The organism is Streptomyces sp. ID05-26A (assembly GCF_033794685.1).
GTDB lineage: Bacteria > Actinomycetota > Actinomycetes > Mycobacteriales > Pseudonocardiaceae > Lentzea.
The window spans coordinates 449,556-507,226 of the sequence record NZ_JARAYZ010000003.1; the positions used below are offsets into that span (position 1 = coordinate 449,556).

Sequence of the window (57,671 nt, forward strand, 5' to 3'; positions counted from 1 at the left end):
GCGCGGCGGGCCTGCCCGCGGCGTCGATCTCGGCGAACGCCAGGGTGTCGCGGTGGATCGAGACGACCCGGTCGGCGAGGTCGGCGCGTCCGGTGTCGCGCAGCCACGAGGCGAGAGAGGGGCAGGCCGCGGGATCCTGCGGGTCGACCGGCAGCACCGGCACGAGCAGCTTGATGTCGAGCAGCAGCGCGACGTAGTGCTGCGCGCGGTCGGACTCGCCGTCGGGCAGCCGGGTCGCGAGCGCGCTGGCGAGTTCGGCGGGGCTGATGCCCTTCGGGTTGGCGCCGGTGAGGCCGACCAGGAACTGCAGCGGCGCGCTCGACGCCAGTTCCACGTCCTCCTGGATGCCGACGTACGCGCGCAACGGCCCGCGGGCGGGGACGTCGCGGCGGAACGTCATCCGGCCGCCGTCGAGGTGCACGTCGGGCGCGAGGCGGTGCGGGTGGTCGAAGAGGTGCGCGCGGTCGGCGAGCAGGGCCGCGATCAGCCGCGACAGCAACACCTGGTTGACGCGCGTGACGGCGACCGGCGTGCCCCAGTCGGGTGCGGGCGCGTCGGGGGACCAGGTGGCCCAGCCGACCGCCGCGTACCAGGACAGGGGACTGGTCTTCGACGTCGCGCGCAGGGCGTAGCGGAGCACGGTCGGTTCGGCCTTGCGGGAGCGCTTGTCCCCGGCACCGGCGCGCGCGAGTCCCTGCCACAGGTCCCGGCCGCTGAACACGGCCGCCTTCCGCACGGACTCATTGCCGCACAACGACGTGAGCACCTCGCGTTCGGCGGCCAGCGCGTCCGGCAGGAGCTGGTCGATCTCGGCGGACAGCGCCGTTCGCTGGTCCATCGCGGACAGCCACTCGCCGAATTGCGGGAAGCGCGACGCCACAGCGTCGGCCTCGGCGCGAAGTGAGGGGCGGGGCGACCGTCCGTTGTGGACGTCGCGGCGCAACGGCAGCACGACCGCGCGGTGGTAGGAGTCGGTGTGCGTGCCGGCGCTGTCGTGCAGCAGGTCGGCCACCGGGCCGGTCAGCGCCACCAGCGCGGCCTCGACCGCCGCCAGCGCCTCCACCGCCCGCCGGAACGGCGCTGCCGTCGCAGCGCCGTCCGGGTGCGGCAGGGCCGCCAGGCGCACGAGTGCGTATGGCGCGGTTTCTCCCTGCACGCGATCGCTCATGCCTGCTGGACGGGAGGCTGGGTACAGCTGCTGCACGACGAGCTGCCGCACGAGCACGACGAGGCGCCACCGGAAGCTCCGGACTCCGGCAAGGCGACCGAGTCGCGCAGGGAGGTGACCGCCAGGTCGCCGAGCTCGAGGTCGTCAGGGTCGAACGAGAGATCCTTCATGCCGTGTCCTCACGTCTTCAGTTGTTGTGAACTCGCCCGTGGGCTGTTCGAAACAGGCTGAAGAAGCGCGATACGGCACGGATCGCGCTTTGCTTGATCGCACGTTCAGAGACGTGAACGGACCTCGTCGGCCTTGGGCTCGCCCAGTTCCTCGAACAACGTCACCGACTCCAGCCAGCACTTCTCGGCGCCGCGGCGGTCACCGAGTCCGTCCAGCGCCAGCCCGAGGTTGTCGAGCGACTCGGCCTGCCCGTAGAGGTCGCCGATCGCCCGGAACGTCTCCAGCGCCCGGTCGATGAACGACACGGCCTCGGGGAAGTCGAGCAGCCCCCGGTACACCTCACCGATGTTGTTGAGCAGGATCGCCTCGCTGTACGGGTCCTTGATGTCCTGGCGGATCTCCAGCGACCGCAGGTACCGCGACAGCGCCACGTCGAACCGGCCCGCGTCGGCGTGCAGCAGGGCGACGTTGTTGAGCGTCACGGCTTCCGTGTGCAGATCGCCCAGCTCACGCGCGATCTCGGCGCACTGTTCGTAACACGCCAGCGCGTCCTCCGGCCGCCCCTGCGACATGTGGACGATGCCGAGGTTGTTGAGCGCCGGAACCTGCCGGGACTTGTCGCCGGTCGCGCGGAAGATCGCGAGCGCCTGCCGGTTGCACTCGATCGACTCGTCGTGCCGCCGGACCTCGCGCAGCGCGATGCCCAGCGTGATCAGCATCCTGCCCTCGGCGCTGCGGTCACCGACCGATCGTGCGGCGGCCAGCGCGACACCGTGCGTGTCGATCCAGTCCGCCCAGTGCTTGCGCAGGTTGAAGAAGTCCCACAGGCATTGAGCGAGGCTCCAGGACTGTTCCGGCAGGTCGTGCTCCGCGGCGTCGCGGATCGCGGCGACGAGGTTCGCGCGTTCGGTGTCGCACCACAGCAGGGCCGCGTCCCGATCAGCGAACTCACGCGGGTGCACGGCCGGGTCCGCGGGACTGATCTCCAGCTTGCGCTGGGGGTTGAGCCGTTGCGCACTGCGCCACGACGTCTGCACGTACCAGTCGAGCACCCGGCGCCGCGCCAGCGCGCGGGCCGGCGGTGGTTCGGCGGCCATGACCTGTTCCACGGCGTACGCGCGCAGCAGGTCGTGCAGGCTGTAACGGCCAGGAGTGTGCTGCTGCAACAGGTGTTCGTCGAGCAACGTCTCCAGCAGGTCGCCCGCCTCGTACGCGGTCAGCCCGGCGAGCGCGGCGGCCGAGTCGGGGGTGACGTCCTCCCCGGGGTGGAGTCCGAGGAGTCGAAACAGACGCCTCTGGTTGTCGGGCAACGCCTGGTACGAGAGGTCGAACACGCCCCGAGTGCCGAGACCGCCTCCCTGTTCGAGCCGGTCCACCAGGTCCTGCGTCGTCCACTGTGGACGGCGGGCCAGGCGTTTCGCGGCGAGTGCGACGGCGATGGGCAGATGTCCGCACAGCTCCGCGATCCGTTGCGCGGCATCACGATCGGCCTTCACCCGGTCCTCGCCGGCGATCCGGGCGAGCAACGCCAGGGCCTCGTCCGGCGTGAAGACGTCGAGGAAGACCGACCTCGCGCCGTCGAGCCGCAGCAGCGTGCGGCGGCTGGTGATCAGCACCATGCACGTGGAACTGCCGGGCAGCAACGGCCGCACCTGGTCCTCGCCGGCGGCGTTGTCGAGCAGCACCAACGCGCGCGTGCCCGTCAGCCGGTCGCGGTAGAGCGCCGCCCGTTCCTCCAGCGACTCCGGGATCTGCGCGCCGGGCACACCCAGCAACCGCAGGAAGCTCTCCAGCACCGCGGACGGCTCCGCGGGCAACTCGTCGGCGTCGAAGCCGTGCAGATCGGCCCACAGTTGCACATCCGGATAACGCTGAACGAGCCGATGCGCCGCCCGGACGGCCAGCTTCGTCTTGCCGACCCCGGCCATGCCCTCGATCGCGGAGATCACGACCGTGGTCTGCGGCCCCGGTTCGCACAGCTTGCGCAGCTCGGACTCGCGCCCGGTGAACTCGGCGATGTCCATCGGCAGCTGCCGATGCGCGTTCAAAGCCGCGGGCGAGGGCACCCGGCTTTCGAGGATCACCTGCTGCAACTGGCGCAACCGCGCACCCGGCTCGACACCGACCTGCTCGACCATGTGCCTGCGGGCCGTCGCGTACGCCTCCAGTGCCTCGCCGCGGCGGCCGGAGCGGTCCAGCGCCAGCATCAGCTGCGCCCACAGTTCCTCGCGCAACGGGTGCAGCGCCGACTCCCGCCGCAGCCGGTCGATCACGTCGTCGAACCGGCCGAGTTCGAGCGACGCCCTGGCGAACCGCTCGACAGCGGTGAGCCTGCGCTCCTGGATGCGGGTGAACTCCGCGCGCAGCAACGGTCCCGCGTTCAGCTCGGCCGTCGGGATGCCGTGCCAGTTCGCCAGCGCCTGGCCGAACAGGCCGGCCGCGGCTTCCGTGTCACCGTCCGAGAGCGCGGTCTCGCCGTCGCGCACCAGTTGGTCGAACGAGTCGAGGTCCAGTTCGCCGGGCTCGACGCGGAGCTGGTAGCCGTGGCCAGGACGGGTCATCAGCCGATCGCCGAGGACCTTGCGCAGCCCGGCGACGTAGGTGCGAAGGTTCGACTCCGGCGACACCGGCGGTGAATCCCACACCGCCTCCGTCAGCTGTGCGACGCTGACCGCCTCGTTGGCGTGCAACAACAGCATGGTGAGCACCGCGCGCTGCCGGGGTCCGCCCAGCTCCAGCAAAGTGCCCGTCCGCCGTACCGCCAGCGAGCCGAGCAGCAGGAACTCCACAGGTTGATCGCTCCTCGATGATCCAGGCATTGGGTGCACAGCCATACTCGCGCACTTCCTGACGGTCTGTGCACGGCCTGGGCGAAATCTGTGCACGCCCCCTGTCATCTTTGTGTCCAGATCCGGTACCTGCGCCGCAGGCCCGAGAAACTCACCGGGAGTGGGGGTCGGCGCAGTTGCCGGATCTGGTTCCCCCAGAACCCGGCCGGCGTGTGAAAAGTCACCGCGCACGTCGGCCACCTTTCGCAAGACCGGTGGCCCGGGCGGGTCCCCCAGACTGATTCCCGGGCCACCACCTTGCGACCTCAGCGCCCCCAGCGGGCGCGCAGAACCTGGGCGAACACCTCGAACTCGGCCGTCATCGACACCTCGTCCGGTTGGAGCAGCCACTGCTGCTGCAACCCGTCGATCACGGCGATCGTCGTGCGCACCACCGAGTCCACCGGCGCCTCCGCCGCGATCTCGCCTCGTTCCTGGCCTGTGCGCACCGCTTCGGTGAGCCACCGCCGCAGTCCGCTGTAGTGCTGGAGCACCCACGCGTGCGCGGGATGGGCGGGTTCGGTGGCCTCGGCCGCCAGGCGCACGAACAGGCCGACCAGATGGGGACGGGCCGAGTTGCGCGCGATGAGGGCGGCCAGCGCGTCGAACGCCGCCCAGCCCAGCGGAGGACCCTCGCTTCCGGCCAGGAAGTCGCCGTCCTGGCGGTCGCGTTCCTCCAGCACGGCCGTCAGCAGCGCCGCCTTGCTGGGGAAGTGGTGCAGCAGACCGGACTGCGACAGCCCGGTCCTCGCTGCCACGGCGGCGACCGACGTGCCCTTGAAGCCCGTCAGCGCGAACAGTTCCGTCGCGACGGCCACCGCTTTGGCCCTGGACTCCTCACCGGAGACGTCCACCCGCGACCTGGTCCGATACCTCGGCGGGACCGACACCGCGTCACCTCACTCCTGATCAGCGGGCAGGGTAACGCGGATGTCGCCGAGGCCGCGGGCGATCACCACGTCACCGGTGACCGGGTGCCAGCCGTCCGACCACGCTCGTTGAGCCCTCGGGTCGCACCGCACCTCGACTCGTGCGGTCTCGCCCGCGGGGACCTCGACGGTGGCCCAGCCGACGAGACGGGTCGTCTCGCGTGCCGGGACCTCGCTGCTCGACGGCTCGACGAGACGGACCGTCTCGTCTCGCGGCCGCAGGTAGACCTGGACGACCTCCTTGCCGGCCCGATCACCGGTGTTGGTGACCTCGACCGACACCGTGCCGACCACGCCGTCCACGCCGTCCACACCGTCCGCCGAGGACCGGGTGGCGGCGCCGTACTCCCAGGTCGTGTACCCGAGGCCGTGGCCGAACCAGAACAACGGCTCGCTCGCACCCCGGTAACCGAAGGCGGACCCCTCGGCGTACACCAGCTCACCATCGACGGGGACCAGGTTCAACGCATCGGCATCGGCGCGCGGGAACGTCGTCACGAGGCGCCCGGCCGGTTCGATGTGGCCGAGCAACGCGGCCGCGACGGCGTCACCGGCCTCCTGGCCGGGCAGCCCCGCCCACAGCACGGCGTCGACCTGGGCGAGCCACGGCATGAGCACCGGTGTCGCGGCGTTCACCACGACGACGGTGCGTTTCGCGGCCGCCGCCACCGCCGCGACCAGTGCGTCCTGCTCTCCTGGCAGTGCGAGCGTGGTCTTGTCGAAGCCCTCGGTCTCCTGTTCCTCGGTGAGCCCGACGACCACGACCGCCACGTCGGCGTCGCGTGCGGCCCGCACCGCGGCGCCGATCGCGTCGGCGGGGGCGCGGGGGACCGGCTGAGTGATCAGGCCGACCAGTGCGCTGGCCTCGCGCACGCGGGCCGTGATCCGGTCTCCCGGCGACATCAGCACCTCGGCCGTCCAGTGCGGCGGCTTGAGCAGGGCCTCTTCGACGATGCCGTTGGCCCAGGCCAGAAGTGTGGCGTGCTGCCGTCCGGCGACGTCGATCGTCCAGTCGCCGAAGCCGCGCACGCCGATCAGCATCCGCGTCGGCTCGTCCAGCACGACCTCGCCGGACACCTCGATCGACGCCGCGCCCTGCGCCCAGCCGCCGTACGCCGCCAGTTCGGCGATCTCCATGTCCCGGGTCGCCAGCACCTCGTCGTTCGCGTCGTACGTCGTGGCGCGGATGTTCGTCAGCACCCCGGGACCGGGCGCGGCGTACCGGAGCCGGACCTCCACACCGTCCACAACGGACACCGCTGCGCCCGGTTGCGAGGTCAGGCCGTCCGCGATGCTGACGACGTGCGGCGGCCGCACTCCCGCCGAACCACCGCCCTGCGCCACCGTGTCGATCGCGTGGCGGCCGATCAGGGCGACCTTCGAGGGCTGGAGGGGGAGCACTCCGGAGTTCTTCAGCACGGTCATGCCGCCCGCCGCGAACCGCCGCAGCTGCTCTCGACGTACCGGGCTGTCCGGGGCCGGCAGGTCTTTCGGCCAGGCGCGCTCGGGGAACGCTCCCGTCCGGGACGCGAGGAGCAGCAGCCGGGCCAGGTGGTCGTCGATGACCGACTCCGCGACCTCGCCCGCCTCCACGGCGGCGACCAGCTCGTCCTCCCACGGTCCGCCGGGGCCGGGCATCGCCAGGTCGAGGCCGCCGTTCGCGCTCTCGGCGGTGGACTTCGTGGCGAACCAGTCCGACATGACCAGCCCGTCGAACCCCCACTCGCCCTTCAGCACACCCTCGACCAGTTCGGTGTGCTCGGTCGCCGGGATGCCGTTGACGTTGTTGTACGCGGCCATGATCGCCCACGGCGCGGAGTCCTCGACCACGATCTCGAACGGCAGCAGGTAGACCTCGCGCAAGGTCTTCTCGTCGACCACCATGCTCGCCGTACGTCGTTCGGTCTCGGACTCGTTGGCCACGTAGTGCTTCGGTGTCGCCGCGATCCCCTTGTCCTGCAAGCCTCGCACGTAGGCGGCCGCGATCACGCCGGTCAGCAGCGGATCCTCGCTGTAGGCCTCGAACAGCCGGCCGCCGAGCGCGGTGCGGTGCAGGTTGATCGTCGGACCGAGCACGACGTGGACCTGTTGTGCCGCCGCCTCGTCCGCCAGCACCTCGCCGACCTCGCGCGCCAGCGCCACGTCCCAGTGCTGGGCGAGCAACGTCGCGTTCGGCAGCACGCACGCGATCGTGCCGCCCCTGAGCTCGGCGCCGCGGACACCGGTCGGACCGTCGGACAGCTTCAGCGACGCCAGCCCGATCTCCGGCTCCGAGTGCAGCGCGAACAGCGCGGAACCGGTCAGCAGCCGGACCTTCCGAGCCAGGTCGAGCCGGGCGATCGCCTTGTCGATGTCCATGCCGTCGAGCACACCAGAACCACCGACCGAGTACTCGGTCGGTATATCAGGCTGTTACCACTAGGTTATCTTGCCGTGATGTGACGCCGCGCGGCACACCCGTGGCACGCCTCTTCTTGTGTCCAAGGGGAGGGGAATGGTGATGAAGATCGAGGTGCGGCTCCTCGGGCCGCTGGAAGTGCGCGGGCCGGACGGGCCGGTGCACTTCACCGGGGCGCGGCGGCGGGCCGTGTTCGCGTTGCTGGCGTTGAGAACCGGCCGGCTGGTGTCGAGATCCGCGCTGGTCGACGGCCTGTGGGGTGAGGACGTGCCGCCCACCGGCACCAAGACGCTGCAAGGTCACGTGGCCAAGGTCCGCCGGGCGCTGGAACTGGCCGGCGCCGACGGCGTGGTGCTCACACGCGAACCCGGTTACCTGCTCGACGTCACGCAGGTCGTGGTCGACGTTGAAGAGTTCGACGAACACCTGCGGCGCGGCCGGTACGCGGAGGCGCTCGCGCTGCACCGGGGTGAACCGCTGGCGGACTGCCCGGTCGAGGGCTGGGCGTTCGCGGAGATCGCGCGGTTGCGGGAGGCACTGGCGTTCGCGGAGGAGAACCACGCGGCCGGGTTGTGCCTGGACGGCCGGTTCGCCGAGGCGATCGCGCAACTGGAGCGGCTGGTCGCGCTCTACCCGTTGCGGGAGTCGTTGTGGGAACTGCTGATGGAGGCGCAGCACCGGGCGGGGCGGGCCGGTGACGCGCTGCGGACCTACCAGCGGGTGCGGGCTCTGCTGGTGGAGGAGTTCGGGATGGAGCCGGGGTCCGCGTTGCGCCGCAGGGAGGCGGCCGTGCTGGCGGGGTAGGGGGTGCACCGCGACCCGTGTCGGGGGTTCGGGTCGCGGTGCCGGTCGTGTGCCCGGCCGATGCTCCTCCCTCTACGAGCACCGGCCGGGCACACGACCACGGCTCGCCCTGGGGGGTGCGAGCCGCGGTCGGTCCCCTAGAAGGGGCTCTGGAGCACGCCCGACGTGAAGGTCCTCGTCGAGGTGCGCTGGTCGAACAGGCGGACGCGGGCGTAGAGCTCGTCGGCGCCGTCCGAGTCCTCGTCGAGTGCCGCGTACGGCACGTTGATGTCGAACTCGGCGCCCAGGCCACCAGGACCCGCGGCGACCCAGGTGAGCGGGATCCGGAACTCCGCGTTGTCGAACCAGTCGTCGCCCATCGCCCACGCGTCGACCGGATCCCCCGGCTGGTCGATGATCAGCTGTGCGTCGCCCTGCGACATCGTGATGTCGATGCCCACGTGGACGTGGTACTGGTCGCTGCCGATCTTGTCGATCGAGAAGCAGATGACGTGCAGGCTCCCGGAACTGCACTTCTGCTTTGCCTCGGCGACCCCCGTCGTCATGGCCAGGATGCCGAGTGCCGCGAGCGTCATCGCGCCCAAGCGCTTGAGGCGCGGCAGTGTCTTCTCCTTGTCCATCGGTCTCCCTCTTACCCCTCGGGCGCCCCCTCGGCGCCCCCCGTGCACTCCAGGGTGAGCAGCGGTGGTGGTGAGACGGCGGCCGTGTGGTGGTCAAGATCCAACGGGGTGGTACGAACAGCGGTAGCCCGTCGTCACCGCGTCGCGCAGGGCGTCCGCCGCGGCCGGCTCCGTCACCGCGATCGCGTCGATGGCGCGCCGGATCGCTTTGCGCACAGCGGTTCTGGCTCGCTCGGCCGGGCCGGCGAAGTTCCTGCCGCGTCCGCCCATGCCGGTCTCGCGTTCCAGGTGGCTGAGCAACGCCTCCAGCTCGGCTTCCAGCCTGGGGGTCGGGTTGTCGTCGATGCGGGCGCGGAGATCGCGGATCCGGGTGAGGTACGCGGCACGGGCCACGGGGTCCAGCACCGGCTGGTTGCCGCTGTCCTCGCCGCCGACGAGTTCCAGCGCGGCGATCTCGACCCCGGGATCGGCCACGAGGCGGGCCAGGTACCGCATGCCCACCAGGTCCTCGACGCGAATCTCCTTACCGTGGCGGGAAACGATCCACCACGCACTCTCGCGGCGGATCGAGATCCGGCCGGCCAGCCCGTCCCGCGCGCGAGCCCACCCCGCCGCACGGGCGGTCATGTCCATCTCGACGGCGTCGGCGATGGCCACCTCGAACAACTGCCTGCCCGTCTCGCCGCCCACGGTCTGCGCGAGGGTCGCGCGGGCGTAGGCGGTCATGGGTCTGTTGCCCAGCCGGATGTTCGTGGTGACCGCGCGCTCCAGGTGCTCGGTCGCGAGGGCGTCGTCGCCGAACGTCGTGGCGGCGATGCCCAGCAGCAGTTCGGTCGAGCCGAAGCAGACGATCGCGGTGGCCGGCACGACGGGCTGCGAGGCGAACGGTTCGAGCAGGCCGTAGGCCTCCCGGGCTATTTCCGCCTCGCCGAACGCCGCGGCCACGTGCACCACGCAGAACATGCACGTGATCCAGGTGCTGGACAGGGGGACCGCGGTGAGGCCGTTGATCGTCAGCCGGTGCAGGGCCGACCGCGCGCGATCCCGTTGCCCCGCTTCGAGAGCCAGCAACGCGTGCGCGGCCTCGAAGCTGAACTCCAGGTCCGGGAGCGTGGGGGAGTGCGTGACCTGCTCGGCCAGGTCGACCAGTTCGCCGCCGCGCCCCTGCAACCAGCGGATCGCGAACAGGTGCGAGCTGTGGAACGTCTCCGCGTCGACGTCGCCCGCCTCGAGCCCGAGTCGCAGGCACGCCAGCGACTTCTGCTCGGCCTCGGCGAACCGCCCGGCGCGGATCGTCCGCATCACGTCCATGGCGGCGTGGAAGAAGAGCAGCGCCGGATAGCCGGACGCCTGGCGGGCCAGCTCGACCTGCGACCGTTCCGCGTGCGGGTCGCCCAGGCAGAACAGGTCCATCGTGCGCCGGCACAGACCGCTGAGCGTCAGCAGGTCCAGCCCCGCCGCCGACGCCACCGCGATCAGTTCTCCCGTCAGCGCGAGCCGGGCGGCGGTGTGCTCCGGCGACCACAGGGCGTGGTGCGCGAGCGAGAGGGCCTCGGCCAGGGTCAGCTGGTCACCGCAGTTCCTGGCCTGCTCCAGCGCTTCCAGCACGCACTCGGTTTCACGCCGGTCGTAGGCGTGCTCGGCTTCGAGCCGCACGGTCAGGCGGGTGCGCAGGGGTTCCGCGGGACTCGTCGCCAGGGCGTCGCGCAGCCGGGCGATCGCCAGTGCGCGCTCGGCCCTGCCGCGGAACTTGTTGACCCACATGCCGGGCAGCCCGAGAGCGGCCTCCGGATCACCGTCGCGCGCCGCCTGGTCGAGCAGATCCCGTGCCTCGGTGATCCGGCCCTTGGCCAGCACCGCGTGCGCCCGTTCGACGAGACGGACCGTGTCGTCCAGCGCGGTGGTGCCGGTGGAGGTGACGACGAGGACGACGGGGAGGCGGTGGACGCTGCCGGCCACGAGCTGGGTCAGCTGGAACGTCTCCTCCCCGGCCACGTCGACGTCGTCGATCAGGATCAACGCCGGCGCCGCGGAGAGCGCGTCGAGCACTTTCCGGGCGCTCACCTCGGGATCGGCGTCCAGCGCCGACGCGTCACCGCCGAGCCCGGCGAGGATCGCGTGCCACGGCCAGAAAGCGGGTGCGTCCGCGCGGCATCCGACCCAGGTGACGGCAAGCCCGTGTGCGCGGGCCAGTTCCGCCGCCTGGATCAGGTATCGCGTCCGTTCGGCTCCCGCGGGCCTGTTGACCGCGAGGAGCTGACCGGTTCCCCTTTTCGCCCGCTCGAACGCCGATTCCGGCAGCACCACTTCATCCTCGAATGCACTTCCTCCGCCAAGACCCGGCAGAACCTAGCGGAGACCGGGGACCGCCACGTACGCGGTCGACACGCATTTAAGGACGAGGCTCACGGTGCAGGGATACGAAGAGCGGATCGGTGAACGAGGTGATTTTCGAGTGGTCCCGAGCGATCGCCTCGTAAGTGTCGGTCGCGGGCGAAGGAGTGAAGACGTCGGCCGTCGTGACCATGGCCTTGACCGCGCTGTCCCAGTCCGGGTGCACGCCGCTGCCGACCGCCGCGCAGATCGCCGCGCCCAGCCCCCGCCGCGTCGCTCATCCTCGTGCGCCGCACCGGCCGGCCGAACACGTCGGCGAAGGTCTGCATCATCAGGTCGGACCGCGAACCGCCACCGGACACGATCAGCTCGGGGAACTCCCGGCCCAGCGCCTCGGCCATGGACGCGCCGTGCCGCCGCATGGTCAGCGCGATGCCCTCCAGGATCGACCGGTACACGTGGTGGCGGCCCTGCGAGCCGTCGAAGCCCAGCAACGCGCCGCGCCGGTACGGGTGGTCGCGGCGCTGAACGTGTCGGCGCCCAAGGAACGGATCGGCGCGCAGCTGGACAAGCTGGGACGGATCGTGGCCGGTGCGGCGCGCGACCTGTCCGCCGCGCTGGGGCATCAGTCCTGACCGCGATCCTCCAGATAACGGGTGTGGTCGGCCTGGCGCTGGGCGTCGGCCGCGTGGAACCGTTCCGCGGTGCGCACGGCGTCGGCGTGCAGCAAGTCCAGCTGCCGCACCAGTTCCGCGCCCGAACCCCGGGCGGTGGCGTACCACCACGGCAGGTTGAGGTAGGTCTGGACCGACAGCGGCAGGTCGGTGCCCACGAGCCTGGTCACGGCGTGCAGCGCATCGGGGTCGGCGCGCAGCGCGCGGGGACGGTCCAGCATGCCGCGCAACACCTCGGCGATCTCCGCGAACCTCGGCGCGACCTCGTCCGGGACGCGCAGGCCCCGCACCCGTTCGACCAGCGAGTCGAGCCCGGACCGCAGCGCGCCGGCCTCCTCCTCCGGGTCGGTCACCAGGATGATCCGCTCGGGTGGCGCGGCCAGGGCGCCCACGACGTAGAGACCGGCGACGACCACGATCCAGTACGACCCGGCCAGACCGGCGAAGTGCAGGCCCAGGCCGATGAGACCGCCCGTGCACCCGGCCAGGTTCTTCCAGGAGCCCAGGTACCTACTGATAACCACGGATCTCCTTGAAGGCGGCGGACAGCGAGCGGCTGCGGGCGTCGAACACCTTGCCGCCGCTCATCTTCGCCACCTGCTCCATCTCGGCCGTGGCGCTCTCGCCGAACAGCACCGGGAAGATCGGGACGCTCTTCAGGTTCGGCGGGAGACCCTGGTGGAACAGCTGGAAGTCGGTCACGTCCTCGCTGCCGGTGTTCTCGCCGTCGGTCATCAGCACGATCGACGTGAACCGGTCGGGATCGGCGTCGATCTGCCGGCGCAGCACGTCGTAACCGCCGCGCAGGCTGCTGTAGATCGCCGTGCCCCCGGCCGCGCCGAGTGACTCGGCGGTGGCGCGGATCTGGTCGAGCACCGGCTGCGGGGCGTCCTGCGGCACCTCGTACGCCAACGCCGGCCGCGCGCTGCTGTTGAACGGCAGCAACGTGACCTGCTCGCGGCCGTGGAACCGGCTGAACTTCCCGGCGAGCGAGGAGTCGGCACCGGTCAGCCCCGTGAGGGCCTGGCGCAGGCCGTCGATCCGGTCGCCCTGCATCGAGCCGGACGTGTCGAGCACGTAGAGCGTGCGGGACGGGCGGCGCAGCCGGTCGAAGTACGTGGTGATCAGACCGTCCACAGCGGACTGGCTGCCGGGAAAGGGGAGTTCCACGAGGTCCTTGGTGGCGAACTCGCCGTCGAGCGGCACCTGCGGCACCGCGGGACGGCGGTGCGTGGTCTCCATGATCTTTCGCTGGACGTCCGCGCTCCTGAGGTGGTCGGAGAGCTTCTGGTGCGCCTCGCGGGCTTCCGAGGACGCCGACGTGAGCAGCGTGAGCGGGTAGTCCGCGGTCACCACCCCGTCGCTCGGGTAGACCAGCGTCAGCGGGTCGGGCGACGACAACAGCACCGACTCGTAGTTGATCAGACCGTCCACTGTGGCACTGGGATCCTTGGCACGCCGCGTGTAGGCCTCCGACAGCCAGCCGGACGAACCCGCCGACAGCGTCTGCGCCGAGAAGAACTGCTGGAGCTGCGGCGCGACCGCGTTGATCCGGTTCGCGTCCAGCGCCGAGCCCGACCCGGACAACGCCGCCGCGACGCCGACCAGTGCCGAGAAGCCGGAGTTGGAGGCGGACGGGTCGGTCATGCCGTAGGTGAACTTCCGCGCGCCCGCGGCTTCGGCGATCTCCGCCCACCCGACCCGTTTCGTGTCCCAGCCCAGTTCCTTCACCTTCGCGGCGGGCAACCCGAGCACGACGGGGGAGGACATGACCTTCGTCGGTGTGCCGAGGCGCTTCTGGGCCTCCGGAACGAGTTCGAGGTAGCGGTTGGAAGAGAACCAGACGGCGTCGAAGCCCTGTTCGGCGGCGCCGCTCGCGACCTTCTCGGCGCCCTCGATGGTGCCGGTGAAGCTGAACTTCACGGAGATGCCGGTGGCACGCGCGGCCTCGTCGAGGATCGGTTGCAGGTCGGCGAGTTCGCTGCCCGCGAGGACGCGGAGGGTGCCGGGGGTGGCGTCGCCGACGGGTCTGGCGGGGTCGGCTTCGTCGGAACATCCCGCCAGCAGCGCCAGTGCGGCGGCCGCGGGGAGGAGGCGGCGGATCATGCGGGCTCCTTGGTGGGGCGGTGGCGGCGGTTCACGACTGCTCCCCGGTCTCCCGCACACGGCTCAGGTGGTCGTGGGCGCGGCGGATCTCGGCGTCGAGCGCGGACACCGTGCTCGACATCGAGTCGGCCGCGCGGGCCTTGAACGTGTCGACGGCGTCGATCGCCGCGTAGATCTGGTCGAACGAGGTCCGCACGGCGTCGACGCCGACGGCGGGTTCGGTGGCGAGGCGCTCGATGTCCTTGCCCTGCAACGACATCAGCGCGGCGTTCGAGCGCAGCAGTGAGTCGGTCAGGCCTCGCACGGCGTCGACCTGGTCGATCACCTCGCGTTGCCCGGCCAGTGCCGCCGCGACGGTCACGCCGATCCGCAACGCCGTGACGGTCGTGCTCACCGCCCGTTCGACGCCCTTGATCAGCTCGTCGTTGGTGCGGCGCACGACGTCCAGCGCCAGATAGCCCTGCGCGCACACCGCGAGCTGGGTCAGCAGGTCCTGATGCCGTTGCCGCAGAACGAAGAGCACGTCGGCGCGCAACGCCTGCGCGCGCTCGGGTTCGGCCAGGTCGAGGATCGCGACCTGCCGTTCGACGGCCTCGTCCATCTCGGCGGCGAGCGCGGCGTCCCGGGACAGCGCTGTCATCACGTCCCACAGGCGCTGCCGCTCGCCCTTGATGGCGGCGTTGTCACGCCTCAGCGCGTCCTGGCCGGACCGCAGCTTCAGCACGATCCGGTTGAGCGGCTCGTCGGCCGCGCGCAACCGGGCCAGCAGCCCGCGCGCCGCGTTGCCTCCCGGCAGGAACCCGAGGATCTTGCGGCCGGTCAGCCTGCTCAAGTCCTGCGGATCGAGTTCGCGCACCGACCGCCGCAGCTCGGTCAGGCTCGTCGAGACCGGGACGGGCGACGAGACGGACGCGAGCGTGCGGTCGAGCAACCGGCCCGCGATCTGCGCCGCCACCCGCATCTCGGCCTCACCGAGCACCAGCGCGTCGTCCACGATCCGGCCGAAGTCCGGCGACCGCGGGTCGACGGTGCCCAGGGCCGCGACGAACTCCTCGGCGCGCGAGGACAACTCCGTCCGATCGGTGACGGGGATCAGGCCGGCGACGCGGTCGACCGGTACGGGCTCGACGGGGTCGGGCGGCGTCAGCACGAAGTCGGTCATGTCAGTACTGCTTCGCGATCGCCTCGAGCATCCGCTCCAGCGTCTCGTGCGCGGGCGGTTCGACCACGTCCACGATCGTCTGAGGCACCGGCAGGTTCTTCTCCTTGACGACGGCGTCGAAGTGCTGGGGATCAGCGGTGCGGAACCCGAACGTCGCCGCGAGCCTCCCGAGTTCGGCGTCGCCCTGCAGCAACTGCCCGACCCGATCACCGTTCTCGCGCAACGGCACCAGGGTGTGCTTGGACAACACCGTCGGCGCCGGGTACAGCAGCTTCATGTCCGGCCGGATCGAGGAGTCGCCGCGCACCACCCGGTCCACGAACTGCGCTTCGTAAGCCAGCACCAGCGGCGTCTTGCCCATGCCCGCGGACAGGTAGTCCTCGAACGGCCCCTCGGTGCTGCTCTGCGTGTATCCCTGGTCCAGGAACAACTTCGACACCGCGGGCAACACCTTCGCCTCGCCGTCCGGTGACGTCACCACTCCGTCGTTGGCGACGAACGACGTGATCGCCAGGTACATCGCCGCCGAGTTCGAGTCACGCGGATCGGTCGTGGTGACGAGCAGGTTCTTGCGCGCGGGATAGGCCGTGTTGCCCGGCAACTGGTCCCACCGCGTGCCCTTGGCCGCGAGCGCCAGGTAGGCCTGCACGTCGAACGTCGGGTAGCCCGGCCCCGACTTGACCACACCGGCCTTCGTCAGCAGGTCGACGATCGGGTCGAACGTGGCGATGACCATCGGCGACGAGAACGGCGCGTACGTCCGCGCGGCCTTGCGATCGCGCTGGATCTTCTCCGCCGCCGGGGCGCTGGACGGGAACGCGAAGTCGTACGAGTCCAGGTCGGTGGCCGTCGCGATCTGCCGCGACCCGGCCGGATCCACCTCGACCTTCAGCCCGTGCCGCGCGAACACGTCCTTCACCCGCTGGTCGGCGAAGAACGCGAGCTTCTCCGAGCCGATCACCCCGCGCACGGTCTGGAGCTGGGCCTGTCCGCCCTGCCCCAGGACGATCGCGGTCACCACGCCCGCCAGGAGCACCACCGCCAGGCCGATGCCGAGCGTTCTCTTCACTGTCCACCTCTGCCGGAAACCCTGTCGAGGACCAGATCCTTCGTCACTTCGACGCCTTTTCCAGGCGGGTGGAAGCAAGCGGTGAATGAACACTCGGTGAACGCGCCGATGAGTTTCGGCCGCGTCCGGAGTCGGTACCACCGAAGAGACCGGACACCAGGAGGTTCGACGTGAAGTTCGTGACGATCGGCTACGGAGAGCGTGCGGGTTATGACGCCACGGATCAGGCGGTTCGCGACGAAGCGCACGCCCACGACGAACGGTTGCGGGCGGCGGGAGTGGAGATGGGCGTCGCCGGGACACCCGTGCGGGTGCGCAACACCGGTGGCGGCGGAACGAAGGTGGAGGACGGGGCGTTCATGACGTCCGCGCTGCCGATCGCGGGGTTCGCGATCGTTGAAGCCGAGTCGCTGGATGAAGCCGTGCGCATGGTGGCCGGGACTCCCTGCGCGGTCGCGCACGGAGTCGTCGAGGTGTGGCCGCTCGAGTCAGCGCAGGGGTGACCTGTCGCCCACGGACCACTTGTGGCCGAACGGATCCGTGAAGCCACCCTGCCGGTGCGTGCCCCAGGGCATCTCGTGGTTCACGACCGGGGTTCCAGAGGCTCCCGCGGCCACGGCACGGGCGATGAGGCCGTCCGGGTCGTCGACGAACAGTTCGATCCGGACGCTGGTGACCCCACCGGGGCTGGACTCGGCGGGGTTGCCGGGGTTGACCTGGTGGACGAAGAACGGGGCGCCACCGATCTCCAGACGGGCGACGCCACCGAGGTCCCACGACCGCGCGGCACCCAACGCGGTCTGGTACCAGGCGACGGCCGCCTCGGCGTCCGGAACGATCAGCATCACCGAGATCACCGGAGACGTGGACATGGCGCACAGCCTGCCGGATCGGCTCGCGGACCGCCACGGCACCAGAACCTCATCGGGCCACCGCGAGCTGGTAGGCGGAGTCACGGCCGAGCAGGTCGCGGTGCGTGCCCTCGGACGTGACCACGCCGTCGTCCAGCACGACCACCCGGTCGGCCACGTCGAGCAACGCCGGGCTGCTGGTGAGCACGATCGTCGTGCGGCCGCGGCGCAACGTGGTGATGTTGCGGGCGATGAGTTGCTCGGTCACCGCGTCGACCGCCGTCGTCGGGTCGTGCAGCACCAGGATCTCCGGGTTCGCGGCCAGCGCCCGTGCCAGCGACAGGCGTTGCCGCTGCCCGCCGGACAGGTTCGCGCCCCGGTCGCGCACGGCGTAGTCGAGGCCATCGGAGTGCAGGGCGACCACGTCGGTCAGCATCGCGGCGGCGACGGCCTCGTCCACCAACGTGCTGGTGCCCGAGGGATCGACGTTGTCCCGCAACGTTCCCGCGAACACCTCGTGGTGCGACGGGTTGACCAGCAGGTGGGTCCGCACGCTCTCGATCGTCAGCGACGCCAGTTCCTGTTCGCCCACCCGGACGACGCCCGAGTACGAGGCCGGTGGCACGTCGACGGAAAGCACCGCGGCCAGTTCGGCGGCGGCCTGCGGCTGGTACGCGGCGACGGCCACGAACTCGCCGGGCCGCACCGAGAACGTCAGGTCCCGCAACGTTCCGTGCGTGACACCGGAGACGTCGAGGCCGCTGCCCGGCACGACCTCCGCCACACCGGGCGTCATCCGCGCGGGCGCCGCCAGCACCAGCGACATCCGCTCGGCGGAGGCTCGCGCGATCATCACGTACTTGGGCATCTCCGAGAACAGCTTCAGCGGCTCGATCAGGAACTGGGCCAGCCCGACCACCATCACGAGCTGACCGATGGTGATCTCGCCGCGGAACGCCAGCAGGCCCGCCCACAGCGTCACCGCCGCCGCCAGCACCGAGTTCAGCGCCAGCCCCAGCCCGGCGTAGACGCCGTTGACCCGCGCCACGACGATCGACTGCCGCTTCGCCTCGGTGCTCACCCGGCGGTAGGCCTGGAAAGCGGCGTAGCTGCCGCCGAACCCGTGCAGCGGCCTCAGCCCGGCGATCAGGTCGGACACCTTCGCCCCGGCCCGCGCGACCTTCGCCTGCTGCGCCTGGGTGCTCGTGCCGATCCGCCGTGACATCACGCTCAGCACGCCGAGGATCGCCGCCGTGCCGGCGAACACCAGCACTCCCAGGGGCACGCTGATCACCGCCAGCACGACACCCGTGATGACCACCGACACCAGCGAGCTGATCAGCAGCGGCACCACCTCGATGATGGCCGCGGTCTGGTCGGCGTCCTCGGTGGCGACGGTGAGGACCTCGCCGGACTTCAGGTCGACCTCGCGCGCCACCGGCTGCAGGCCGCGGTCCGCGACCTCGACCCGCCACCGGTGCGCGTCGGTCAGGGTCGCCTTCTGCAGGATCCGCGCGCCGAACCGCCACGAGTACGACACCGCGGCCATGACCAGGCCGAGCGCGAGCAACGCCAGTCCGAGCGAGCTGAGCCGCCCGCCGCGCAGCGCGTACTCGACGATCACGCCGAGCAGGATCGGCACGGCGGTCTCGGCGGCCTGGTAGCACCCCATCAGCAGGGTGCCGGCGATCATGGCGCGGCGGTTGCGGCGCAGGGTGGTTCGCAGGATTTCCCCGCCCGTGCGGGCTTCGGTGGTCGTCACCGTGGTGCGCAATCGTTTCGGAGGTGGTGGGGGTGCCTGTCCGCGGTGCCGAATCGCCAAGCGGCCCACAGAGCGGCGTAGCGCCCGTCGCGTGCCACGAGTTCTTCGTGAGTTCCCTGTTCCAGCACGCGACCCCCGTCGAGAACGGCGATCCGGTCCGCGGCGATCGCCTGGGTCAGGCGGTGTGCGACCAGCAGCGTGGTGCGGCCCCGGCAGGCCGCGAGCGCGGCCCGTTCCAGTGCGGCGGCACCCTGGCTGCCCGCCTCGGCCGTCGACTCGTCCAGCACGACGACGGGGGAGCGGCCGAGCACCAGGCGGGCCAGTGCGATCTGGGCGATCTTGGTCGCGTCGAGCCGCTCGCCACCCTCGCCGACGTCGGTCCGCAGGCCGGACGGCAACGCTGCGACCCACGCGTCCGCGCCGACGGTGCGCAGGGCTTCCACCAACTCGTCGTCGGTCGCGTCCGGTGCGGCCAGGCGGAGGTCCTCGGCCAGCGGTCCGGCGAAGACGTGGGCTTCCTGGGTCAGGATGCTGACCAGCGCGCGGGCGCCCGCCTCGTCCAGTTCGGCGAGGTCGGAGGAGCCGATGCGCACGGATCCGGTCAGCGGGGTGCCGGTGCCCGCGACCAGGGCCGCCAGCGTCGTCTTGCCCGCTCCCGTCGCGCCCACCAGCGCGAGGGACGTCCCGGCGGGGATCTCCAGATCGACGTCCCGCAGCACGTCGTGCTCGGAATCGGGGTAGCGGAAGGACAGCCCGCGCACCGAGACGGCAAGCGGTCGTGCGTCCGCGTCGACGGCCACCGCGCTGCGCACGAGTTCGTCGCCGTCGGACTCCGTGAGCACGCCGACCAGTCGCGTCAGCCCGGCGCCGGACTTCTGCGCCTCGTCGAAGAACGCCATGATCAGGCCGAGCGGCACGAACAGCTTGTGGAACAGAAGCGCGGCAACGGAAACCTGCCCCAAAGAGGACTGCCCGCCGGTCACCAGGACATAGCCGACGGCGATGATGAGGCCGAGCCCGATGAACTCGGCGCGGTTCTCCCGGCCGATGAACCGGCCGAAGAAGCGGAAGACGTCGATGCCGATGTCGCGCACCCGCCACGATTCGGCGGTCACCTTGTCCCGGAACGCGTTCTCGAGCCGATAGGCGCGCACGGTCGCGATCCCGTCGAGACCGCTGATCAACGCCTGGGCGCGGTCGGCCTGCGCCTCGGAACGGGCGCGGTAGAGAGGCTGTGACCGGGGCAGGTACCAGCGCAACGCCAGCCAGTACGCCGGAAGCGCGCAGGCGCCGGCCAGACCGAGCCGCCAGTCGAGGCCGACCATGCCGGCGGTCGCGATGACGACGAGCACGACCGCCGAGAAGATCGTCGGGATGGCCGTGCGGAAACCGTGCGAGATGACGGCCACGTCGTCGCCGACGCGCGAGAGCACGTCGCCACGGCCGACCTCCTCGACGCGGGCGCTGGGCATCCCGAGCACCGCCCGGACCGCGCCCTCCCGCAGGCGCGCCAGCACGTCCGCCCCGACCCGGCCGACGAGGTAGGTGGAGACCGCGGTCATGACCGCCCCGGCCAGCGCCGAGACGACCGTGGTGATGCCGATCGTCCAGAGGATCGACGCGTCGCGCCCCTGCACGACCCCGTCCACGACGGTGCCCAGCAGGAAGACCGGGACGATCTGCAGCACCGCCCCCGCCACCGTCGCCAGCACGGTGGCGATCGGCGCGGCGGGGGCGGAGCGGCAGTGGTCGAACACCCAGCGGGAAGCCTCCCGCCCGGACGCCGTGCGCAGGATCTTCGCCGGCGTGCTCGTGGTCACGAAGGGAGGCCTCTCGGTGGATCTCGGTGCTGGGCGGAGAAGATCAGCCGACGGACTCGGCGGCCTTGCCGAGGTGCCGGTCACTCTTCGACACCACGTGGGTCCGGCCGATCGGGACGATCAGCGGACGCTCGCTCACGGGGTCGTCGATGACCTTCGCCTGCAGCCCGAAGGTGTCGCGCAGCAGATCGCTCGTGATCACGTCGCTCGGATGTCCCTGCGCGACGATCGACCCCGACTTCATCACGATGAGGTTGTCGCTGTAGCGCACGGCCAGGTTCAGGTCGTGCAGCACCATGACGATCGTGCAGCCGCCCTCGTGCAGGTCGTCGACGAGGTCGATCACGTCGATCGCGTGCGCGAGGTCGAGGTAGGTCGTGGGTTCGTCCAGCAGCAACAGGTCCGTGCCCTGGGCGAGCGTCAGGGAGATCCACACCCGCTGCCGCTGGCCGCCGGAGAGCGAGTCGACCGGGCGGTGCGCCAGGTCGGCGACACCGGTCATCCGCAACGCCTTGGCGACGATCTCCGCGTCGTCACTCGACCACTGGCGCAACCAGCCCTGGTGCGGATGCCGGCCGCGGGCCACCAGGTCGGCGACCGTCAGGCCCTCCGGCGCGATCGGGGTCTGCGGCAGCAGGCCCAGCTTCTTCGCGACGTCCTTGGTCCGCATCCGGGCGATGTCGCCGCCGTCGAGCAGCACCGTGCCCTGGCGCGGTTTGAGCAACCGCGACAGCGTGCGCAGCAACGTCGACTTGCCGCACCCGTTGGGGCCGATGACCGTGGTGATCACCCCGTTCGGGATGGCGACGTCCAGGTTGTCGAGCACGACCCGGTCGGCGTACCCGACCGTGACACCCTCGGCACCCAGTCGGGCGGCATCGTTGCGCAGCGCGGTCATAGGGCAACCTTACTTAACGAAGGCTGGCCTCAGAAGGGCGCCGCACGTTCGCCGCACGAGCAGCGTGATCTCGACGAGCCGCCGGTCGTCACCGGACAACGCCCTTCGTGTCCGGTCACTCCTACCTGGACCTGGCCTCGATGGCCCGGACGGTCTTCTCCAGCGCTCCGCCGAGCACCTTCTTCCCGAGCAGCCCGAGCGAGAGCCCGAGCAGCCTGCCCTTGAAGTTCTTGCCCTCGCGCACCACCTCGGCGTGCACGAGCGTCGACCCGTCCGGCTGCTTGGTGAACGTGTAGGTGTGGCCGGACCGCCCGCCCCACACGTTGGAGTCCACGGTCCTCAGCACGACCCGGCCGAGGTCGGACCAGTCGTAGTGCAGGCGCTCCCAGATGCCGCCGGACCCCTCGGTGACGTCGGCGAACGTGTCGCCCCGGTCGTGCACCCGCAGGTCGGCGTCGGCGCTGTTGGGGAAGAGGTCCGCGCGGCCGGGACCGAAGTCGGTGAGCCCGGCGACGAACTCCTCGGGCGTCGCGGTGGTCTGCTGGGTCAGGGTGATGGTGGGCATGTTCTCGGCTCCTCGTAGGTCCTGTGTGCAGGACCTACGTTGCCGGGGCCAGGGTGTTGTTCGCGCCCGTGAGAGTCCCTAGTCGCTGTCCCGCAAGTCTCGTCGGGCGAGAGCGGCGGCCGAGGGCCCCGGAGACGGCACCGCCGCAACGCCCGAATACGCCCGGTATGAGGGCATTGCGGCGGCACCGCCTCCGGGACTCTCGCCCGCGTCTCTCACCTGACGAACTTGCAGGACAGCGACTAGTCGACCAGCCGCTCACGCAGCCGGTCCGCCTCCTCGTCGCGCCCCTGCTGCTCCAGCAACCCGATCGCCTGCTCCCAGACCTCCGCCGCCCGCTGCCGCTGCCCCGCCGCGAGGTGCGTGTGACCGAGGCGCGTCAGCGTGTTCGCGGTGGCGTAGTCGTCGTCCTCTGCCCGGTACAGCTCGACGGCGTGTTCGAAGTGGAGGATCGCCACCTCGTGATTGCCGCTCTGGTGCTCGACGTGGGCGAGGGTGTCGAGGGCGGACGCCTCGCCGTGCCGGTCACCGAGGTCGTGCAGCAGTTCGAGGGCGGTGACCGCGGACAGGCGGCCCTGCCCGGTGTCGCCGACCTCCGCCGCGCAGTGTCCGATGTTGCTGTGCGCCATGGCGATCAGCATCTTGTTGCCGGTCGTCTCGTAGTGCGGCAGCGCGGCCTTGGCGTGCTCCAGCGCCCGGCCGTACTCCGACCGGTTCGCCCACAGCCACGCGGCCGTGCCGTGCGCGGCGGCCAGCGGTAGTGCCTCGCCCACCTGTTCCGCGAGCTTCAGGGCCTCGGTCAGGTGGTGCTGGGCCTCGTCGTAGCGCTGGAACTGGCCGAGGCTGCTGCCCATGATCCGGTGCGCGAGGGTCAGATCGGCCGGGTCCTCCGCCGCGTCGAGGGCGGTCTGCCACATGGCCAGTTCGTCGTCGAGGTGGCCGCGTTGCTGGTGGTAGGCGTGCGACACCCTGGCCAGCAGGACGACCTCGTCGTTCCAGCCGAGGCCCGCCGCCGCCTGCTGCACGGCCGGGCGCGTACCCCGTTCGGCGTCGAACCACGCCCGTGCGCCCGCCTTGTCCGCGGCGGGAGTGACGTGGGTGCCTTCCGCCGCCGCGGACAGGGTGATCAACGGACGGTGCGGGTCGATCAGGCGGTCGTTCGCGTGTGCGGTGTGGACGTGGTGGTCGACCAGGCGCCGCAACGCCTTCTCGCGGCGTGCGTGCTCCGCTCGTCCGGCCGCGTAGGTCCGGACCAGGTCGTGCATCCTCGCCCGGAACCCGGCGCCGAGGGAGATCAGCGACGCCTGTTCCAGTGCTCGCAACGTCTCCCGCGCGTCCTCGAGGGACAGGTTCGCGAGGCTCGCCGCCGCGTTCGGGTCGATGTCCTCGCCGGGTGCGATTCCCAGCAGCGTGAACAGGTCCCGCTGCCGGTCGGTCAGCGCGCGGTACGACCACGAGAGCACGACCGGGACGCTGACGCTCGGGTCCGCGTCGAGTGCGCCGAGTCCGAGCTCCTCGAGCTGCCGGGCGATGGCGGCGAGCGACAGGTCGGGTTCGGTCAGGACGCGCGCACCCACGATGCTCAGGGCGAGGGGGAGGCCGCCGCACAGGTCGATCAGCCTGGCCGCGGCGAGAGGTTCGAGGCTCAGCCTCGTCGCCCCGATGCGCGTGGTCAGCAACGTGCCGGAGTCGCCGTCGGCGAGCACGTCCAAGCCGACGGCCCGCGCGGTGACCAGGCCCTGCAACCTGTTCCGGCTGGTCACGAGTACGCGGCAGGTGTCACCGCCGGGCAGGAGCGGGGTGACCTGGGAGGCGTCGGCGGCGTTGTCGGCGACCACGAGCATCCGCCGGCGCGCGGCGAGGCCGCGGAACATCGCCGCTCTGGCCCCGGGATCGGCGGGGACGGCGGCGGCGTCGACACCGAGCGCGTGCAGGAACCCGCGGATGGCGACGTCCGGCTCCATCGGGCGCTCGTCGGGGCCGAACCCGCGCAGGTCGACGAACAGCTGGCCGTCGGGGAAGCGGTGCAGGTTGCGGTGCGCCCACTGCAGCGCGAGCCACGTCTTGCCCATGCCGCCCGCGCCCGCGATCGTCGCCACGCCGACCGCGCGCATCGCGTCGTCCAGCTCGGTCAGGTCCTGGTCGCGGCCGACGAACTGCACCGGCGCGGACGGCAGTTGCCTCGGCACGACCTGCACCGGTGCGGGCCTGCCCAGCAGCTGTTCGTGCAGTTCGCGGAGCTCACGGCCCGGTTCGGTGCCGAGCTCGCCGACCAGCCGGGTGCGGACGGCGCGGAACTCCTCGAGCGCCTCGGGGACGCGCCCGGCCTGCGCGAGAGCCTGCATGTGTTGTGCGGCAACGCGTTCGTCCAACGGCCGGTGCGCGGCGCGGGCAGAGATCACGGCGAGCAGTTCGGGACCCTGCCCGAGCCGCAGCCGCGCGTCGAGGAGGTCGAGCTCGGCTTCGAGTCGCTCGGCGGCGAGCCGGTCGCGGGTGAGCTCGGCCCAGTCGCCGCCGACACCGGTCAGCGGTTCGCCCCGCCACAGCGCCGAGGCCTCGGCGAGAACGCGGGCGACGGCCTCGTCGCCTAGACCGCGGGCCTCGTCGCGGAGTCTCCGGAACCGCATGACGTCCACGGAGGACTCGTCGGCGACGAGCACGTACCCGTTGGGGCGGCTCGCGAAGGTGGCTGCGGCACCGAACGCCTGGCGCAGCCGGGAGACGTAGCTCTGCAACGTGGCGCGCGACCGCGCGGGAGGATCGGCACCCCAGACGCGTTCGGTCAGCTGGGTCACCGTGACGACCTTGCCGACGTCGATCGCCAGCGCGGCCAGCACGCACCGCTGCCGTCCGGGACCCAGGTCGACGGGGAGGCCACCGGCACGGGCGCTCACCTCGCCGAGCAGGGTGATCTCGACCGTCACGCCCCCGCTCAGCCGTCCTTCTCGGCGGCGAGCAGTGACACGACGGCCAGCCCGGTGTTGACGGCGGAGATGATCGTGGTCAGCTTCGCCGCCCTGGGAGGCAGTTCACCGCGCCTGCCCGCGTAGACGGCGGCGGCGGTGTCGGTGGCGTGGATGAGCACGGCCTGCCTCAGGACACGACGGGCGTTGGCGTCACTGCTCTTCAACGTCAGCAGGTCGACACCCAGGACGAGCGTGCGGATGCCGAACATGCGGGCCGGGTAGACGAACCTGCGGTCGTCACCCAGCTCGTCGCCCAGGCTCTTCGCCATCCTGTCGGCGGCGACCAGGCCCAGCGCGCCGTTGAAGATCCGGACGCAGGCCAGAGTGGTCCGCGTGACATCGCCGAGCTTCATGTCGCCACCTCGTGTTGATCTCCGGTTCGCGGAGTCTAGGAGAAGCACGCGGTGAGCCACCGCTCGATGTCCCGCCAAGCCACCCGAGCCATCTCCGTGTCGCGGTTGGTGAAGCCGTGCCGCGACTCCGGGTAGACCTCGAGGTCGACCTCGCCCCCGGCCGCGACGACCCGTGCGGCCATCACCAGGTTGTCCTCCAGCACGACGTCCTGGTCGCCGATGACCATCAGCAGCGGCGGCAGCCCGCGCAGGTCGGCGAAGACGGGGGAGATGTCGGGGAGCGTGCGGTCGGGTGCGTCGCCGGCGTAGGCCTCGATGAAGTACTCGTCCGCGATCAACCGGCCGGCGGGGGTCACCCCGCTCAGGTCGTACGTGCCGAACTGCAGGGCCGCTCCGCCGAACCGTCCGGCCTCACCCCGGTCGCGCAGCCGCAGCAGGGTGGTGACGGCGAGGGTCGATCCGGCCGAGAAGCCGCCGATCACGAGCCGGTCGGTGCCGAACCGCGCCACGGCGTGGCCGAGGAGCCAGAGCGCCGCCGTCTCGGCGTCGTCGGGTGCGGCCGGCCAGGGGTGTTCCGGGGCGAGCCGGTAGTCGACGCTCACGACCACCACTCCGAGCGCGTCCGCCAGGCGCTGGTTGCGGGCGTCGTCCTGCTTCGCGGAGCCCATGTAGAAGCCGCCGCCGTGGAAGTCCAGGTAGACGCCGCCGGGCCGGGTGCGGGGTTCGTGAATCCTGACGGGCACCTGCCGCCCGCCCGCCTCGACCAGCGTGTTGTCGCCGGGGATCTCGCCGCGCGACGCCATCAGTTCCTCGAAGCTGCTCGGGCCCCGTCTGATGCCTCGTTCGGTGTTCACCCGGCGGGACTCCTCGGCGTGCGCCGCGAGCTTCGGGTCGATGAAGGACGTCAGGTGCATGGACAAGTCCTATCGTGTGGGCATGAGCCGAGGCAGGGCGGCAGCGGTGCTGCGCAGGAAGTTCGACAGCACCTTCAGCTGGGTCGTGACGCTGGCAGCACTCGGCACGACCGCGTACGTGCTGCTCAACCCGTTCCCGGGCAACGGGTTCGGGCACCAGCTGGAGTTCATCGCGATCATGGCACCGCTCACGTGGTTCATGTGGATGGTCGGCGCGCACTCGGTGGTGAAGGTCTACGACTCGGGCGTGCTGGTCGTGAACTGGTTCCGCCGGTACTGGGTGCCGTGGGCCGACCTCGCGTCGGTCGAGGCGACGCGGGAGGTCACCCTCGTCACCACCTCGGGCGAGCGGATCGGCGTCGCCGTCGGGGCGTTCTCCGCGGCCAGTTCGTTGCGCGGCAGCCGGGTGCAGGCCTCCATCCGGGAGGCGATCGAGCGGCACCGGCCGGTGCCCGCGCCTGCCGACGGCGGCGGTGTGCGCAAGGGGTTCGACCTCGTGCCGTGGCACTTCGCGGGCATGGTCGCGTTCCTGCTCGTGGTGGCCTGGCTGGGGCTCTTCCTCAACGGCGGCTGACCGGGGATGACATCCCTGTGTGAGCGGGTCACGTCGATTCTGTAACGAAGAACCGCTCACGAAAGACAAAGCCGGGCATGACAACTGGGCAGGAAAGTGGCGTGGGTCACCAACCTGGGAAGTGGGTCGCCGGCGTGGGCGCCCTGGTGATCGTGCTGATCATCGGGACCACGGTCGTCGTCAGCGGAGTGCTGGACGGCGACGAGCCCCCCGTCCTCCCCACGACACCCGCGCTGGCCGCGCCGCCGCCGCCCGAGGAGAACTGGTACGACCTCACCACCTACGAGACGGTCGAGACCGGCGGCGGGCACGAGTCCGTGCCGTCGATCGGCATCGGGGTGGGCAAGGAACCGTTCGCCCGCGGCATCCGGGGTGGAGCCGTCTCGTCCGCGGCCCAGCCGAACAACCGCGCCACCTGGGTCACCGCGGGCAAGTGCACCCGTCTGTCGGTGTGGGTCGGCAAGGACGCCGCCTCGTCCGGGCAGGACGGGGTCGGTCAGTTCGTCGTCAGGGCCGACGACAAGGAGGCCGCCACCCGTCAGGCGGGCATCGCCGACGCTCCCCAGCACGTCGAGGTCGACCTCTCCGACGTCGACCGGCTGACGCTGATGGACGTGCGCGGGAGCCGGGACGCGGCCAACGCCTGGGGCACGCCGCGGGTGTTCTGCACGGCGCCGCCCGGCAAGACCCGGTGACCCGGCCGTAACGCGCTGATCAACCAGGCCGACAGTCCAGCAGCGAGGTTCGCGCGTCGTCCACAGCGGACGGTGACCGGACGTCGCTCTCGGGTGGACTGTCGGGGGAGTGATGGCGGCGCGCAGGCACTTGCTGGTGATCTTGATGCTGCTCACCGCGTGCTCGGCGCAGCCGGAAGCGGAACCGGAACCGACGTCGCCGCTGCCCTCGCTGTCGGCTCCGACGCTGGTCAACGAGGTGGTGCCGCCCCAGGACGTGCTCACCGTCGTGCGTGACGTGATCGACGGGCGGACCGTCGAGTTCGTCGACGGCACCAGGGTGGTCGTCGCCTCGCTGGCCGAGCCGAAGGAGTGCTTCGCGGCGGCCGCGCTCACCTTCGCCAGGTCGACCCTGGTGGCGAGTTCGGTGAGATACACCGTGCTCTCGATCGGTGTGGTCGACCTGGAACTGGAGGACGGCACCGACTACGCGGTGCTCGCCGTGCGGCAGGGGGCGCTGCGGCCGGAAGGCGTCGACGGCGGGCCGCTGATCAGCGCCAGGGACGAGGCGTCCGCGGCGAAACGAGGGCTGTGGGGGCCACCGTGCAAGGGCTCCGACACCTCCCCGCCTCCTCCCACCACCACGACCACGACACCTCCACCACCTCCGCCGCCCACCACCACGACTCCGCCCCGCCCGGCGAAGGGCTGCGTCGTCACCTACCGGGTCACCGGGCAGTGGTCCGGCGGGTTCCAGGCGAGCGTGACCGTGCGCAACACCGGCACCGCGCCGGTGAACGGCTGGTCGCTGCTCTGGTCCTTCGCGAACGACGAGTCGGTCCGCGACATGTGGGACGCCTCCGGCTGGCAGTACGGCCGGATCGTCACCGCCTCGAACGCGAGCTACAACCGGCAGATCCCACCGGACGGGTCGGTGCAGTTCGGGTTCAACGGCACCTCCCGCCGCACTCACACCCCGCCTACCGCCTTCACGTTCAACAGCGTGAAGTGCGCGGTGGAATAGCGAGGTATTGCGCTCAGGCGCAACAGCTTTCCGGACACGGGTCCTGACTGTTGACTGCCGCCATGGTTTCGAGAACCTTCAGCAAGATCGCCGGACGGGTCGCGGCCGCCGCCGTGGTCGCGCTCTCCGCTGTCGTCGTGAACGCGCCCTCGGCCAGTGCCGCCGCGCAGGAGTTCATCTACTCGGGGCAGGACTACGGGTACGCCGGGGCGACGTTCGACTGGGCCGGTCGCAGCTCGGTCCGCAACATCGACCTGCTCGTGTCCGACTGGGGCTGCGACGCCAAGCCGGTCTACGCCTACTTCCTCTTCTACAACGGCTCGCTGCACCCCGACACGACGCCGACCCGCCGGTACGACCACTCCGGCTGCGACAAGGAGGACTACTCGTCGTACAACGACCTGACGTGGTCGATCAGCGGCGACTCGATCACCTACATGGGCGTCGTGGTCTGCCGTGACGCGGCGAACGGCCCGTGCAAGGTGGGCGGACTCTCCGGGCGCAACCCCTACGCGTAGAGGGACGGCCGAGAGACTCGGAGGGCGGTGGCTCCCTGCCCGGGGCCGCCGCCCTCACGTCCTCCGTCAGTCCACAAAGGATCGACGTCGAAACGGAACACGGTCGTTCGACGGATTTGTTCGATGCGATTCGACGGCTTGCTTGACGCTCACAGACCACCGATGCAGACTCCGGAAAGCGTTTTCCAGACGACCGGGGCCGGGGGCGATGAGCGCTCTAGACGAACTGCGGCAGCTGCGCCGAGGTGGTGTCCAGGTCCGGAAAAGTGACAACAGGGCCGCGTTCTGGTTCCTCGCGCCCTGGTTCGCCGGACTGCTCTTCATCACGATCGGCCCGGTGATCGCGTCCTTCGCGCTGGGGTTCACGAAGTACAACCTGATCCAGCCGCCGAAACTCATCGGATTCGACAACTTCGCGCGCATCTTCAGCGACTCCCGCCTGCACAACGCGCTGCGCGTCACGTTCACGTACGTGCTCGTGTCCGTGCCCCTGCAGCTGGCCTGCGCACTGGGCGTCGCGTTGCTGCTCAACCGCGGGTTGCGGGGGCTCGCGTTCTACCGCTCGGCGTTCTACCTGCCGTCGCTGCTCGGGTCGAGCGTGGCGATCGCGGTGCTGTGGACGCAGGTCTTCGGCACCGACGGACTGGTGAACCGCCTGCTGGGCTTCTTCGGCGTCGAGGGCAGGGGCTGGATCTCCGACCCCGACACGGCGCTGTCGACCCTCATCGTGCTGAACGTGTGGACGTTCGGCTCACCGATGATCATCTTCCTGGCCGGGCTGAGACAGATCCCCGAGGTCTACTACGAGGCCGCCGCGATCGACGGGGCGAGCTGGTGGGACCGGTTCCGGCGGATCACCCTGCCGCTGCTCTCGCCGATCCTGTTCTTCAACCTGGTGCTGCAGATCATCCACGCCTTCCAGTCGTTCACCCAGGCGTTCGTGGTCTCCGGCGGCACCGGCGGGCCGTCCGACTCGACGATGTTCTACACGCTCTACCTGTACCAGCAGGGTTTCAGCCGGTTCGACATGGGTTACGCGTCGGCGCTCGCGTGGTTCCTGCTGCTGATCATCGGCGCGTTCACCGCGATCAACTTCTGGGCGGCGAAGTACTGGGTGTTCTATGACGACTAGACGGTTGTCCGCTCCCCTCAAGCACCTCGGCCTGGTGCTCATCGGGTTCGTGATGCTGTACCCGGTGCTGTGGATGGTCGCGAGCTCGCTGCGGCCCGGTGACGAGATCTTCCGCAGCCCCGGCCTCATCCTCGACAGCTTCCAGACCGAGAACTACGCCGAGGGCTGGAACGCGCTCACGCCGTCGTTCGGCACCTACCTGCTGAACTCGGCGGTGCTGGTGCTCGGCTGCATCGTCGGCAACCTCGTGTCGTGCTCGATGGCCGCCTACGCGTTCGCCCGGCTGCAGTTCAGCGGCAAGCGGTGGTGGTTCGGGATCATGCTCGGCACGATCATGCTGCCGATCCACGTGATCATCGTGCCGCAGTACGTGCTGTTCTCGAACATCGGCTGGGTCAACACGTTCCTGCCGCTGATCGTGCCGAAGATCCTCGCCACCGACGCGTTCTTCGTGTTCCTGATGGTGCAGTTCATCCGGGGCCTGCCGCGGGAACTCGACGAGGCGGCACGCATCGACGGCTGCGGGCATCCGCGGATCTTCCTGCAGATCATCCTGCCGCTGATGACGCCCGCGCTCGCGACCACCACGATCTTCACGTTCATCTGGACGTGGAACGACTTCTTCAGCCAGTTGATCTACCTGACGGATCCGGACATGTACACGGTTCCCGTCGCCCTGCGCTCGTTCGTCGACTCGACGGTCGCCACGTCGTGGGGCTCGCAGTTCGCGATGAGCGTGGTGTCGCTCGTCCCGATCTTCCTCGCCTTCCTCGTCGGTCAGCGGTACCTCGTCAAGGGGATCGCCACGACCGGGGGCAAGTAGCCGAAAGGACAGCTCATGCTCAGAGGTGTTCGCCGCGGGACCGCGTGGGCGGTCCTGCTGTCGCTGACCGCGTCCCTGCTGGCGGCGTGCGGATCCGGTTCCGACGCGGGTGGCGACCTGACGACGGAGAAGGTCACGCTCCGCTTCACCTGGTGGGGCGCCGACGACCGGCACAAGCGCACCCAGCAGGTCATCGACATGTTCCAGAAGAAGCACCCGAACATCACCGTCAAAGGTGAGTTCAAGGAGTGGAACGGTTACTGGGACAGCCTCGCCACCACGATGGCGGCCAACGACGCGCCGGACATCATGCAGATGGACGAGCTCTACATCGCCTCCTACGCGGAACGCGGCGCGCTGCTCGACCTGAACGAGTCCAAGAAACACCTGGACACCGCCAACTTCGACCAGAAGGCGCTCGCCACCGGCGCGATCGCCGGCAAGCAGTACGGACTGCCGGTCGGCCTCGGCATGTACTCGATCATGGTCAACCTCGACCTGCTGGCGAAGTACGACATTCCGGTTCCCGACGACACCAAGTGGTCGTGGGACGACCTGCGCAAGATCGGCGAGCAGGTCTCGAAGGCCGGTGGCGGTCAGGTGTTCGGCGTGCAGTCGCCCGGCATCAACGACGCGGCGGGGCTGAGCATCCGGGCCCGGCAGCAGGGCAAGGCGATGTTCGACGCCGACGCCAAGGTCGTGCTGCCGCAGGAGATCGCGCGGGACTACTGGCAGTACATCCTGGACCTCGCGAAGTCCGGGATCGCGGCGCCGCCGTCGGTGACGATCGAGAAGGCCTCCGCCGGGCTGAACCAGTCGGCCACCGCGACCGGCACCGCGGCGTTCGGGCTGTGGTGGAACACCCAGCTGACCGCGCTGACCGCCGCCAGTGGCGCGAAGCTGAAGCTGTTGCGGCTGCCCGGTGAGACCCAGGGCACGGCACCGGGCGCGTACTACAAGCCGTCGATGTTCTGGTCGGTGTCCGCGCGGTCGAAGTACCCGGCCGAGGCCTCGGCGTTCGTCAGCTTCCTCGCCAACGACGAGGAGGCGGCCAAGGTCCTGCTGACCGAACGCGGTGTGCCCGCCAACCAGAAGATCCGGGAGGCGATCGCGGGTCAGCTCAAGGACACCGACAAGGCCGCCAAGGAGTACCTCGACACCGTCCCGGTCAGCGACCCGCCCAGGATCACGCCGAACGGTGCCAGCACCCTCGACACGATCCTCAAGCGGCACACCGAGGACGTGCTGTTCGGCCGGACCACACCGGACGCGGCGGCGGCGTCGTTCATCAAGGAAGTCCAGTCCGAAGTGGACGCCGCGAAGTGAGGCGCGCGGCCATCGTCGGCACGGGCGGCATCGCGTCGGCGCACGCCGAGGCGTTGCGCGCGGCGGGGGACCGCGTCGAACTGGTGGCGGTGGTGGACGTGGACGCCGATCGCGCCTCGGCGTTCGCCAAGGAGTGGGGTGTGCCGCACGCACACCCCACTTCCACCGTGTTGCTGGAGGCGGAGGACCTGGACGTGGTGCACGTGTGCACGCCGCCGCGCCACCACGTGCCGCTCGCCCTCGAATGCCTGGCCGCGAACGTCAACGTGCTGGTGGAGAAGCCGCCGGCGATGTCGCTGGGCGAGGTCGACACCCTGATCGCGGCCGAACGCGCGTCGGCCGGCCGCGTCGCGACGGTGTTCCAGCACCGCTTCGGGCCCGCCGCCGTCCGGTTGCGGCGGCTGGTCTCCGAGGGGGTGTTCGGGAGGTCGTTCGTCGCCAAGTGCGACACGCTCTGGTACCGCGGCGACGCCTACTTCGACGTGCCCTGGCGCGGGACGTGGGACAGCGAGGGCGGCGGCCCGACGATGGGCCACGGCATCCACCAGTTCGACCTGCTGCTGTCGGTGCTGGGGCCGTGGCGGGAGATCCGGGCCGTGGCCGTGCGGCAGGCGCGGGACGTGCAGACCGAGGACGTCTCGATGGCGCTGGTGACGTTCGCCGACGGCACGGTCGCCTCGGTGGTGAACTCGCTGCTGTCGCCCAGGGAGACCTCGCAGCTGAGGTTCGACTTCGAACGCGCCACCGTCGAGGTCGAGCACCTCTACGGCTACACCGACGCGCACTGGACCGTGACTCCCGCGCCTGGCCACGACGACGTACTCCCGCGCTGGCGTGCGGATCCGTCCGGGGTCGTCAGCGGTCACAGGTGGCAGCTCGCGGCGTTCCTGGACGCGCTGGACAGCGGTGAGACGCCTCCGGTGAGCCTCGCGGACACCCGGCGGACGATGGAGTTCATCGCGGCGCTCTACGCCTCCGCGTTCACCGGCACCGTCGTCGAGGCCGGCCAGTTGGGTCCGGACAGCCCGTTCTACGCGACGATGGAAGGGATCGGTGCCCCGTGGACGAACGCCCGGTGATCACGCGGCAGGACGACGAGGTGCTCACCGCGTCGGTGGGTGACGTCGAGCTCTTCCGGTACGTCCACCGGCCGTCGACGCCCGCGTTCGAAGGGCCCAAGCCCTACCTGCACCCGGTGCGCACGCTCGCCGGCGACGTGGTGACGGCGTTCCGGCCGCACGACCACCGCTGGCACAAGGGCGTGCAGATGACGGCGACCGACGTGTCGGGGGAGAACTTCTGGGGCGGCGTCACGTACGTGCGCGACCAGGGTTACGTGGTGCTGCCGAACGTCGGCACCATGCGGCACGAGGAGTTCGAGGTCGACGGGGCCCGGATCGGCGAGCGGCTGTCGTGGTTCACGGAGGCGGGCGAACACTGGGTCGGCGAGGCGCGTTCGTTCACCGTGCGCGACGTCGAGGACGACTCGTGGACGCTGGAGTTCGCCACCACGCTCACGAACCTGCGCCAGGAGCCGCTGGTCTTCGGCAGCCCGACCACCAACGGGCGCGAGCTCGCGGGCTACACCGGGTTCTTCTGGCGCGGCCCGCGGTCGTTCACCGACGGCGTCGTGATCGCCGCGGACGGGGGCGCCGGGCAGGAGATGATGGGACAGGCCGCGCGCTGGCTCGCGTTCATCGGCCGGCACGACGAGGTCGACCGGTCGTCGACGCTGCTGTTCGTGGACCACCCGGACAACAAGGACACGCACTGGTTCGTGCGCAGCACGCCGTTCGCGGCGGTGAACCCGTCGTTCGCCTTCCACGACACGGTGCAGCTCGATCCGGGTGACGCGCTGACCTTGCGCTACCGGCTGGTCGTCGGCAACGGTGAGTGGGAGCGCGACCGACTGGAATCCCATGTGGAGGAACATCCGTGGTGACGCCGTTTCCCGGCGGGGTGGGCATCTCCGGCCTCCGGGTCTACGACTGGCCGGCGGTGGACGGGGTGTGCGGCGGCTCGCCGCACGTCCACCTCGCCTGTTCGGAGTGCTACTACGTGATCGGCGGTCAGGGCAGCGTCCAGACCCTGACCCCGCGCGGGTTCGCCGAGACACCGCTGCGCGAGGGCACCGTCGCCTGGTTCACGCCCGGCACGATCCACCGCCTGGTCAACGACGGTGATCTGCGGATCATCGTGCTGATGCAGAACAGCGGCCTGCCCGAGGCCGGTGACGCGGTGTTCACCTTTCCCGCCGAGGTGCTGGCCGATTCGGAGATCTATTCCGCGCGGGCGCGGGCCGGTGACGAGGAATCGGCCCGGCGGCGACGAGATCTCGCCCTCGAAGGGTTTCTGGAGTTGCGCGACGGCACCGAAGCCGATCTGGAGGAGTTCTACCGCGCCGCCGTGAGGTTGAAGCAGGGAACACTGGACGCGTGGGAGAAGCGCTGGCGGGAAGGGGCGCTGGCGTCGGCCGAACGCACCGGGGAGCAGCTGGAACGGTTGCGCGACGGGGACATCGGGCACCTGGCCGAGGCGGACGTCCACGTGACGCGGGCGCAGACCCCGCAGCGATTCGGCATGTGCGGCTGGCTCGACGCATTCTGATCGAATCGAGTCGAAAGAATTCGTCTTCCCGGCATTCGACTTGTTCGACGCTAACGTTCTTCGTATGAAACGTTTCAATTCTTTGTGGATCTCTGTTGTGCTCGCCGCGGTGACTGCGGGCAGCGTGCCGGCGTTGGCGGACGAGCCACCCGAGCGCGGGCTGGTGAGCATCCGGTCGGCGCAGGGCAACTTCGTGTCGTGGCAACTGCTCGGCTCCGACGCGGCCGGCGTGGCGTTCAACGTCTACCGGGACGGTGTGCGGGTCAACCGGGCACCGCTGACGACGGCCACGAGCTACCTCGACGCGGGCGCGCCCCCGACGGCGTCCTACTCGGTGCGACCGGTGCTGGGAGGCGTGGAACCGGCGGCGGCCACGCGATCCGTCGGCACCCTCGCGACAAGCAGGGACGTCCCGCTGCAGATCCCTTCTGGCGGGACGACTCCGTCGGGCGAGTCGTACACCTACGTGGCGAACGACGTGTCGGCAGGCGACCTCGACGGTGACGGCGAGCAGGACCTCGTGCTCAAGTGGGATCCCACCAACGCGAAGGACAACTCGCAGTCCGGTTACACGGGCAACGTGTACCTGGACGCGTACAAGCTGAACGGCACCAGGTTGTGGCGGGTCGACCTCGGCCGCAACATCAGGGCCGGCGCGCACTACACCCAGTTCCAGGTGTTCGACTACGACGGGGACGGCCGCGCCGAGGTCGCCGTGAAGACCGCCGACGGCACGAGGTCGGGCACCGGCCAGGTGATCGGCAACGCGAGCGCGGACCACCGCAACAGCAGCGGGTACGTCCTCGCCGGACCCGAGTACCTGTCGGTGTTCCGCGGCACGGACGGCGCGGTGCTCGACACTGAGAACTACGTGCCCCCGCGCGGAACCGTGTCGTCGTGGGGCGACAACTACGGCAACCGGGTCGACCGGTTCCTGGCCGGAACGGCCTATGTGGACGGTTCCCGCCCGAGCATCGTCATGGCGCGCGGCTACTACACCCGCAGCGTGATCTCGGTCTGGGACTTCCGGGGCGGACAGCTCACGCAGCGCTGGACGTTCGACTCGGCCACCCAGTCGAACCGCTCGGCCTGGGAGGGCAAGGGCAACCACCAGCTGTCGGTGGCCGACGTGGACGCCGACGGGCGTGACGAGATCATCTACGGCTCGATGGCGATCGACGACAACGGCCGGGGCCTGTGGCAGAACGGCACCCGCCACGGCGACGCGTTGCACGTCGGCGACTTCATCCCGTCTCGCGCTGGTCTCGAGGTGTTCAAGCCGTCGGAGTCGACCACCGACCTCACCCACTGGATGGGTGACGCTCGCACCGGTCAGATCATCTGGAGCGCGCCGTCGTGCGGCTGCGACAACGGCAGGGGAGTGGCCGCCGACATCTGGGCGGGCAACCCCGGTGCCGAGGCGTGGTCGTCCTCGGTCGGCGGCCTGCGCAGCGGCACCACGGGCGCCCAGGTGGCCGCGCGCAAACCGGGGTCGATCAACTTCGTGATCTGGTGGGACGGCGACGCCCAGCGCGAACTGCTGAACGGCACCACGATCGACAAGTACGGACCCAACGGCGACACGCGCCTGCTCACCGGGTCCGGCGTGGCCTCCAACAACGGCACCAAGTCCACGCCCGCGCTGGCCGCGGACATCTACGGGGACTGGCGCGAGGAGGTCATCTGGCGGACCACGGACAACCGGGCGTTGCGCATCTACTCGACGACCGAGCCGACGTCGATCCGGCGGGTGTCGCTGTTGCAGGACCGGCAGTACCGGGTGGCGGTGGCGTTCCAGAACACCGCGTACAACCAGCCGGCGCATCCGAGCTTCGCCTCGCCGTGACGAGGACGGGCCCCGCGCCCGAGCTTCGCGTCGTCGTGAGGAAGGCGTTCCCACGCCTGAGATCCGCCTCGCCGTGACGAGGCGAGGACGGGCCCCGCACCCGGTCAGTGCGGGGCCCGTCCTCCAGGCCCTGTCCCGCATCTCTCACCGAGCGAACTCGCGGGACAAGGCTCAGGCCCTGCCCCGCAGGTCCGCATTGTTCGCGGACCTGCGGGGCAGGGGCCTAGGCGGGTACGAAGATCGCCCCCAGCCGGTCGACCTCCCCACCCGCCCGGCCGGTGAACCCGGCGATCCGCCACCCCGCGGGCGCGCTGACGGTGATCGTCTCGCCGGTCTCCTGTCCGGCGGAGACCACCCGTCCCCGGTTCGTGGTGAGAGCGGCGGAGAACACCCTGGTGCGGCCGTTGTACTTGCCCTGGCTCAGCTTCGCCGACACGAAGTGCTCACCGGCGTCGAGTGTGAGCGTGGTGGCGTTTCCGCCGCCACCGCCGTGGATGAGCGTCGTGCCGTTCGCGTAGGCGGCCGAGATCTGGTCCAACCGGCTGCCGCCGCGCAGGGTCAGCGACCGGATCGGGCCGTGGTCGACGGCGGCGACGTCGGTGAACGGGGTGCCGTGCGGCCCGCCCGCTTCAGCCGAGAGCCGGATGGCGTCGTCCGCGCTCCAGTCGAACCTCGTCGCGATCGGGTAGTGGTCCGACAGCGGTTTGCCCTGGGCGTCGAGGAAGGCCGCGTTGTCGTTGCGGTAGTCCCTCGCGGTGAGCGTGATCTGCCGGTTGCCGCGGTAGAGGATCTTGTCGACCACCTCGCAGGAGTCGGTGATCGCGGCCGGGTCGCACACGAGCGCCGGGGCGCCCGCCGCCGGTGCCTGGCCGCCACGTTCCAGCTGCACCCACGCGTCGGTGAGGCCGTTGGTGGTGACGAGTTCGCGGATGTTGTCGTCGGCACGGGTGTAGCGGGTGTTGGTGTCACCCATGACGATGACCGCGTTGCCCGCCGAGTTCGCGGCGATCTGGCGGGAGAGCTGGGTGATGTTCGACCTGCGCGCGGCCAGGTCCGCGGTCTCCGTGCCCGCGTTGGGGTGCAGGTTGTACAGGTCGACGTGCACGCCGTCCGCCAGCGTGATCCGCTGGAAGGTGAACCCCTTGGGTGTGAGGCAGTCCGTGCCGTTGCAGGACGACCACTTCGTGCGCTCGAGGTCGCTGTACGGCTTGTGCGACAACGTGTTCAGACCGCTGCCGAACGGCACGCCACCGCTCGTGGGCGTGCGGTGGGCGTGGTTGTCACCCGCGTACAGGGCTGCGTGGTAGTTGAAGTCCTCCTGGACGGCGACGACGTCGTAGGGCGCGAGACGCGGGCTGATCAACGGGGTGTTCACGGCGGGGTTGCCGGACGAGAGGGGCTCCGGCAGCCCGGCCACGTTGTACGTCAGCACCTCGAAGCTGCCACCGGCGGCCAAGGCCTGCGTGCTGGTGTGGTTCCACTTCTGGTTGGCGGCCCCGTTGCACGTCCACAGCACGAGAGGCGTGCCGTTGGCCGTTCCCGCGTTGTACGCGTCGAGACAGAGCCCGGACTGCACACCCGTGATCGTGCCGTCGGAGTTGAGGTTCCACTGCTGGTTGGTGCCGCCGGTGCAGTCGTAGATGGCGACCTTCGTGCCGTTGGTGGTGCCGTGGTCCCACGCGTCGAGGCACTTGTTGCCGTAGACCACCAGTTCCTTGCGTGCGGTGTGCGTGAACGTCTGCTGCTCACCGCCGTTGCAGTCCCACAACTGGGCCTGCGTGCCGTTCGCCGTTGTGTTGCGGTTGATGTCGGTGCACCGGCCGGACTGCGTGCCGGCGACCTGGGTTCCCGCGGTGCCGGGCAGTGCGCGCACCTCGACCGCTGTCACGCCGGATCCCTGCAGCGTCAGGGAGTTGGTCCCCTTCGCCAGCGACACGATCGCGGACACCGTGCCTCGGGCGGTGGGCGGGAGGGCGAGGGTGGTGGGCGTCTGGCTGCCGTTGACCTGCAAGGTTGCCTTGCGGGCCGTGCGGTCGCCGTTGGTGTAGTCGAACGTGGCCACGGCCAGCCCGGCGGTCGCGGCGGTGATGCCGGAGGCCCGCGAGTTCTCCACGGGGTAGGTGGTGGCACCGGTCTCGACGCCCGCGATCGTCAGCATCACCGCGTCACCGGCCGGAACCGAGACGCGATGGCTCCCGGTGGTGATCGGGGTGGAGGTGCCGGTCCACAGGTCGCGTGCCGCCGCCATCCGGCCGGACAGGCCGAGATCGGCCAGTCTGACCGTCATCGTGGCCGCCGACGACGTGCGGTTGAGCAGGACCACGGCCCTGCGTCCGGTGCCGGACAACACCTTCGCGTAGACCTGCTGGTCCCGGACGTCCTCCGCGACCTCCACGGCGGGCAGGCCGCGCGGATCCTGGCCCACGGCGAGCACCTCGCGGTTGGTGAGCACCGAGATCGCCCGGTCGTCCATCTTGGTGAGGTCGTTGCCGAGCAGCATCGGTGAGCCACCGGCCGCCCACAGGCTCATGTGCACCCGGCTCGCCGTGGCGGACAGGCCGGGCATGCCGATCATCATCATGTCCGGGTCGTTGTAGTACCCGGTGTGCTGTGCGGTCGGCCGCTGGTTCTTGTCGAAGTTCTCGTACACCATGCCGATCGACGGCGTCTCGTGCGAGAAGATGATGTCCGTTCCGGTGCGCCACAACGGGGCCATGCCCGGCGCCCAGTTCCACGGGTCGTTCTTGCCCCACTCGCAGATGGACAGCACCAGTTCACGGCCGGTGGTGGCGCTCGCCTTGGCCGCGGCGTCGCTGAGCGCCCGGTAGGTGCTCGGGGCGTCGAGCTTCTCGACGTCGGCGCCGCACCAGTCGACCTTGACGTAGTCGAAGCCCCAGCGCGAGAACTTCAGCATGTCCTGCTCGTAGTGGCCCTCGCTGCCGGTGCCGGCGTGCGGCGGACCGGGTGTGGGGAAGTAGTAGCCGCAGCCGTTCTTGCCCGCGTCGGTGTAGATCCCGGCCTTGAGCCCCTTGCCGTGGATGTAGTCGGCGATCGCCTTCATACCGCCGGGCCACTGGGCCTCGTCGATCGTGATGTCGCCCGCGCTGTCGCGGGTGCCCTTCCACCAGCCCGAGTCGATGTTGACGTACCGGTAGCCGGCGGCCGCGAGCCCGGACGACACCAGCGCGTCGGCCTGGGCCTTGATCACGTTGTGGTCGATGTTCTCGAAGAAGGTGTTCCAGGAGGCCCAGCCCATCGGCGCGGCGGGCACGCCGACCTGGTTCTGGCTGATGGCGGGCGCCGCGGAGGCGGGCGAGGCGCCGATCGCGGTGACGCTGCTCAGGAAGAGCGCCATGATGAGCAATCTTGTGAACGTTAACATCGTTGTCGTCGGTTCACTTTCCAGTTGGCAGGGGGTTTATTTGGAAAGAGGGTTCAAGAGTTGTGAGCGCTGCCATCTTGGGGCGCCGCTGCGGGGCCGTCAATGACCTGAAAGAAGTTCGCGAATCATTCGACCTCGCGTTCGACGGTGATGTGCGAACTTGTCCGGTCGGACAAACCGAGGTGGGCAGGGGCGCCTGCGCCGGACAGGTGCAGGTGGTGGACCAAGCGGCGGTGCCACGACGTGTCCGGCTGACTAGGGTCCGTTTCTGGGAGCGCTCCCAGAAACCGTGAGATCAGCCGACGATTCCCTGGAGGTCGTTGTGACCTTGAGACTTCTCCGAGCGGTGGTGACAGGCCTGCTGCTGGCGGCCTGCGTGGTCATCGCTCCCGCCGCCACGGCGAACGCCGCCGCGCCCACCCGGATCATGGCGCTCGGCGACTCCATCACCGGCAACCCGGGGTGCTGGCGGGCCCTGCTCTGGAAGCACCTGCAGGACACCGGACACACCAACGTCGACTTCGTCGGCTCGCTGCCGCCTCAGGGCTGCGGCTTCACCCACGACGGCGAGAACGAGGGCCACGGCGGGTTCCTCGCGACGAACATCGCCAGGGACAACCTCCTGCCGGGCTGGCTCTCCTCGGCGCGCCCGGACGTCGTGCTCATGCACCTGGGCACCAACGACGTGTGGAGCAACATCCCCGCGAGCACGATCCTGAGCGCCTTCAGCACGTTGCTCGGCCAGATGCGGGCGAGCAACCCGGCGATGAAGCTCGTCGTGGCCCAGATCATCCCGATGAACCCGGCGAACTGCTCCGCCTGCGGGCAGCGGGTCGTGGACCTGAACAGCGCGATCCCCGGTTGGGCGAGGGCGAACAGCACGACGGCCTCCCCGATCACCGTGGTGGACCAGTGGACCGGGTTCGACACCGCCGCCGACACCGGCGACGGCGTGCACCCCAACTCCACCACGGGAATCCAGAAGATCGAGAGCCGCTGGTACCCGGCGGTCGTGGCCGCACTGGGGGCCGAACCCCCGGCCGCGGTGGGTCTGCGCGTCGACGGCACGCGGGTCGTCGAGGCCAACGGCACGCCTTTCGTGATGCGGGGCGTGAACCACGCCCACGTCTGGTACCAGTCGCAGACGAGAGCGTTCGCGGACATCAAGTCCTTCGGCGCCAACACGGTGCGCGTCGTGCTCGGCAGCGGGCAGCGGTGGGGACCGACCCCGGCGGCGGAGGTCGGGACCGTCATCGGGCTGTGCAAGCAGTCGAAGCTGATCTGCGTGCTGGAGGTCCACGACACCACCGGGTACGGGGAGCAGAGCGGCGCGGCGACCCTCGACCAGGCGGCGAGTTACTGGATCAGCGTGGCCAGTGCGTTGAAGGGTCAGGAGAACTACGTCGTCATCAACCTCGGCAACGAGCCGTTCGGCAACAACGCCCAGGTCAGTGCGACGTGGGCGAGCGCGACGAGCAGTGCGATCAGCCGCCTGCGCGGCGCCGGGCTGCAGCACCTGCTGATGGCCGACGCGCCGATGTGGGGCCAGGACTGGGGCAACATCATGCGTGACAACGCGGCCTCGGTGCTCAACGCCGATCCGCAGCGCAACACCGTGTTCTCCATCCACATGTACGGCGTCTACAACACCGCGGACAAGGTCAACGCCTACTTCGACTCCTTCCGGACGGCGGGACTGCCGCTGGTGGTCGGGGAGTTCGGGCACAACCACAGCGACGGCGACCCGGACGAGGACACGATCCTGGCCCAGGCGCAGGCCCGCGGGCTCGGGTACCTCGGCTGGTCGTGGAGCGGCAACAGCAGCGACGTCGGTTACCTCGACATGGTCAACTCGTTCAACCCGGCGAGCCTCACGTCGTGGGGTGAGCGGATCCTCAACGGCGCCAACGGGATCCGGCAGACCTCGAAGGAGGCCACGATCTACGGCGGGGGCAACCCCGGCGACACCCAGCCGCCGTCCACGCCGGGCACCCCGGTGGCGTCCGGTGTGACGTCCAGCGGGCTCACGCTGAACTGGACCGCGTCGACCGACAACGTCGGCGTCACCGGTTACGACGTGCTCCGCGCCACCGGCAGTGGTTCGTTCGCGGTGGTCGGTTCGGCGGGCGGTGCCTCGTTCGTCGACAGCGGCCTCACGCCGTCGACCACCTACCGGTACCAGGTGCGAGCCAAGGACGCCGCCGGCAACGTGTCGGCGACCTCGGGCATCGTGTCGGCGACGACCGGCGCCGGTGGTGGCACCGGGGCCTGCAAGGTCGGCTACTCCGGTCAGAACTGGGGCGGTGGCAACGGTTTCACCGCGAGCGTGACCATCACGAACACGGGTACGACCACCGTCAACGGCTGGACCCTGGCGTTCAGCTTCGCGAACGGCCAGCGCGTGACGCTGCCGGGGTGGGGTGCGACGTTCGCCCAGTCCGGGGCGGCCGTGACGGCGACCAACCTGAGCTGGAACGGCAGCCTCGCGCCGAACGCGTCGACGAACATCGGCTTCAACGGCACGTTCAGCGGGTCCAACCCGCCGCCGTCGTCGTTCACGCTGAACGGGAGCACCTGCACGACCGCGTGATCCTTTAAACGATTCAACAGGCTGTCCGTTAGCGGACAGCCTGTTGTCGTGTGCCTTGACACACCTCCGTGCGCACAACACTCTGGACCCGCCGCCGCGATTGAAACGTTTCATTCCAGCGACGAAGGTGGAGTCGACGTGCGCAGACGGGTGTTCCTCAGGACGTCGGCGGTCGGGCTGACCGCCACCGCACTACCGGTCGGGGCGGCACACGCCGCGCCGGAGGAGCGTGCCGGTGGGATGCGCGTGGTGCGCACGACCGTCGAGTACGCGGAAACGTTGCTGGGCACGGACGTCACCGCGCCCCGGCTGGCCTGGGTGCTCGCGGCCGGTGGCACGGGCGCCCGGCAGACCGCCTACCAGATCGAGGTCGGCACTCAGCCCGGACGCGCGGACGTCTGGCAGTCCGGCAGGGTCGCCTCCGACCGCACCACGGGAATCGTGTTCGGCGGCAGGGGACTGGAGCCGCGCACCCGTTACCACTGGCGCGTCCGGGTGTGGGACGGCGCCGGGCGGCCGTCGGCGTGGAGCACCACGAACTGGTGGGAGACGGGGCTGCTCGGCACGCCGTGGCAGGCGCGGTGGATCGGCGCCGAGGACACGTCGATCGGCTTCTCCGGCGCCCGGTGGATCTGGTCGGAGACAGCCCCGGTCGAGAGCCGCTGGTTCCGCACGTCGATCGACCTGCCCTCGGACGCGGTCCGGGCTCGGCTCGTCGCGACCGCCGATGACGACTTCACGTTGTACGTCAACGGTTCTGAGGTTCTGCACGTGCCGGAGCAGGTCGACGTGTGGAAGGTCGGGCAGCGTGCCGACGTGACCCGCCTGGCAGGCAGGCGGATCGTGCTGGCGGCGCGCGCGACGAACCGGTCCGCCGGCCCCGCCGGACTCCTGCTGAGGCTTCTGGTCGATCTTCCGGACGGTCAGCACGAGGTCGTCACCGGACCGGGCTGGAAGGTCGCGCCGAGCGAGCAGGCCGGTTGGCAGAACCCGGACTTCGACGACTCGGCGTGGGCTCCCGCGACCGTGCTCGACCCGTACGGCTCCGGCCCGTGGGGAGCGAACGTCACGGTGGAGGAGCAGCCCGCGCCGTTGCTGCGCTGGGAGTTCGCGGTCACCAAGCCGGTGAAGCGCGCCCGGCTGTACGTCAGCGGCCTCGCGTACCACGAGACGGAGATCAACGGCCGTCGCGTCGGCGACCGGGTGCTCGACCCCGGCTTCACCGACTACGACACCACGGTGCTGTACGCGACGCACGACGTCACGAACCTGGTTCGCAAGGGCGCCAACGCGATCGGCGTGACGCTGGGCCGCGGTTTCTACGGCATGAAGACCCCGAACGTCTGGCGGTGGGAGCGCCCGCCGTGGCACGACGAGCCGAAACTGCTGGCACAACTGGAGATCGACCACCCGGACGGCACTCGCACCACCGTCGTGTCGGACGAGCAGTGGCGCCTGACCGACGGCCCCACCGTGTCGAACTCGCTCTACACCGGCGAGACCTACGACGCCCGCCTCGCCCCGCGCGACTGGACCCGTCCGGGCTTCGGCGACAGCGCGTGGCACCGCCCGTCCGTGAGGCCGGCGCCTCGCGGTGCGCTGAAAGCCCAGGAACACGAGCCGATCCGCGTGATCGAGTCGGTGACGCCGACCGTGAGCGTGCTCAAGCCAGGCGTGTTCGTGGCCGACATGGGCCGCACGATGTCGGGCTGGACGAAGCTCACGGTGAACGCTCCCGCAGGCACCGTGGTGCGACTCAAGCACGGTGAGACGCTGAACTCCGATGGCAGCGTTCACATGGAGAACAGCCATGTCAGCGGCGGCCGCATCCAGCTCGACGAGTACGTCTGCGCCGACGGCACCGGCACGTGGGAACCGAAGTTCTCCTACAAGGGCTTCCGCTACGTCGAGGTGACGGGCCTGACGACGGCACCGGAGCTCGTCGGCCGCCTCGTGCACTCCGACATTCCCAGGGCCAGCACGTTCCGTTGCTCAGAGCCGTTGTTCGAGCAGTACGACGCCGCGATGCGCCGCACCGTCGCGAACAACCTGCACGGCATCCCCACCGACACCCCGACCTACGAGAAGAACGGCTGGACGGGCGACGCCCAGGTCGGCGCGCCGTCGATGCTCGCCGAGTTCGGCTTGGCGAAGTTCTTCACCAAGTGGCTCGGCGACCTCGCGGACAGCCAGGACGCGGCGGGCCAGATCCCGGTGATCGTGCCGAGCGGAGGCTGGGGCTACCGCGAACTCGCGCCCGCTCCGGAGTGGACGACCGTGTACCCGTTCGTGCTGCGGGAGATGTACCGGATCTACGGCGACTCGAGGTTGCCCGAGCAGCACTGGCCGGTGCTCACCTGCTACCTGGACTGGGAGATCGGCAGACTCCGGGACGGCCTCGCCGTCACCGCGCTCGGCGACTTCCTCCCGCCGAACTCCGGCGGCATCCCACCCGAGGACACCCGCCTCACCGCGACCGCGTACCTCTACCGCGCCCTGCTGCACACCGCCGAACTCGGTGACGTGATGGGCAAACCCGTGCCGCGCTACCGCGAGGTGGCCGCTGGTTTGCTGGCAGCGTTCAACAACGCCTTTCTGGACGGCTACTACCGCACCGCACGCGACACCGGCTACCGGCAGACGTCGAACGCGATCCCGCTGGCGTTCGGCATGGTGCCCGCCGGCTCCGTCCAGACCGTCGCGGACAAGCTGGCGGCAGAGGTCCGCTCGAACGGCGACCACGTCAACGTGGGCTGTCTGGGCGCCAGCGTGCTGCTGCAGGCGTTGAGCGACAACGGACACGCCGACGTCGCCCACGCCATGGCCACCGAACGTTCCTACCCGAGCTGGGGCCATTGGTTCTCGAACGGCGCCGACACCATGTGGGAGATGTGGGACACCGGCACGCGTTCGCGCAACCACTACTTCAAGGGCACCCTCGTCCAGTGGCTGTACGAGCACGTCGCCGGGCTGCGGCCGGGGGACGACGGCTACCGGACGTTCGTGGTCCGGCCCTCCGTGACCGCGCTGTCCTGGGCGCGCTTCGAGTTCGAGAGCGTGCGCGGGCGGATCGTGGTGGCCTGGGCGAAGGTCGACGGCGTGGTGCGGCTGACCGTGGAGGTGCCGGTGGGGGCGACCGCTGAGGTGCACGTGCCTGGGGCGGCCGTGGTGAAGGTGCCGCACGGGCGGTGGACGTTCGACGGACGGGGCAAGGCGGTGCCGGCCTCGTGACTTCAGTACCAACGGCTGGCGGCGGGTCAAATTCACTGGCGAACGGAGTGCGACTTCGCCGATGAAGCCAGTGCCGGCGTCACTGTCTGGACTTCGTTCCCTGGCGGCCTACCGGGTCGATCGCTGAACGGTGAGCAATCCGAGACCTTGCGCCCTCAGCACCGCGGAAACCTTGTCAGTTGCGCCCAGTTTCGCGTAGATGTGCTCGAGGTGCTTTTGCACGGTCCGTGGCGAGATGAACAGCCGGTGTCCGATGGCGCCGGCTGTCATCCCGTCGGCGATCAGCCTAAGCACGGTCAGCTCGCGGGCGGTGAGATCGCCGTCGTTCTCCGATGACGCACACGGCATCCACTTCTCCAACGCCCGTGCTTGCCGGTCAAGGCCGACCAACAACCCTTGCAGGCGCCTTGCCAGCCTGAGGTCTTGATCGGCGAAGTCCACGCCGTCCGCGACTAGGACGAACGCCCGGTGCTGCCGTCCGCTCAGTTCCAGGGGAATGGCCAGTTGATGTTCGGCGCCGGCGAGCGCCTCGATTTCTTGCCACGCGTCGTAGCGGGGGTCACGAAGTGCTTTCGGCACACGGCTGACCGTCTGCGCGGTGGGATCGGCGGTAGCGGTGAACCAGCAAAGCAGCGGGTGCTGGTCCAGGCGCGGCCGGATCCACTCGATCGCCTCAGCTGCCAGCACCATCTCTGGGGGTGAAACGACGTGGTAGTCGACGTGGCCATCGGCTCGCCGATGAATCCACGAACCCGCCTTGGCACCGAGAGAATCCATGAGCTCGTTCAACAACATCACGTGTGGGAGCTGGGCCACCGGTTCGACGAGTAGATCGCGGACGATGTCAAACCAGTGCGCGAGCCGATCTTCCATTCTACACCTCCCGTCGGTCCCCTCTCAGGATACGACTTTGCCGTACGTACAAGTACGTATTTGCTCAGGACGGCGCCAGATCCATGATTGCCGCACAGCCCGTGCAATGACGATTGATTCCAATGATCAAGGAATCGCAACCGAGAGTGCTCGCCCGTGTGCAGGAGGGGAGGACGGCATGACGCAACAAGAACAGCAGGGCAGGATCGAGGATGATCGTGGGAATGGCAGTGGAGTCGGAAAAGTGTTGGGAATAGCAGTCTCCGTGGTCACGCTTCTCGGATTTTTCGGCATCGCCAAGTTTACTGACATATTCTCCGCTCGCGAGTCGGCAAGCACGACGATGGGGTCGACGACCAGCTCGACCTCACTGGCGGACACGGTCGACCGGGCAAGCTACATTGTCTCCGCCGACGCGATATGCCGTAAGTGGTTCGAAAAGACGGCCGAGATCGCGGATGGCATGCCGGAAAGCCTGGAAAAGTTTCGAATCACCTTGAATATATTCGAAAACATGTTGACGGAATGGCAAGCGATCCCTCCGCCGGCTTCAGATAGCGCGGAAGTCGATTCGATCATCCAGGAGAGCCGCAGATCCACAGAGGTGATGCGCAATGCCGAGTCGGCGCTCCGTGGTGGAGACAGAGAATCGACATTGCGGTTCATCGAGCGAGCTTCGCAGGTGAGCGAGTCGAACCAGCAACGCGCACTCGCATACGGTTTCCGAATCTGCAGTTGATTCATCCTCGAACCGTCTCGGCGACGTCCACTGATCACAGTCGGCCGATGTCGGACTCGCGATCAGCGGCCAGGCTCTCACCCGACAGCGTCAAGCGGCCCGCCGACCGCGATCACGTGGTAGTCGGCGAGCCGCATGGCCGGAGCGCCGGCACCACCGGCGAGGACATGAAGCGTGCCCGCAGTGTCCGGTGGTGGCCCGTCAGTGAAGGTCCTCCGACATCCGGCGAAAGCGGCGGGGTGAGACGCTGACCCTCAGCGGTGCGACACGGCGAAGTTGTCGAAGGACGCACCGGTGTTGAAGACGCGCACCCCGTTGGCCCCGCTGGAGAAGCTGGTGTCCGTCACAGTGATCTTCGGCGTGACCATGTCACCGACGTACACCTTGATGGCCGAGCCGATCGCTTCCACCCGCAGGTGGTGCCGGACGTTCGGCCGCACGCCGACCGGAGCCGACGCGAGCTGCGTCCAGTTGTTGTCGGCCTTGCCGAGCACGACCCGTCCGCTGCCGGTGATCCCGGCGTAGTAACCCCGGTAGGCGTCCGTCCCGGTGGTGGCCTGCGTAGCGCGGAACACGACCCCGCTGTCACCGGACGCGGACGCCGGGGTGATGTCGGCGTCCTGCACGAAGTTCGAGAAGTTCGTGTCCAGCAGGGACTTCCCGCCGAACGACGCGCCGGTCTGATACCTGCCACCGCTCGCCGACCAGGTGCCGCCGTGCGTGGTCCAGCCGACGGCGTTGTTGTCGTCGAAGTTGTCCTTGACCCGCATGGTCACCGGCTGGATGGTGCCGTCGGCGTTGAAGTTCATCCGGTCGTAGGCGAGCTGCCGGTCGTTGGCGCCGGTGCGGCCGAGCGGGCGCCGGTGGTAGACGATGTACCAGATGTCCGTGCCCGGCACGTTGATCACCGAGTTGTGGCCGGATCCCCTTGCCACGGCGGCGTCCTGGGCCAGGACGCGGCTGAGTTTGGTGAACGGGCCGGTGGGGGAGTCGGAGATGGCGTAGGACACGGCGTAGTTCGGACCGGTCCAGCCGTCCTCGGACCACATGAAGTAGTACTTGCCGTTGCGCTTGAACATCTGCGAACCCTCGGTGAAGTTCGCCGGGGTGATCTCCTTGTACGTGCTGCCGTCGGGGAACTGACCGAGGCTCGTCATGTCCTCGTTCAGCTTCACCACGTTGGCGTGTCCCCAGCCGCCGTAGTACATGTACGCCTGGCCATCGGTGTCGATGAACACGTCCTGGTCGATGGGCTGCGCGCCGTTGACGAACTGGCTGATCAACGGCTTGCCGATCGCGTTCCGGTACGGACCCTCCGGCCGGTCGGCGACCGCGACACCGATGCCGCCCAGTTCGGAGTTGCTCTGGATGTCGTTCGCGCCGAAGTACAGGTAGTACTTGCCGTTGCGCTGCACGGGAGCGGGAGCCCAGACAGCCCGCCGTGCCCACGAGACGTTCGCGGTGGTGAGGACGTTGGCGTGCTTGGTCCAGTTGACGAGGTCGGTCGAGGAGAAGGCGTCGAGGTACGTCTGCTGGTCGTACGGCCGCGACGAGGTGGGAAAGACCCAGTACCGGTCGCCGTAGACCGCGACGTCCGGGTCCGCGTACCACCCGTCCACGAAGGGGTTGCCGGCCTCGGCCGTCGAGAAGTCGGGAGCGGCGGACGAGGCCACGGCGGGCACGCCGCCGAGCAGGGAGAGGGCCAGGGCCGCCAGGACGATCTTTGACGTCACGTCTCGTCCAATCTGCAGGGGGTATTTACAACGTTGTAAACACGGTGTGCATCGATCCAAACACCCACTGCGCACACCTGTCCAGGTCGGCGGTGTGCTTGTGCAGGTCAGCGGAGTCGTCGGCGGGACGCGAGGTCTGCGAGGAGATCGTGTGTGGCGGCTGGCGCCGGTGGGCGACTGTGAGTGAGCGCGGACGAGCCGGGATCGTGGTGAGGCAAGTGGGCAGATCAGGTGTGGGCGGGAGCCAGCGAGGCGATGTCGTCCTGGTCCGCAGGACCTTGTCTCCGCAGATCGCTGGAAGTGCCGCACCGGGGCCGCGTCAGCCCACCCCGCACGACCCACTCAGGAGGCCGCCGCCCAACTCCGCTCGTTCGTGCCACGAGGTGCTGGCACGTCGCTCGCGGGCGCGTCGGTCACGATCAGGTCGAAGCGTTCACATCGCAAGGCGTAGCTCGCCGGCGCGGCCAGGGGCGCTCGCACCCAGAACTCCTGAGTCTCGCCTGCGCGCAGCGGTTCCTCGAAACGCAGCCCGCATTCTTCTTTCAGCGCGCCTTTCAACACGGTCATGTCGGTGGCGCAAGGAAGCGTGAACTCGTCCACGCCATCGCGCAGGGCCACGACCGTCCAGTGTTCGACGCGATCCGGTGGCGACGCGTTCAGTCGGAGTTCGACGCGGATGCGCGCGATGTACCACTCCTCCCGTGGCCGCCGACGCGGCCGCAGCGCAGCCTCTGCGAGGCGCTCGAATCCGTCGTCGAGTCTCCGGCGGACGGTGCGCGCGTCCCTGTGCGAGCGGTCAGCGAGCCAGTCCAGCCGATGGGAGAGGAACAGGTGTTGTGCCTGCGGATTCATGCCGAGCGCGGTGGTGACGACGAGTCGCAGGTCGTCCGGAAGCACGTGCACGAGGCCGTTGACCCACGTCCGGAGTTTCTCTCTGCTCAATTCCGCACCGTCGTGCTCGTCCGCCGTGGTTGCGGTGCGCAACAACGGACCGATGTGCCGCTCGAGACCAGGTGTCTCCACGCCACGGCCGCGGCACAAAGATTTCAGCTCGCCCACGAGCCGCTGCGTCGAGACGGTCATGATTCCCTCCGGCCAGGTCGTCGTCCTCAATAGGCTCAGGTTTTCTGAGCGCTATGTCGACAGTGGCGTCGGGGGTGTTACCGGGTTCGCGAGAACGTTATTTTCCATGCCGCGCAGAATGTCAACTCCGAGAAAACTGAAAAAAACATGACAAATTCAGGACTCGCGTTTTCTGGCGACCTGCTGCTCGAACCAGTCGAACGCGTGCATCGCGGAGCTCGGGAGAATGGTCGCCAGGATCTCGGCCGTGAGCGCCTGGCCGTAGAGGTCGTTGCGACGGCCGACCTCCTGGATCGCGTCGCGTCGCACCGACCTGAACGTCTGCCTCGCTTCCGCGCGGTTCCCGCGCCAGAAGTGCATGATTCCGAGCTCGTAACGCGTCCTCAGCGTTTCCGGATGGCCGGCACCGAGCACACGCTCCTGGCCTTCCAGAGCTCGGGTGTACTTGTCGAAGGCCTGGTCGCGATCCCGGTTCTGAGCGTGTGCCTGGCCGAGCAGGAAGACGGTGCGCAGATGAAGCCGGTGGTCGGAGCCGAGTTTGCGGGCCATGACATCGGCCAGGTCCGAGTACTCAGCCAGTACCAGGTGGGGCGCTCCCTGCCCGACCATGACCCGCAGGTGCGCCACGGTCGCGACCAACGTCCTCGGGTTGTCGGTACCGAACTCCCTGCGGGCGGCCGCCACCAGTTCGCGCAGCGCCACCTCGGCTCTCACCCAGTCCTCTTTCTCGGGGAACTTCTCCAGGATGAAGACCTCCAGCTGCGCCTCGTGCAACAGCGCTGCGGCCTCCAGCGCGTGGATGTGGCCGGGGAGCCCCTGACGTTGGTAGTGATCGACGATCTCCTGGGCCCTGGCACGCGCGCCGATGCGGTCGTCCGTCGCCATTCCGATGGCGATCAGCTCGAGCTGGAGAGGTATCAGCTCCTCGGTGAACTGCCCGCCCATCTTGGCGAGCAGTGTGTCCGCCAGGGTGGTCGCTTCGGTGAAGTAGCCGAGTGCCCGGCGGTTGCGGATGTGCGCCGTGCGGACCGTGATCTGTTCCTGCGGGGGCGCGCTCTTCAGCGCGGGGCCGGTGACCAGTCGCTGCCAGATCGTCTCGGCTTCGCGGTGCCGGGTCCTGGCGTCGAGCACATCGGCCCGGACGTGTTCCGCTCGCATGGCCATCAGATCGTTCGCCGCCAGGCCGGCGAGCTCGTCGGCGTGCTCCAGCGCCTTGTCGTGGTCTCCTGCGGCGAACCTGCTCCTGGCCGCCGCGTGCAGGTGACCGAGCTGGTGAGGCTGCCAGCCGTACAGGTCTTCGTGGCACGGCGCCGAAAGGCCGGGCTCACCGCGCGCGTCGTGATGGGCGGCTACCAGTTGGTTGAGCGATGTCGACAGGTCGGGCGATGACCTGGTTCGGGAGAGCAACGCGCGTGCGTGCGGTGCCAGCTCGGCTGTGCTGGTCTCCGCCAGTGCGAGCAACTGACGTGCTGCGACGACAGCGACGGCGCCCAGTTCGTCCCGTCCGGCGCTCTGCAGCACGGCCTCACGCACCAGCTGGTGCACCTGCCAGGACGTGTCTTCCTGGGTGACGAGCCGATCCTGGTCCAGTGTGGCCAGCACAGCGGAGGTGCGGGGGAGTGCCGACGGTTCCAACGCCCCGATGACCTCGCGGATCAACGCCGCGGGCAACGGTTCGGGTGAGCACACGGCGGACAGCACGAGCACGGCACGTTCGGGGCCTTCCCGGTGTTCGATCGCGTCGCGGGTCATCGCCATGGCCCGGTCGAGCACGCCGGCGTCGGAGGTGAGGTGGTCGACCCGTTCGCGCAGGTGCCAGATTCCCTGTCGCCCGCGGGCTCCCGCCGCGGCGAACCGGATCGCATAGGGGTGCCCACCCAAACGTGCCACCACCGTGTTCACGGCGTCGACCTCGTCGCCGATCGGCGGGTGGTGCTGGGAGAAGAGCTTGCGGCCGTCGTCCGGGGAGAGACCGCCGAGTCGCACGGGTGTGGCGATGCCCGGCGACAGCTCCTGCTGGCCGATGAGTAACGTGTGCACGTCACCGACGTCCGGGACCAGCTCCACGAGAACGTCGTCCGGCGCGCCCGCCGGTACCGCGTCGACCACCCACAGCTTGGGGCCTGGCCTGTCCTGCAGGTGCCGAGTCCACCAGCCGAGCAGCTGACGACGGGTCAGGCCACCCGGCGGGCTGTCGACCTGCTCCGCGAGTTCTCGCAGGCGCGCCGTGTGCACCGCCCGCGCTCGATCGGCATGACGAGTCGCACCGGTCAGGTCGGTCCAGTAGATGCCACCCGGGTACAGGAACCCGTAGTCGTGCACGTAGACCTTGGCGAGCGAGGTCTTTCCGATGCCGGTCATGCCGGTGAGTGAGGCCACCTGCGGCGCCGTCACCTCGTTCATCAGCGGGTGGTCGCCGCGGTGCAGGGCCGAGTGCAGCGCCCACCGGTCGCGGTACCTGCCGACGAAATCCACCGTTGGCTCGAACTTCCGGTGGTGCACCAGGGGCGGCGGGCCGAAGTCCATGCCGGGGAACGGGCCGTCCAGCGCATCCGCCTTCTGCCGGATCAGCGTCACGAGGGCGTCGAGATCACGCTTCGACTGCCAGGCCCGCACGTACCGGTTGGTGCTGAGCTCCAGCGGGAGCAGGTGGTCGGTGTCCGGGTCCTCCGGGTTGACCACCAGGATCCGTTGCTCGATCTGCTTCGCGCGCAAGGCCGTGAGGTAGGCGTGCCGCAGCTCGAACTCGCACGCCGAACGCTGCGGGAACGAAGCCGAGTAGTACACGAGCATCGTCTTCGACTCGCGTAGCGCCGTGGTGATCTCCGCGGAGACGCCATGGCCGTACTTGATGCCGCGTTCATCGATGAACGCGCACAGTCCCGCCTTCTCCAGCGCCTTGTACAGCTCCATGACTCGCGGCCGATCATCACCGCTGAATGACAGGAACACGTCATAACCGGCTTTCACCCCGTGGACGGTATCGGTCGATGCGCGGACCTACTCGGCAATGTCGCACTTCTACCGGGAAATTGTCACTTTTCTGTCCTGTCTGAATCCGGCGGATGCGGCTTCGTCAGGAGCTGCGGAATGCGACAGGGAACTGTCCCGGTTCTGTCCACTGCGGCCTGGCGGTCGGCGCCTACGCTCGTCACTCACCAATTCGTGGGAAAAGTGAGGGTTCGGCGCATGAGGCGACCTTTGGGGAGTCGGTACACGCTGGGCGAGCTCCTCGGTTCCGGCGCGATGGGCCAGGTGTACGAGGGCACAGACGAGAGCGGCACGCCTTACGCGTTCAAGCTGCTGCGTCCCGACCTGGTCGACGATCCGGACTTCATCGCCAAGTTCCACCAGGAACGATCGATCCTGACCGCCCTGCGCGGGCAGCACCTCGTCGCCGTGCACGACCTCGTCGTGGAGGGCAACACGGCTGCGATCGTGATGGACCTCGTGCGGGGCGGCAGTCTGCGAACGGCGCTCAACGCGTCGGGCGGCACGCTGTTGCCGGCCGAGGTCGCGCGCATCGGGGCGGGCATCGCGGATGCCCTGCACAGCGTGCACCTCGCGGGGTTCGTGCACCGCGACGTCAAACCGGAGAACGTCCTCATGGACTCCTCCATACCCAGACTCACCGACTTCGGCATCTCCAAGATGGCGAACGCCTCCAAGGTCGGCCGCAGCACGATGCTCGCGGGTACGCCCTACTACGTGGCGCCCGAACTGGTCGACGGCAAGGACGTCAGCCCGGCGGCCGATCTCTACTCCCTCGGGATCGTCCTCTACGAACTGTGCTGCGGTGTCACGCCGTTCGTGGGCGAGTCGGTGTTCCAGGTGTTGCGGGACCACTGCGAGAAAGCACCTGGACGGCCGAACAGCGTGCCCGACGAGCTGTGGGACGTGATCTCGAACTTGCTGCACAAGAACCCGGCCATGCGGCCGAAGTCCGCGGAACTCGTCTCGGCGGTGCTGCTGAACCTTTCCGGGCGGCTGCTGAACGCTCCGGTAGGCACCCGTCTCGACCTGCCGCCCGCAGCCATCCCGTTGAGTCACGGCAACGACAACGAAACGGTGATGCGAGTGCCGAACTCGTCCTCGCCCATGCCCGCCAAACGCAGAAGCCGGGCGCTTCCCGTCCTGGCCGCGGTCGTCGTCCTGCTGGGTGGTGCCGGCGGTACCTACGCGTTGATGTCCGCCAAGGAGAACAGCACCGGCAACGGTGCCGCCGCAGCCACACCGACCGGTGGGAACGGCACGACGACGACCACCACGGTGTCGACCACCACCACGACCTCCAGCGAGGTCCGGATCACCACGATGCCGGACCTGGTCGGCAAGAACGTCAGCGCTGCGAAGGACGCGCTGCCCAGGTCGATGAAGGTGGAGCTCGTCGACCAGGTCGACGAGAAGGCCGCGGCGGACACGGTGCTCAGCCAGGATCCCGCTGCCGGGCAACCGGTGGGGGACAGCGCGAAACTCGTCGTCGTTCGCGCTGGAGTGGTCGTATACCTGGACGCGTTGACGCCGACCGCGGGGCGTTGGGGCACCTCGGGAAACGGCTACGTGGTGGGGATGGGAGCCAAGCAGTACGTGCACTCCGTGGGCACCAATCTCGACAACTACCACTGTGCGTCGGAGGTGTTCAGCGTCGAGTACAACCTCTCGAAGGGCTACCGGCGGTTCGTCGCCGAGGCCGGTTTCAGCGACAACTCCGAGAACACCGCGGTCAAGGTCCAGCTCGAGGTGCTGGCGGACGGCAGGCAGATCTTCAGCAAGCCAGTGGGGTTCGGCTCGACCGTTCCGCTCGACCTCGACCTCACCGGCGTGCTGCGGCTGACGTTCCAGTACCAGGTGACGAGCGGCCCCAGGACGTGCGACAGCACGTTCGCGCTCGGTGAGGCGAAGCTGCTTGGCCTGGCCAGGGAGGTGCCCACCTCGGGTCTGCCGGCGGCCTCCACCGTGACCACGACGACGACCACGACGTCCCGGTGACGGCAGAGCTGGAGGTGTCGTCGGGCGGCCGGTCGTGGACGTTCCCGCCGGGAGCCCCGGTCCTCGTGGGACGCGGTTCGGCGAGCGACGTCGTCCTCGACGACCCGGCGGTGTCCCGCAACCACTTGCGGATCGAGTACGACAACGGGTGGGTGCTGCGTGACCCCGGCAGTTCGGGCGGCACCTGGGCGGACGGGCGGCAAGTGCGCGAACAGCGCATCACCGGTGAGTTCGTGGTGCGTCTGGCGGACGAGGTGGAGGTGGTCTTCCGATGCGGTACGGCCACACCTCCGAACGGCGTGATCAGCATCGGCCGGGCCGCCGACAACGACCTGGTGCTCGTCGATCCGATGGTGTCACGGCGGCACGCGACCGCGCGGTACGTCGGCGACGGCTGGCGGGTGTCCGATCTGGGCAGTGCGAACCCGGTGTTGCACAACGGTGAACCCGTCGCGGCCGGCGTCGTGGTGTCCTGCGGCGATCTGCTCACCTTCGGTTCCACGGACGTCCTCGTCACACCGGTCGGGCTCACGCCGTTGCCGGGAGCTGAGCGTCACCTGGTCGTCGACAACGTCGGGTTCACGTTGCCCAGTGGCAAGCCGTTGCTCTCCGGGGTGTCGCTGAACGTGCGGCCGGGAGAGCTCGTCGCGGTGGTCGGGCCGTCCGGAGCGGGCAAGTCGACCCTGCTGAAGGTGCTGACCGGAACCCTCGTGCCGACCCGCGGTCACGTCAGCTACGACGGACTCGACGTGCACGACCACCCGGCTGTCCGTGAACGGATCGGCGTCGTGCCGCAGAAGGACGTGATGCACGTCCGGCTCAGCGCACGTCGTGCGCTCGCCTATGCCGCGAAGCTCAGGTTGCCCGCCGACACCACGCGGCGGGAACGTGATGACGTTGTTGCCGCGGCACTGGAGCAGGTGGACCTCACCCCGCAGGCGCGGACCACGGTGCGCCGGCTTTCCGGCGGACAGCAGAAACGCGTGTCGATCGCGATGGAACTGCTGACCTCGCCACCGTTGCTGTTGCTCGACGAACCGACCTCTGGTCTCGATCCGTGGCTGGACAAGCAGATCATGAACTCCCTGCGCGCTGTCGCGGACACGGGGCGGTCGGTCGTGGTCGTGACCCACAACCCGGACAACCTCGCTCAATGCGACCGGATCCTGGTGCTGGCGCCTGGTGGTGTGCCGTTCTTCCTGGGCGCGCCCGACGAACTGCGCGTCCGGTTCGGCGCGGCCAGTTGGGCCGACATCTTCGAAGCGGCCGCGAGTCGGCCGGTGCCCACCGGGGCAGGCGCTCCGGAAAGGCGGGTGCCCGCGAGTGTGCCGCAGCCTGCGGCCACCCCGAGAACGGTGTGGCGTCAGCTGGCGACCCTGGTGTCCCGGCACACCAGACTCATCCTGGCCGATCCGGGGTACGCCGCGTTCCTGCTGCTGATCCCGTTGTCGCTCGCCGGGCTCGCGCTGGCCGTGCCGGGCGACGCGGGGCTGGGACCACCGGGTGCGGCGGATCCCACCGAACCGACGCAGATGCTGGTGCTGCTGTTCGTCGGCGCGGAGTTCACCGGCGGTGCCTGCGGGGCACGGGAGATCGTCGCGGAACGCGCGATCTTCCTGCGGGAACGTGCGGCCGGGCTGCGGCCGCGCGCGTACGGGCTGAGCAAGCTGATGTTGTTCGGTGTCATCGTTGCTGTGCAGGCAGTTCTGCTGGTGGCCGGGACTCTGGCGGTGAAACCGGGACCGGCGGACGCCGTCCTTCTCGGTCATCAGGCGGTCGAACTGGTCGTTGCGGTCTGGCTCACCGCTTTCGCGACCTGCGCGCTGTCGTTGGTGGTGTCGGCCTGGGTGAAGTCCTCGGAGCAGGTGATGCCCTTGCTGGTGGTGCTGGTGATGGCGCAACTGGTGTTGTGCGGGGGGATGATCCCGGTGACCGATCGGCCGGTGCTGGAACAGCTGTCCTGGCTGGCCCCCGCGCGCTGGGGGTACGCCGCCGGTGCGTCCACCGTGGACGTTCGGTCGCACGTGCCCGGCGTGCCCGCGGAGCCGTTGTGGCGCCATGAACCGCTCTGGTGGCTGCTCTCCGCGGGAATCCTGGTCGCCATGACGGTCCCGCTCGCCGTGCTGCTCGTGCGG

General features: G+C 69.5%; 42 protein-coding genes and 3 pseudogenes (2 of these 45 cut by a window edge). 20 read left to right on the forward strand and 25 right to left on the reverse strand.

All coding sequences use genetic code 11. The annotated features are described in order from the left end of the window. From PV646_RS29480 to PV646_RS29500, 5 genes are all read right to left on the reverse strand, one after another. Nucleotides 1-1,168, reverse strand: the start of a protein-coding gene (locus PV646_RS29480; RefSeq protein WP_500345547.1) for a lantibiotic dehydratase. Its footprint begins 1,250 nt before the window's first position; 1,168 of the gene's 2,418 nt are visible here — the first part of the coding sequence; the start codon lies at nucleotides 1,166-1,168; its stop codon lies off the left edge, out of view. Continuing rightward, complete coding sequence (locus PV646_RS29485) at nucleotides 1,165-1,338, reverse strand: thiazolylpeptide-type bacteriocin (RefSeq protein WP_189157712.1); 174 nt, start codon at nucleotides 1,336-1,338, stop codon at nucleotides 1,165-1,167. Before PV646_RS29485 ends, PV646_RS29480 begins: the two co-directional genes overlap by 4 nt. Before the next feature lie 105 nt (nucleotides 1,339-1,443). Further along, entirely contained in the window at nucleotides 1,444-4,128 is a 2,685-nt protein-coding gene (locus tag PV646_RS29490; protein ID WP_500345548.1) for an AfsR/SARP family transcriptional regulator, read from the reverse strand. Nucleotides 4,129-4,433: 305 nt separating this feature from the next. Then, nucleotides 4,434-5,057, reverse strand: a complete 624-nt coding sequence (locus tag PV646_RS29495; RefSeq protein WP_500345549.1) for a TetR/AcrR family transcriptional regulator — start codon at nucleotides 5,055-5,057, stop codon at nucleotides 4,434-4,436. Nucleotides 5,058-5,066: 9 nt separating this feature from the next. Further along, nucleotides 5,067-7,454 (reverse strand): glycoside hydrolase family 3 protein, encoded by a 2,388-nt coding sequence (locus tag PV646_RS29500; RefSeq protein WP_500345550.1) that lies wholly within the window; start codon nucleotides 7,452-7,454, stop codon nucleotides 5,067-5,069. Between the two features lie 142 nt (nucleotides 7,455-7,596). Here PV646_RS29500 and PV646_RS29505 point away from each other — a divergent pair, with 142 nt between their 5' ends. Beyond that, the gene (locus tag PV646_RS29505) at nucleotides 7,597-8,298 is read left to right on the forward strand and encodes an AfsR/SARP family transcriptional regulator (protein WP_500345551.1); all 702 of its coding nucleotides are present in this window, start codon (nucleotides 7,597-7,599) and stop codon (nucleotides 8,296-8,298) included. Nucleotides 8,299-8,435: 137 nt separating this feature from the next. On the opposite strand, the gene PV646_RS29510 is transcribed toward PV646_RS29505, so the two are convergent. From PV646_RS29510 to PV646_RS29540, 7 genes are all read right to left on the reverse strand, one after another. Next, complete coding sequence (locus PV646_RS29510; protein WP_500345552.1) at nucleotides 8,436-8,918, reverse strand: hypothetical protein; 483 nt, start codon at nucleotides 8,916-8,918, stop codon at nucleotides 8,436-8,438. Between the two features lie 93 nt (nucleotides 8,919-9,011). After that, nucleotides 9,012-11,222 (reverse strand): hypothetical protein, encoded by a 2,211-nt coding sequence (locus PV646_RS29515; RefSeq protein WP_500345553.1) that lies wholly within the window; start codon nucleotides 11,220-11,222, stop codon nucleotides 9,012-9,014. Nucleotides 11,223-11,323: 101 nt separating this feature from the next. After that, nucleotides 11,324-11,878, reverse strand: coding sequence for an FGGY-family carbohydrate kinase (locus PV646_RS29520; protein ID WP_500345554.1), 555 nt, complete (start codon nucleotides 11,876-11,878; stop codon nucleotides 11,324-11,326). Then, nucleotides 11,878-12,450, reverse strand: a complete 573-nt coding sequence (locus PV646_RS29525; RefSeq protein ID WP_500345555.1) for a hypothetical protein — start codon at nucleotides 12,448-12,450, stop codon at nucleotides 11,878-11,880. Before PV646_RS29525 ends, PV646_RS29520 begins: the two co-directional genes overlap by 1 nt. After that, complete coding sequence (locus PV646_RS29530; protein ID WP_500345556.1) at nucleotides 12,437-14,032, reverse strand: substrate-binding domain-containing protein; 1,596 nt, start codon at nucleotides 14,030-14,032, stop codon at nucleotides 12,437-12,439. The genes PV646_RS29525 and PV646_RS29530 overlap by 14 nt, the downstream gene beginning before the upstream one ends. 31 nt (nucleotides 14,033-14,063) lie before the next feature. Continuing rightward, a complete protein-coding gene (locus PV646_RS29535; protein ID WP_500345557.1) occupies nucleotides 14,064-15,194 on the reverse strand; it encodes a toxic anion resistance protein in 1,131 nt (376 codons plus the stop codon). A gap of 1 nt (nucleotide 15,195) precedes the next feature. Further along, on the reverse strand, nucleotides 15,196-16,263 hold the full coding sequence (locus PV646_RS29540; RefSeq protein ID WP_500345558.1) for a hypothetical protein: 1,068 nt from the start codon (nucleotides 16,261-16,263) through the stop codon (nucleotides 15,196-15,198). A 170-nt stretch (nucleotides 16,264-16,433) separates the two neighbouring features. Between PV646_RS29540 and PV646_RS29545 the strand changes: the two genes are divergently transcribed. Continuing rightward, the gene (locus PV646_RS29545; RefSeq protein WP_500345559.1) at nucleotides 16,434-16,766 is read left to right on the forward strand and encodes a YciI family protein; all 333 of its coding nucleotides are present in this window, start codon (nucleotides 16,434-16,436) and stop codon (nucleotides 16,764-16,766) included. On the opposite strand, the gene PV646_RS29550 is transcribed toward PV646_RS29545, so the two are convergent. The 8 genes from PV646_RS29550 to PV646_RS29585 form a co-directional block, all read right to left on the reverse strand. After that, entirely contained in the window at nucleotides 16,752-17,135 is a 384-nt protein-coding gene (locus tag PV646_RS29550) for a VOC family protein (protein WP_500345560.1), read from the reverse strand. The two genes, PV646_RS29545 and PV646_RS29550, sit on opposite strands and share 15 nt — an antisense overlap. Nucleotides 17,136-17,184: 49 nt before the next feature. Continuing rightward, the gene (locus PV646_RS29555) at nucleotides 17,185-18,807 is read right to left on the reverse strand and encodes an ABC transporter ATP-binding protein (protein ID WP_500345864.1); all 1,623 of its coding nucleotides are present in this window, start codon (nucleotides 18,805-18,807) and stop codon (nucleotides 17,185-17,187) included. A gap of 65 nt (nucleotides 18,808-18,872) precedes the next feature. After that, entirely contained in the window at nucleotides 18,873-20,696 is a 1,824-nt protein-coding gene (locus PV646_RS29560) for an ABC transporter ATP-binding protein (RefSeq protein ID WP_500345561.1), read from the reverse strand. A 43-nt stretch (nucleotides 20,697-20,739) separates the two neighbouring features. Next, nucleotides 20,740-21,594 carry an ABC transporter ATP-binding protein gene (locus PV646_RS29565; RefSeq protein ID WP_500345562.1) on the reverse strand — a complete coding sequence of 285 codons (855 nt, stop codon included), beginning with the start codon at nucleotides 21,592-21,594 and terminating at the stop codon, nucleotides 20,740-20,742. 121 nt (nucleotides 21,595-21,715) lie between these two features. Then, the gene (locus tag PV646_RS29570; RefSeq protein ID WP_500345563.1) at nucleotides 21,716-22,159 is read right to left on the reverse strand and encodes a hypothetical protein; all 444 of its coding nucleotides are present in this window, start codon (nucleotides 22,157-22,159) and stop codon (nucleotides 21,716-21,718) included. Between the two features lie 242 nt (nucleotides 22,160-22,401). Next, a complete protein-coding gene (locus PV646_RS29575; RefSeq protein ID WP_500345564.1) occupies nucleotides 22,402-25,083 on the reverse strand; it encodes an AfsR/SARP family transcriptional regulator in 2,682 nt (893 codons plus the stop codon). Nucleotides 25,084-25,091: 8 nt separating this feature from the next. Continuing rightward, nucleotides 25,092-25,478, reverse strand: coding sequence for a hypothetical protein (locus PV646_RS29580; protein WP_500345565.1), 387 nt, complete (start codon nucleotides 25,476-25,478; stop codon nucleotides 25,092-25,094). Between the two features lie 35 nt (nucleotides 25,479-25,513). Beyond that, entirely contained in the window at nucleotides 25,514-26,392 is an 879-nt protein-coding gene (locus PV646_RS29585) for an alpha/beta hydrolase (RefSeq protein ID WP_500345566.1), read from the reverse strand. Between the two features lie 22 nt (nucleotides 26,393-26,414). Here PV646_RS29585 and PV646_RS29590 point away from each other — a divergent pair, with 22 nt between their 5' ends. The 11 genes from PV646_RS29590 (at nucleotide 26,415) to PV646_RS29640 (ending at nucleotide 36,916) form a co-directional block, all read left to right on the forward strand. Continuing rightward, nucleotides 26,415-26,966 carry a PH domain-containing protein gene (locus PV646_RS29590; protein ID WP_500345567.1) on the forward strand — a complete coding sequence of 184 codons (552 nt, stop codon included), beginning with the start codon at nucleotides 26,415-26,417 and terminating at the stop codon, nucleotides 26,964-26,966. Nucleotides 26,967-27,067: 101 nt separating this feature from the next. After that, nucleotides 27,068-27,661: an NPCBM/NEW2 domain-containing protein gene (locus tag PV646_RS29595; RefSeq protein ID WP_500345568.1), complete on the forward strand. Its 594-nt coding sequence runs from the start codon at nucleotides 27,068-27,070 to the stop codon at nucleotides 27,659-27,661. A 112-nt stretch (nucleotides 27,662-27,773) separates the two neighbouring features. Then, on the forward strand, nucleotides 27,774-28,664 hold the full coding sequence (locus PV646_RS29600; protein WP_500345569.1) for a cellulose binding domain-containing protein: 891 nt from the start codon (nucleotides 27,774-27,776) through the stop codon (nucleotides 28,662-28,664). 62 nt (nucleotides 28,665-28,726) lie between these two features. Next, nucleotides 28,727-29,182 (forward strand): hypothetical protein, encoded by a 456-nt coding sequence (locus tag PV646_RS29605; protein WP_500345570.1) that lies wholly within the window; start codon nucleotides 28,727-28,729, stop codon nucleotides 29,180-29,182. A 208-nt stretch (nucleotides 29,183-29,390) separates the two neighbouring features. After that, entirely contained in the window at nucleotides 29,391-30,314 is a 924-nt protein-coding gene (locus PV646_RS29610; protein ID WP_500345571.1) for a carbohydrate ABC transporter permease, read from the forward strand. Next, a complete protein-coding gene (locus PV646_RS29615) occupies nucleotides 30,304-31,137 on the forward strand; it encodes a carbohydrate ABC transporter permease (RefSeq protein WP_500345572.1) in 834 nt (277 codons plus the stop codon). Before PV646_RS29610 ends, PV646_RS29615 begins: the two co-directional genes overlap by 11 nt. Before the next feature lie 15 nt (nucleotides 31,138-31,152). Further along, entirely contained in the window at nucleotides 31,153-32,463 is a 1,311-nt protein-coding gene (locus tag PV646_RS29620; protein ID WP_500345573.1) for an ABC transporter substrate-binding protein, read from the forward strand. Beyond that, on the forward strand, nucleotides 32,460-33,542 hold the full coding sequence (locus tag PV646_RS29625) for a Gfo/Idh/MocA family protein (protein ID WP_500345574.1): 1,083 nt from the start codon (nucleotides 32,460-32,462) through the stop codon (nucleotides 33,540-33,542). The genes PV646_RS29620 and PV646_RS29625 overlap by 4 nt, the downstream gene beginning before the upstream one ends. Then, nucleotides 33,524-34,405, forward strand: a complete 882-nt coding sequence (locus PV646_RS29630; RefSeq protein ID WP_500345575.1) for a DUF6807 domain-containing protein — start codon at nucleotides 33,524-33,526, stop codon at nucleotides 34,403-34,405. Before PV646_RS29625 ends, PV646_RS29630 begins: the two co-directional genes overlap by 19 nt. Further along, complete coding sequence (locus PV646_RS29635) at nucleotides 34,402-35,070, forward strand: cupin domain-containing protein (protein ID WP_500345865.1); 669 nt, start codon at nucleotides 34,402-34,404, stop codon at nucleotides 35,068-35,070. The genes PV646_RS29630 and PV646_RS29635 overlap by 4 nt, the downstream gene beginning before the upstream one ends. Nucleotides 35,071-35,134: 64 nt before the next feature. Beyond that, nucleotides 35,135-36,916 (forward strand): rhamnogalacturonan lyase, encoded by a 1,782-nt coding sequence (locus PV646_RS29640; protein WP_500345576.1) that lies wholly within the window; start codon nucleotides 35,135-35,137, stop codon nucleotides 36,914-36,916. A gap of 223 nt (nucleotides 36,917-37,139) precedes the next feature. Here PV646_RS29640 and PV646_RS29645 read toward each other — a convergent pair whose 3' ends face one another. Next, complete coding sequence (locus tag PV646_RS29645) at nucleotides 37,140-40,271, reverse strand: ricin-type beta-trefoil lectin domain protein (RefSeq protein ID WP_500345577.1); 3,132 nt, start codon at nucleotides 40,269-40,271, stop codon at nucleotides 37,140-37,142. A gap of 349 nt (nucleotides 40,272-40,620) precedes the next feature. On the opposite strand from PV646_RS29645, the gene PV646_RS29650 reads away from it, so the two are divergent. Then, on the forward strand, nucleotides 40,621-42,888 hold the full coding sequence (locus PV646_RS29650; protein ID WP_500345578.1) for a cellulase family glycosylhydrolase: 2,268 nt from the start codon (nucleotides 40,621-40,623) through the stop codon (nucleotides 42,886-42,888). A 138-nt stretch (nucleotides 42,889-43,026) separates the two neighbouring features. Beyond that, a complete protein-coding gene (locus tag PV646_RS29655) occupies nucleotides 43,027-46,119 on the forward strand; it encodes a family 78 glycoside hydrolase catalytic domain (protein ID WP_500345579.1) in 3,093 nt (1,030 codons plus the stop codon). 108 nt (nucleotides 46,120-46,227) lie between these two features. Here the strand turns inward: PV646_RS29655 and PV646_RS29660 are convergent, their stop codons facing one another. Further along, nucleotides 46,228-46,992, reverse strand: coding sequence for a helix-turn-helix transcriptional regulator (locus tag PV646_RS29660; RefSeq protein ID WP_500345580.1), 765 nt, complete (start codon nucleotides 46,990-46,992; stop codon nucleotides 46,228-46,230). 178 nt (nucleotides 46,993-47,170) lie between these two features. On the opposite strand from PV646_RS29660, the gene PV646_RS29665 reads away from it, so the two are divergent. Next, on the forward strand, nucleotides 47,171-47,731 hold the full coding sequence (locus tag PV646_RS29665; protein ID WP_500345581.1) for a hypothetical protein: 561 nt from the start codon (nucleotides 47,171-47,173) through the stop codon (nucleotides 47,729-47,731). Nucleotides 47,732-47,985: 254 nt separating this feature from the next. Here PV646_RS29665 and PV646_RS29670 read toward each other — a convergent pair whose 3' ends face one another. The 3 genes from PV646_RS29670 to PV646_RS29680 all read right to left on the reverse strand — a co-directional run bounded on the left by PV646_RS29670 (nucleotide 47,986) and on the right by PV646_RS29680 (nucleotide 53,517). After that, nucleotides 47,986-49,464 (reverse strand): glycoside hydrolase family 43 protein, encoded by a 1,479-nt coding sequence (locus PV646_RS29670; protein ID WP_500345582.1) that lies wholly within the window; start codon nucleotides 49,462-49,464, stop codon nucleotides 47,986-47,988. A 342-nt stretch (nucleotides 49,465-49,806) separates the two neighbouring features. Beyond that, nucleotides 49,807-50,547, reverse strand: coding sequence for a hypothetical protein (locus PV646_RS29675; RefSeq protein WP_500345583.1), 741 nt, complete (start codon nucleotides 50,545-50,547; stop codon nucleotides 49,807-49,809). Between the two features lie 156 nt (nucleotides 50,548-50,703). Then, nucleotides 50,704-53,517 (reverse strand): tetratricopeptide repeat protein, encoded by a 2,814-nt coding sequence (locus PV646_RS29680; protein ID WP_500345584.1) that lies wholly within the window; start codon nucleotides 53,515-53,517, stop codon nucleotides 50,704-50,706. Nucleotides 53,518-53,736: 219 nt separating this feature from the next. Here PV646_RS29680 and PV646_RS29685 point away from each other — a divergent pair, with 219 nt between their 5' ends. From PV646_RS29685 to PV646_RS29700, 4 genes and pseudogenes are all read left to right on the forward strand, one after another. Continuing rightward, the gene (locus PV646_RS29685; RefSeq protein WP_500345585.1) at nucleotides 53,737-55,536 is read left to right on the forward strand and encodes a protein kinase domain-containing protein; all 1,800 of its coding nucleotides are present in this window, start codon (nucleotides 53,737-53,739) and stop codon (nucleotides 55,534-55,536) included. A gap of 65 nt (nucleotides 55,537-55,601) precedes the next feature. Then, nucleotides 55,602-56,039: pseudogene (locus tag PV646_RS29690) on the forward strand (FHA domain-containing protein); the annotation flags it as partial. 114 nt (nucleotides 56,040-56,153) lie between these two features. After that, nucleotides 56,154-56,663 (forward strand): annotated as a pseudogene (locus PV646_RS29695) (ATP-binding cassette domain-containing protein); the annotation flags it as partial. Nucleotides 56,664-56,909: 246 nt separating this feature from the next. After that, a pseudogene (locus PV646_RS29700) lies at nucleotides 56,910-57,671 on the forward strand (ABC transporter permease) (its annotated part continues 27 nt past the right edge of the window); the annotation flags it as partial.

Excerpts from the sequence above, each read along its gene's own strand:
- PV646_RS29485 (WP_189157712.1), bottom strand. The coding sequence starts at position 1,338 with ATGAAGGATCTCTCGTTCGACCCTGACGACCTCGAGCTCGGCGACCTG.
- PV646_RS29500 (WP_500345550.1), bottom strand. The coding sequence starts at position 7,454 with ATGGACATCGACAAGGCGATCGCCCGGCTCGACCTGGCTCGGAAGGTC.
- PV646_RS29505 (WP_500345551.1), top strand. The coding sequence starts at position 7,597 with ATGAAGATCGAGGTGCGGCTCCTCGGGCCGCTGGAAGTGCGCGGGCCG.
- PV646_RS29510 (WP_500345552.1), bottom strand. The coding sequence starts at position 8,918 with ATGGACAAGGAGAAGACACTGCCGCGCCTCAAGCGCTTGGGCGCGATG.
- PV646_RS29520 (WP_500345554.1), bottom strand. The coding sequence starts at position 11,878 with ATGCCCCAGCGCGGCGGACAGGTCGCGCGCCGCACCGGCCACGATCCG.
- PV646_RS29530 (WP_500345556.1), bottom strand. The coding sequence starts at position 14,032 with ATGATCCGCCGCCTCCTCCCCGCGGCCGCCGCACTGGCGCTGCTGGCG.
- PV646_RS29535 (WP_500345557.1), bottom strand. The coding sequence starts at position 15,194 with ATGACCGACTTCGTGCTGACGCCGCCCGACCCCGTCGAGCCCGTACCG.
- PV646_RS29550 (WP_500345560.1), bottom strand. The coding sequence starts at position 17,135 with ATGTCCACGTCTCCGGTGATCTCGGTGATGCTGATCGTTCCGGACGCC.
- PV646_RS29555 (WP_500345864.1), bottom strand. The coding sequence starts at position 18,807 with ATGATCGCCGGCACCCTGCTGATGGGGTGCTACCAGGCCGCCGAGACC.
- PV646_RS29565 (WP_500345562.1), bottom strand. The coding sequence starts at position 21,594 with ATGACCGCGCTGCGCAACGATGCCGCCCGACTGGGTGCCGAGGGTGTC.
- PV646_RS29570 (WP_500345563.1), bottom strand. The coding sequence starts at position 22,159 with ATGCCCACCATCACCCTGACCCAGCAGACCACCGCGACGCCCGAGGAG.
- PV646_RS29580 (WP_500345565.1), bottom strand. The coding sequence starts at position 25,478 with ATGAAGCTCGGCGATGTCACGCGGACCACTCTGGCCTGCGTCCGGATC.
- PV646_RS29585 (WP_500345566.1), bottom strand. The coding sequence starts at position 26,392 with ATGCACCTGACGTCCTTCATCGACCCGAAGCTCGCGGCGCACGCCGAG.
- PV646_RS29590 (WP_500345567.1), top strand. The coding sequence starts at position 26,415 with ATGAGCCGAGGCAGGGCGGCAGCGGTGCTGCGCAGGAAGTTCGACAGC.
- PV646_RS29600 (WP_500345569.1), top strand. The coding sequence starts at position 27,774 with ATGGCGGCGCGCAGGCACTTGCTGGTGATCTTGATGCTGCTCACCGCG.
- PV646_RS29605 (WP_500345570.1), top strand. The coding sequence starts at position 28,727 with ATGGTTTCGAGAACCTTCAGCAAGATCGCCGGACGGGTCGCGGCCGCC.
- PV646_RS29610 (WP_500345571.1), top strand. The coding sequence starts at position 29,391 with ATGAGCGCTCTAGACGAACTGCGGCAGCTGCGCCGAGGTGGTGTCCAG.
- PV646_RS29615 (WP_500345572.1), top strand. The coding sequence starts at position 30,304 with ATGACGACTAGACGGTTGTCCGCTCCCCTCAAGCACCTCGGCCTGGTG.
- PV646_RS29620 (WP_500345573.1), top strand. The coding sequence starts at position 31,153 with ATGCTCAGAGGTGTTCGCCGCGGGACCGCGTGGGCGGTCCTGCTGTCG.
- PV646_RS29640 (WP_500345576.1), top strand. The coding sequence starts at position 35,135 with ATGAAACGTTTCAATTCTTTGTGGATCTCTGTTGTGCTCGCCGCGGTG.
- PV646_RS29645 (WP_500345577.1), bottom strand. The coding sequence starts at position 40,271 with ATGGCGCTCTTCCTGAGCAGCGTCACCGCGATCGGCGCCTCGCCCGCC.
- PV646_RS29660 (WP_500345580.1), bottom strand. The coding sequence starts at position 46,992 with ATGGAAGATCGGCTCGCGCACTGGTTTGACATCGTCCGCGATCTACTC.
- PV646_RS29665 (WP_500345581.1), top strand. The coding sequence starts at position 47,171 with ATGACGCAACAAGAACAGCAGGGCAGGATCGAGGATGATCGTGGGAAT.
- PV646_RS29675 (WP_500345583.1), bottom strand. The coding sequence starts at position 50,547 with ATGACCGTCTCGACGCAGCGGCTCGTGGGCGAGCTGAAATCTTTGTGC.
- PV646_RS29685 (WP_500345585.1), top strand. The coding sequence starts at position 53,737 with ATGAGGCGACCTTTGGGGAGTCGGTACACGCTGGGCGAGCTCCTCGGT.